The following is a 56352-nucleotide window of genomic DNA, read 5'->3' on the forward strand; positions in this document are numbered from 1 at the left end:
TTCGAGGGCCGGGCGGTGTGGTGGTGTGCAGGCCCGGTGCGGGCGGCCGGTGCGCGGGTCGGCTCGGCTGCGATCGGCGAGAGACACGGCACCGCGATGGTGGGTGGCGCCGGGCCCGGCGAGCTGCCCGGCGTCACGAAGTCGAGCGGGTGAGCCGGATGCCGAAGCCGGACCGGGGCCGGGTTCGAGGGTGGGGCGGCCGGTGCGCGGGTCGGCTCGGGTGGGATCGGCGAGACAAACAGAGCCCGGCACCCCGAGAACGGGTGCCGGGCTCTGCTCGAACGAGTAAGGGCTTACTGGCCCTGCTGGGGGAACTGACCCGGCCGGCCCGGCTGTGGGAAGCCCTGCGGCTGGGACGGGTGCGGGGGCTGGAAGCCCTGCGGGGCCGGGAAACCCTGGGGCTGGGACGGGTGCGGGGACTGGAAGCCCTGCTGGCCCGAGTCCTGCGTCGGGAAGCTCTGCGACGGGTGCTGCGGCTGGGACGGGTGGGGCGGGTAGCCGGCCGCCGCCTGGGGCTGGGGCTGCTGCTCCTCCTGGGCCTGCAAGCGGACCGCGTCCTCCTTGGGGATGCGGTTCTCGATGCCGCAGAAGGTGCACTGCGCGCTGTACTTGACGCCGATCGGGAAGAGCGGGATGAAGAACAGCGTGAACTTCGTGACCGCCTTGCGGACCGCGTGGGAGGCGGGGTTGCCGCAGCGGCCGCAGAGGAACGTCGTCATCGCCAGCACGTAGATCCGTGTCCGCCAGCCCCAGATCAGCATCGGTCTTCTCTCTTTCGGTCCGTGTTCGCCGCAGCCTCGCACACCGGTGTGCCGCGGCGTGGCGGTTTGGGGGAACTGGCTAGGTTGGGACCATGCCGAGCGACCGCGTCCTGAAGACGATGAATGCCGTGCACCGCGGACTGATCAAGCTCACCGGCGGGCGGGTGGGCTGGCAGGCGGGCATGCCCGTCCTCGAGCTCACCACGGTCGGGCGCAAGAGCGGGCAGCCGCGGACCGTGCTGCTCACCTCGCCGCACCAGGAAGGGGACGCGCTCGTCGTCGTGGCCTCGCGCGGCGGGGACGACACGCACCCCGCGTGGTTCCTCAACCTGCGGGACCGGCCGGACGTCGAGGTGTCGCTCAAGGGCGCGCCGAAGCGGCCGATGCGGGCGCGGATCGCCGACGCCGAAGAGCGCGCGAAGCTCTGGCCGAAGATCGCCGGTGACTTCAAGAACTACGCGCAGTACCAGACGAAGACCGAGCGGGAGATCCCGCTCGTCTTCCTCGAACCGCGCTAGTTCCGCGCCTGCAGGTACGCCGGGTCCGGGCCGGGGATCGGCTGGTCCGGCACCCCGGCCAGCAGCTGGCTCATGGCGTGGAAGTACGGCGGCGCGGCGACCGTGCCGCCGAACGCGCCGTGGCCGCAGTCGCCCAGGTGCACCGGGGTGCCGGGGCAGATCTCGCGCGGGTGCGAGCCGTCGGCGAAGACCATGGACGACACCGCGTAGCCGTCGACGCCGCCGACGAACGCGACCGATTCGCTCTGCTGGGTCGTGCCCGTCTTGCCGATGTCGGGGCGGGTCCAGCCGGCCGCGTGGGCGGCCTGGGCCGACGTGCCCTCGGTCGTGTCCTTGCTCAGGCCCGCTTCGAGGGTGTTCGCGACGCCCGTCGGGATGACCTGTTCGCACGCCTGCCGCGGCACCGGCACGGCGTTGCCGTTCCGGTCGGTCACCGACAGGATCGGGTCCGGCGGGCACCAGACGCCGCCGCTCATCAGCGTCGCCGAGACGTTCGCCATTTCCAGCGGGCTCACCGGGCTGTTGCCGAGGGTGAACGACAGCAGGTTCCGGAAGTACTCCGACTGCGGCCGGCTGTACTGCGGGTTGCTCGACGCGGGGTTCGGCGCGGCACCGGCGTCGTTGGTCGCGAGGGTGTTCCGCAGCCCCAGCTTGTACGCCATGTCGAGCACCGCCGGCATGCCGACCTGGCTCTCCAGCCCGACGAACGCGACGTTCGGCGACGTCGCCAGCCCGTCGGCGAGGCTGATCGGATCGGCGTAGTGGCCGTCGTTGTGGACGGTGTAGCACGACGCGTGCGAGTCCGGCACCGGGAAGCACTGGCTGTCCGGGTTCGGCAACGGCGTTTCCAGGCCCGCCTTGCCCGTGACGAGCGCCGCGGCCGAGGTGAAGATCTTGAACGACGAGCCCGCGCCGAACTCGTTGCTCGCGTCGGCGACGATGTCGGTGGACGTCTCGCCCCGCGCCGGATCCGTGCCGTAGTCGCGGTTGGCGACCATGGCGAGCACCTGGTGCCCGGTCGAACCCGGCTGGACGACGGCGAAGGTGTTCGCGACGCCGTCCTGGGTGGTCGGCACGTTCGCGTCGACGGCGTCCTTCGTCACCTGCGAGACGCGCGGGTCGAGCGTGGTCTTGACCGTGTACCCGCCGGTGGCCAGCTGGTCCGCCGTGAAGCCGGCGTGCACGAGGTAGCTTTCCGCGTAGGCGCAGAAGAACCCCGCGTCCGGCGCCGCGCCCATGCAGGTGGCGGAGGGCGTCACGGGCCCGTTCGGCAGCAGCCCGAGCGGTGCCGCCTTCGCCGTCGCCGCGTACGACGCCGGGATCGAGCCGTTGGTGACCATGTCGTCGATGACGAGGTTGCGGCGCTGCAGCGCCTTGCCGGCGTGCGTGTACGGGTTGTAGACGCTGGGGTTGTTCACCATTCCGGCGAGCAGGGCGGCCTGCGGCACGGTCAGTTTGTCCGCCGTCGTCCCGAAATACGCTTTTGCCGCCGCGCCGACGCCGTACACGGTTCCGCTGAATTCGACCACGTCGAGGTAATCCGCCAGGATGTCGTCCTTGCTCGTCGTCGCGTTGAGCTGGACGGCCATTTTCGCCTCCCGCAGCTTGCGGGCGAGCGAATCCTCGCGGTCGGCCTGCTGGGCCACCGGGTCGGTCCGGTCGACGACGTTGATCAGGTAGTTCTTGACGAACTGCTGCGAGATCGTCGACGCGCCCTGCAGCGCGCCGCCGGTGCTGTCGTTCAGCGCCGCGCGCAGCGTTCCCTGCAGGTCGACGCCGCCTTCGGAGTAGAAGCGGCGGTCTTCGACCGCGATGATCGCGGCCTTCATGGTCGTCGCGATCCCGGCCGAGGTGGCCGGGAGGCGGTACTGCGCGTAGAGCGTCGCGATCGGGGTGCCGTCGCGATCGGTCACGGTCGTGGTCAGCGGGGGATCGGCCGCCGCGAGCTGGGCGGAAATGGCGTCCACCGAATCGCTCACCTGATTCGACAGCAGGCCCGCGCCGATGGCGGCGGGCGCCACCGTTCCCGCCACCAGAATTCCGGCGAGAACGCACAATCCGACCAAAGAGAACACGCTGGGGCGACCATTCACGGAACCGAGATTAGCCATCCGGGAATGAAGCTTCCGTTCGGTGAGAGATGGGCCTCACCGGGCCAACCTGCCGAGCAGCGCCGAAGCGACCGAAATCGCCACCGCCGTCGCCGCGGCCAGCACGCCGAAGTCGAGGCCCAGGTGCGCGGGCGTGCCGATCAGCAGGCCGCGCAGCGCGTCCACCTGGTAGCTCAACGGGTTGACGTGGCTGAGCACCTTCAGCCACGACGGCATCAGGTCCACCGGGTAGAGGGCGTTGGAGCCGAAGAACAACGGCATCGTGATCGCCTGCCCGATGCCCATCAGCCGTTCGCGGGACAGCACGATCCCGGCGATCACGATGGACAGGCAGCAGAAGAACGCCGACCCGAGCACGACGACGACGGCCATCGCGAGCAGCTTCAGCGGGTTCACGGTCAGCCCGACGCCGAGGACCGCGGCCAGCACCAGGACCATCAGCGCCTGCACGAGCGCGCGGACTCCCGCCGCGAACGCCTTCCCGGCGACGAGGGCCGCGCGCGGGGTCGGGGTCACCAGCAGCTTGGCGAGCACGCCTGCGTCCCGCTCCCAGATGATCTGGATGCCGTAGAAGATCGCGATGAACAGCGCCGACTGCGCGAGGATGCCGGGCGCGAGGTAGTCGAGGTACGGCGTCGAGCCGGTCGGGATCGCCTTCAGCCGGGTGAACGTCTCCCCGAAGATCAGCAGCCAGAGCGCGGGCTGGATCGCGCGGGTGAGCAGCTCGGTCTGGTCGCGGCGCAGCTTCTGCAGCTCCACCAGGCACATCGCGCCGACGCGGGCGGCGAGCACGCGCAGCCGGCCGAGCGGGCCCGGGTCAGCCGAGACGGCGGGCGGTACGGCGAGTGGCACGGACACCGCGGATCCCTCCTTCGTCGCTGTCGAGGCGGTCGCCGGTCGCCGCGCGGAACACGTCGTCCAAAGTGGACTCCGGGCCGAGGCCCGCTTCCAGCTCGGCGGGGGTGCCCAGCGCGCGGATCCGGCCGGCGTGCATCAGTGCGACGCGGTCGCAGTACTGCTCGGCCTCGTCCATGTAGTGGGTCGTGACGAGCACGGTCATCCCGGTCGCCGCGCGGATCTCCGTGATCCGCTCCCACACCGACGAGCGGGCGACCGGGTCGAGGCCGATCGTCGGCTCGTCGAGGATGAGCAGCCGCGGCGAGCTGACGAGGGCCTGGGCCAGCTCGAGGCGGCGGATCATGCCGCCGGAGTACGTCTTGGCCGTGCGGTCGGCGTCCGCCTCGAGCCCGACCAGTTCCAGGGCGTTCCGCACCTGCTGCGAGCGCACTGCGCGGGGGACGTCGAAGAGCCGGGCGAACAGCGCGACGTTTTCGCGGCCGGTCAGCGCGCCGTCGGCGGACAGCTGCTGCGGGACGTAACCGATCAGCCGCCGCACGGCCATCCGGCGGCGGGCGACGTCGACGCCGAAGACGGTGATCTTCTCCGGCGCCGCCGGCAGCAGCGTGGTGATCATCCGGAGGGTGGTGGTCTTGCCCGCGCCGTTCGGGCCGAGCAGGCCGAACACCTCGCCCGCGCGGATCTCCAGGTCGACGCCGTCCACCGCGCGGGTCGGGCCGAACGAGTGGCTCAGGCCGGTGCAGCGCACCGCGGGTCCGGTCATGGCTGCTCCTTCAGGACGCCCATGAGTTTTTCCAAGGCGGGCAACGCGTTCTTGATGGCTTCGCGGTCCTCTTCGGACAGTGCGGTGAGGGCTTCGGCGACGAGCCCGGTCCGGGCGCGCCGCCACGACGCCATCCGGTCGCGCGCGGCGCCGGTGATCTCCAGCCGGGCCGCGCGCCGGTCGGCGGGGTCGGGTTCGCGGCGCAGCAGCCCGGCTTCGGCGAGCTGGTTGACCAGCGTGCTGACCGAGTTGTTCGCCAGGTGCAGCTCGCGGGCGGCCGCGGCGACGCCGATGCCGGGGTGGTCGGCGACCACGCGCAGGACCTCGACCTGCGCGCCGGGCAGCGGCGAGCCGGGAACTTCGGCGCGCACGCGGCGGCGCACCACGCGGCGGATCCCCTGGACGGCGCCCAGCAGCCGGTCGGCGAGTGCGGTCATGCCGCCAAACTAGCTCTGACTCAGATCTATTAGCAACGCTAAATGTCTGGTTGGGGTGGAAGGTCCCGGATCAGCGGGCGGCTTCGGCGAGGGCCAGGTCGAGCAGGCCCGGGAAGCGGGCGTCGAACTCCTCGCGGCGCAGGGCGTTCAGCCGCTGGGTGCCGCTGTCCCACTGCTTGAGCAGGCCCGCCGCGCGGAGGATCTTGAAGTGCCGGGACGCCGCGGGCTTGCTGACCGGCGGCATGATCGCGCCGCACGACTGGCCGGGTTCGCGGGCGAGGGCGGCGACCATGGCCAGCCGGTGCGGGTCGCGGAGGGCTTCGAGGGCCGCGCCGAACGGGACGTCGTCGAGGGCCGGGTGGTCCAACGGGGTCGCGGTGCGGCTGGCCATGTCCCGAGTATCCCTGGTTGCCGGGACGCGCGGAGCTGTGCCATGGTCGATGTTAGTCATTTGGTTAACATGAAGGAGGTCCCCGGTGCGCGTCTACCGTCCCGAGGCCGGAAAACCGGTCCAGCGCGACGAGCCGATGCCCGAACCGCAGCGCGGGGAAGTGCTCGTCCGCGTCCGGGCGACGTCGCTGAACTACCGCGACCTGCTGATCCTCGACCGCGACCACTTCAGCACCGGGCCGGGCGGCCTGATCCCGCTGTCCGACGCCGCGGGCGAGGTCGTCGCGGTCGGCGAAGGCGTCACCCGCTTCGCGGCCGGTGATCGGGTGATCGGCGGCTTCCACTCGCACTGGATCGCGGGCCGGCTGCCGGACACGCTGGTCGGCTACGGGAACGGCCAGGACGGCTGGCTCGCCGAGTACCGCGCCGTCGGGGAACACGCGCTCGTCGCGCTGCCGGATTCGCTCGGCTTCGAACAGGGCGCGACGCTGCCGTGCGCCGCGGTCACCGCGTGGACGTCGCTCGCCGGCGTGCGCCCGGGCGACGTCGTGCTCACCCTCGGCACCGGTGGCGTCTCGCTGTTCGCCCTGCAGCTGGCCAAGCAGCACGGCGCGCGCGTCGTCGCGACGACGTCCAGCGCGGAGAAGGCGGCCAAGCTGACCGAATGGGGCGCCGACACCGTCATCGACTACCGGGCGACGCCGGAGTGGGGCAAGGCGGTCCTCGACGCCACCGGCGGCCGGGGCGCGGACCGGATCGTCGAGGTCGGCGGGCCCGGCACGTTCGCGCAGTCGCTCGTCGCGGCCGGAACGCACCACGCCGAGATCGCGCTCGTCGGGTTCGTCGGCGCCGACGGGCCGCCGGTCGGGTTCATGGACCTCTTCCGCAGCGGCGCGACCCTGCGGAAGATCTGGGTCGGCAGCCGCGAGGACACCGAGGACCTCCTCCGGTGGCTCGCCGTCCGGCCGCTCGAGCCGGTCGTCGACAGCGTTCACCCGTTCGACGACGCGGACGGGGCCTTCGAGCGGTTCCGGAGCCGGCAGAACCTCGGGAAGGTCGTCATTTCGGTGGCGTGAGGCGGGCGGGTACCGCTGATCGGTCGAACCTGACCCGGTGTGACCGTTCGGCGGCGAAGTGCTGCCGTTCGCCGCGTGACCGCGTGCTTCCGGTCCGGAACCACGCGGTGCGGGAGCATGCTGTCCTCTCCGACCCCGGTGTCCCCGCGCCTGACGTCCACTGTGGACATTGCCAGTGCGCCCGGCCCGGCGGTTTTTTCGACCGGAGATAGGACACCATCGTCGTGACCCTGCTGGACAGCAAGCTCGTCCGGTGCTGGACGTCCCGCCCGCACCTGCAGTCCCTCTACACCCTCGCCGCCGCGGCACCGCGGATGCGCGCCGCGCTCGGGCTGGCGCCCACCGGCGGGGGCACGGTCGATTTCAAGGTGACCGGGGACGCGCTGGCCCGCACCGAAGCGGAGCTGCTGGCCGCGACGTCGGCCCGGCTGCCGGTGCACCCGCTGGTGACCCAGGACCTCGACGGCCGCTCGACGGTGCGCTGCTGGCGCCGCAACCGCGACCTGCGCGTGCTGACCGGTGACCTGGTCGACGTCGCGGACCGGCTGACCCGGGCGGGGTACGGCGGCTGCCTGCGGTTCGCGACCGTCGAGTTCGGCGAGCAGACCGGCCGCCTCGACCGGAAGCTCGCGCTGGTGTACCTGTTCGACCGCGGCACGTTCCACACCGCGCCGGTGCCGGGCACCCGGCCCCTCGACCGTTCGCTGGAACTGCGCGCGCGGGCCGCTTTGCACGGGGCGCTGCCGCTGGAACCCGACGCCCAGCGCCGGTTCGTGCTCTGAGGGTGCCGCCGAAAACCGCCGATCGGCGCGGTCACGGCGTTCGGCGAGGATGCTGCTCTCGTCCGATCGGAGCAGATGGCGTGGCTTCTCGTCCGAACCCGGCGAAGGGGCGGAGCACCACCCGGGCACGAACGTGACGGTTCCGTTCGGAGCCGGACCGTTGCAGCGGGCGTCCTCGTCGGTGACGATGAGGTGACGGCGCCGCGAGGCGCCGGGCCGAAGGAGGCCCGATGTCGGGTACCCCGTGGATGTGCGCGCAGTGCGGCGCGGTCAACGACCCCGCCGCCGGGCGCTGCGGCACCTGCTCGAGCCTGGCGCCGGGCCGGGCCCGCGCCCGGGCGCTGTGGGTGCTGCTGACCCTGATGGTGGTCGCGGGCCTCGCGGTCGGCGGCGTCCTGCTGTTCACCGGGCGCTCGAAGCCGGATCCCGCCGCGTCCGGGCCGTTCCCGGCCTACACGACGCCCGCGTTGCCCACGACCAGGACCGTGGTCACGACCGCCGGCACCCTCACGCCGCCGGTCACGCCGCCCACGCCCACGACCTCGGTCACGCCGGCCGGGAAGCCGTGCCCCGGCGACGCCGCGCACTACCTGCCCGGCGGCCAGGGCACCGTGCTGCTGGCCGGGCAGACGGTGAAGTCGCAGGTCACGATCTGCCGGACGCCCGACGGCCGGATCTTCTACGACGGCCAGGCCCGTGGGCAGACGGCGTCGGGCGACACCCACATCGTCCTGCCCGCCGAGGCGTCGGGCGACGGCTTCGTCGCGGTGAACGGCGACTACACCTACAAGGTGGGCGGCGGCAGGCTGGTCGTGTCGGCCGGGTCCGAGGTGCTGTCCGACGAGCCGCTGACCACCGTCGGCTGAGCGCCGATCGCCTCGATGGCGGTCAGCGGTTCCGCGTCGAACCCCAGGTCGAGGCGCATCTTCGCGCGCAGGAGGCGGTAGCCGCGCTGGCCCGCGGTCCAGAGGGCGCGGTTTTCCGTGCCGGGGTGGTCCGGGTCCAGCAGCCGCGAGGTCAGCCGCATCCGCGGCAGCGTCGCCTCGCTGACCAGCTCCCGCACGGACTCCGGCGCGTGCAGCACGACCGGGCCGAGCGCGTGCTGGGTCTCGCTCCGCACCTCGCGCAGCTCGGTGACCTGGTGCTCGTCGACGGGTTTGCCGAGCTCACGGGACCGGAGCGCGCGGAACAGGACCGAGTCGAACGCTTCGAGGACGCCGAGCAGTTCGGCGTAGGCGCCGGCGCGGGTTTCGTGGGTGCGGGCTTCCCGCTCGCGCTGCCAGCGACGTTCTTCACGGGCGGTTTCCTCGGCCATCCGCTTCGCCTCGCGGCGGCCGGACAGCAGCTGCGTGGCGAGCACCCCGGCCAGGCCGAGCAGCGCGACGACGATCGGTATCCACACCGGGACCTGCGAACCCACGAGCGCACCCTACCGGCGGCGCTCAGGATGTGGGACCGGTGCCGCCCGGCCGGGCGGGGCAGGGATCCTGGCGGTATGGCTTCTCCGCTCGACAACCCGGCCTTGGCGTCGCTGACCGGTCCGCACGCCCGTTTCGCCGAAGGGCGTGGCCGCGTGGTGCGCTACCCCGAAGACGTCGCCCCCTTTCTCGCGCTGCCGGACGATCCCGGGCCGCGGGACTGGCTGGACGTCGCCGAGCTCGCCGGGCCGGGGACGACCATCGTGCTCGCCGCCACCGCCGCGCGGCCGCCGTCCGGCTGGGAGGTGGTCGGCGTGACCCCGGGTGTCCAGCTGGTGGACGAAGGGGTCGCGGCCGCGCCGGAGCCGGAGGCCGTGCGGCTGGGGCTCGCCGACGTGCCGGAGATGCTCGACCTCGTCGAGCGGACGAAGCCGGGGCCGTTCCGGAAGCGGACCGTCGAGCTCGGCACCTACCTCGGGATCCGGCGGGGCGGCGCGCTGGTCGCGATGGCCGGGGAGCGGCTGCACCCGCCCGGCTACACCGAGATCAGCGCGGTCTGCACGGACCCGGCCCACCGCGGGGAAGGCCTGGCGACGCGGCTCGTGCTCGCCGTGGCGGCGGGCATCCGCGAGCGCGGCGAGACGCCGATGATGCACGCGGCGGCGAGCAACACCTCCGCGATCCGGTTGTACCTTTCGCTCGGGTTCGCCCTGCGGAGCCGGCCGGACTTCGTCGCGGTCCGCGTGCCCGGCTAGGACTCGGGTGGGCTCTTCGCGGCCTGGAGGCGGCCGGCCGGCAGCCGGTCGGCGCCCCAGCTGCGTTCGACGTACCCGAGGATCCCGGCGACGGATTCCGCGGGCACCTTCTCCGGCTGGCCGCGCTCGAGCGGGTCCAGGTGGAAGAGGTAGAGCCGCGACGTGAACTGGTCGAACGGCAGCGAAGCCTCGCCGAACCGCTCGCCGTTGCCCGCGGTGGAGACGACCACGCCGTCACCCCAGTCCTGGCCGCTGTCGTTGTTCGGGTTGAAGAAGTACACCCGCATGACGCCCTGGGGATCCGGGCCGACCCGCAGGATCGTGATCGCGTGCCAGCCGATGTAGCGGGCCGCGCTGTCGGTGACCGCGATCCCGGCCGGCTGCGGGTGGATCAGCGGCTGGCCGCCGTTGAAGAACGGGTGGTAGCTCGCGTGGAAGTGCCGGTAGAAGTCGTCGAGGTCGATCAGCTGCCCGGTCGCCACGTCGACGTTGATCCGGAAGCCGCGCGCGGTCCACCAGCCGTGGAACTCCGGGTTGACCCACCGGTGCGGGTCGCCGGGGCGGTCGGCGCAGCGGCGTCCCATCTCGGCGTAGATCCGGTCCAGGTGCGGCACCACCAGCAGCGACACCGGGTCGAGGTCGGCCGGCGGCGTGGCCGCGAGCCCGGCCGCGCTGTCCTTCGACGAGATCGGCTGCCCCTCGAAGTGCATGATGACCTCGTCGTCGCGCGCGGCCCACGTGACGATCTGCAGCAGGTAGTCCGGGTCGTTGTAGGCCCACATCGACAGCGCGCGGGCCGACTGGCAGGTCGGGTTGTCGCCCTGCCCGACGCCGAGCGGCAGGCCCAGCATCGACAGCACGCCCGCGGTGAGCCGCGCCGCCGGTCCCGGCCGGTCGCCGAACACAAGCGTCAGCCGCTCGCGCGCGGCCGGCGCGAGGTCCAGCGCCAGCTGGCGCCACAGCGCGGGCACCACCGGCGGCTCGTAGAGGATGCCGCGGTCGAGCAGCAGCGCCAGCCCGTAGATGCACTGCGCGGTCTGCGGGTGCACGGCGACCTCGATCAGCCGGTGCACCAGGTCGCGGTAGCGCAGCAGGCAGTTGCGCCCGGTTTCGGACAGCCCGAGCGCCTCGCCGAGCAGGTAGTCGCTTTCGTGCCGCAGGAACCGCAGCAGCTCCGCGTGGTACGGCGAGACCAGCCCGGTGTCGTGCATCGCCCGGGCGAACCCGGTGGCCTCGTACTGCAGGGCGCCGGTGTCCATCGACTCCAGCCGCGCCCGGAAGACGTCGACCCCCGGGTCTTCCCGGCACGCCTCCGTGGTGCCGAAGAGGCTGGTGATGAGCCGGTCGAGCCCCTGCCCGGACGACGCGCCCAGTGCGACGTCCGGGTCGCCGCGGTAGATCGCGATGCGGGTGATCAGCGACTGCACCTGGTCGACCTGGATCGGGCGCTGGCGCAGGATCCGCCAGATCTCGTCGACCACCTCGTCGAGGACGGTGTCGTAGCCGACCTCATCGGCGACGTGCCGGAACAGGTCCCGGATCAGCTGCGCGGTCCGGCCCTGGCGGACCCGTTCCGCCTCGCTGGGCGGGGTGAACAGCAGCTCGAGGTTCATCGCCAGCACCTGCGAAAGGAACTGGCGGGCGTCCTCGGCGGACAGCGTCGGGTGCGCGAAGTCCCCGCGGGCGACGGCGAGCATCCGCAGCTCGCTGGTCGCCTCGATGACGACGGTGTCGCCGTTTTCGCTGCGCAGCCCGGGCCCGACCAGTGCCGGGACGAGGATCTCCGGCGTGGCCCAGTCGGTGCCCTCGAACACGCCGGCTTCCTCGATGGCCTGCGCGCGGGCCTGGATCGCCGCGGGCCCGCCTGGCAGCAGCAGGACCCGCCGCAGTGCTTCCAGGACGCGTCGCAGCTTCGTGTGCTTGCCGAAGTCGCGGGTCTCCGCCATGGCCTGCACGGCGTCGTCGAGCGAAGCCACGCGCTTGTCCAGCGTCGCGGCGGGGGTCGGGTTCACAGGTGTTCCTCGGGGTCGGGTGCCGGCCTCCACATCGGACGGATCAGACGTAGAAGTCGTACTCTTCCTGTTCCTTCAGCAGATCACGCATCCGGTACGCGTCGTCGCCGAAGAAGTAGAGCAGGCCCCAGTGCGTGCCGAAAGCGGTCCGCTTGGTGACCGTCTCCTCCAGCGGCGCCGAAAGGTCGTGGGACTCGTAGTAGTCGTCGTCCTGGGTCTGCTCCGGGATCCGCAGCTCGCTGACGACCCGCCGGCGCGGGTAGACGCCGAAGCAGCCCGCGACGCCGGACGCGTCGACGACCTCGCGCGGGAAGAAGGCGTCGATCTCCTCCTCCGTCGTCTTCGGGTCGAAGGCCAGCGCCAGGCCCTGGTAGGCGTTGAACCCGTAAGCCCGTTCGAGCAGCTCGAAGACCTTGAAGCCCGGCGGGCGGTAGGCGACCTCGCCGAAGTACATCTCGCCGTCGCTGGTGACGAAGTACTCCGGGTGCACGAAGCCGAACTCGATGTCGAAGGTCTTGATGAGCTTCTCGATCTGCGCGGTGATCTGCGGCCGGTACTTCTCCAGCTCCGACGTCGCCGGCACGAACACCGAGTACCCGAGGGTGACGTACTCGGAGATGTTGAGGAACTTGATCTTCCCGTTGTGGATCCACGCCTCGACGGCGAACTCCCAGCCGTCCAGGTGGGACTCCATGAGGACGGGGAACTCGTCGTCCGGGATCGTGTCGATCTCGTCGGGTGTGCGGATGACGCGGTGCCCGAGGCAGCCGGCCTTGTCGAAGGCCTTGAGGTGGATCGGGTCGTTGGGGTCGCCGTCGAGCTTGAGCAGCGTCTGGTTGACGCGCTTGAGGAAGCGGATCACGTCGTCGCGGTCGTGGGCCTCCTCGAAGATGCCGACCCGGATGCCGCCGAGCTGGGCCCGGCGCTTCATCAAAGCCTTGTCGCGCAACAGCATCGCCTGCCCGAACAGCCGCGGGTTGTCGAGCAGCACCGAGTTGATCGCCCCGGCCCACTCCACGGTCTCCTCGAACAGCGGGATCGCGACGTCGACGCCTCTTTCTTTGAGGATCTCCGCGATCTCCAGCGAACGTTCGTTGAGCCGCTCGAAATTCCACGGCACGTAAGGGATGTCGTGCTCGGCGCAGTACTGCTCGGCCCACTCCGGGGCGACGACGACGTAGCGGCGGTCGAACCGGTCGAGGGCTTCGATCGCGTTGAGGCTCCAGCCGAGCAGGGCGAGGTATCCCTTGTCGGGGTTCTTCGAAGCCGATTCGGGCTGTGGCATGGACCATTCCTCCGGGTCGGCGCGTCAGGGGGTCGTTTCGTGACCCCACCGTACCGGGAGGTAACCGGGGTGCGCTGATCGAGCGCGTGATCACTAGGCGCCCGTCGAGGAACCCGGCCGCACGATCATCAGGACCGTCACCGCCGCCCACAGCAGGTTGAACACCCCCGTGACCATCGCGAGACGGCCCAGTTTGTCCGAAGTGGACTCTCCGGTCAGGAACCGCTTCTGCCGCGGCAGCACCAGGAGCGCGAGGACCGCGGCCGCCACGGCGGTCAGGCCGATCGACGTGAGCAGCCACGGGTCGCCCATGACGTGCATGGTGCCCGCGACGCCGAACCCGAACACCGGGACGGCGATGGCGGCGTAGGCGTACACGCGGCAGATCCGGTGCAGCATCGTCGTCACCTTCGCTTCGCCCTTCCGGACGGCGGCGGGGAACATGCTGGCCGCGACGGCGACCGGGCCGACGGCGAGCACCGCCGCCAGGACGTGGACCGAGAGCAGGAATTTCGACACGCGGCGAACCTACTGGGCTCGATCCGGGCCCGGGAGTGGCTGGAATGCCAGGAACCACCGAGTTCCGGCCAGTCCCGCCCCACGTGCACGGCCGGTGGATCCACCAGTGCGTCGCGTCGCCGGCGCACGTGAGCCCGGTCACCCGGTGCCGCGGCTGCCGGACCGCACTCCGTGGCGGTCGACGAGGCTGACCGCCGCCGCGCGGGCTAACGAGCGGCGGGTTCGGCGTCGAGGCCGAGCGCGTCCAGGCCCGCGTAGACGTCCGGGCGTCGCCGGCGCAGCCAGGCCGCCAGGGCGAGACCGGCGGCCGCCGCCACCGCGAGCAGCCACGGGAGCAGGGCGATCGCCGGTGCCTCGGAGCCGGCCAGCGTGGGGAAGTTGACGATCGCCAGCACCGTCACCGCGATCAGGCCGAGGCCGCCGAGGCCGGGGGCGATCGCGGTGCGCCACAGCCGCGGGTCGCGCCGCCTGCGGAAGTACGCGACGACCGCGATGCCGGCCAGTGCCTGGAGGGCGATCACGCCGAGGGTGCCGATGCCGGTCATGCTGGCGGTGAGGTCGGCGAGGGGGTCCAGCCCGGCCAGCGCGTAGCCGGCGGCGATCAGCGTGGCCAGCCCGATCTGCGTCCCGCTCGCGACGTACGGCGCCCCGTTCGCCGCGTTGGTCCGGCCGAGGACGGCGGGCAGCACGCGGGCCCGGCCGAGCGCGAACAAGTACCGCGTCGCCGAGTTGTGCAGTGCGAGCAGCGCCGCGAACAGGCTGACGACCAGCAGCAGCATCATCACGTCGGTGAGGAACGAGCCCAGGTAGGTGCGGCTGATCGAGAAGACGAGGTCGCCGGTCGCGAGGTGGTCCTGCGCCGTCCGCCCGGCCTCCGCGACGCCCGTCGCGCTGACGAGCGCCCACGTCGTCACCGCGGCGAACACCCCGATCAGGACGATCGCCGTGTAGGTCGCGCGGGAGATCGTCCGGTGCGGGTCGCGGGCCTCTTCGCTGAACAACCCGGTGGCTTCGAAGCCGACGAAAGCGTTGAAGGCGAACAGGAACGCGATCCCGATCGAGTCCGAGAACACCACCCCCGGCGCGAACGCGGAGACGTCCAGCCCGGTCCGGACGGCCACCGCGACGTCGAGGACGAGCAGGATCGACACTTCGAGGACGAGCGAAACGCCGAGCACCTTCGCGCTGACGTCGACCCCGCGGCGGCCGAGCCCGAACACCGCGAGGGCGGAGACGAGGCTCCAGACCTGCCACGGTGTGCGCCAGCCGAAGACCTGTTCGACGACGTTCGCGGTGAAGAAGCCGCTCGTCCCGACCGCGCCGGCGACGAAGCAGTTGTAGCCGAGCAGTGCGACGAGCGCGGCGACCAGGCCCAGCGGGCGGCCGAGTCCCTTGGTGACGTAGACGTAGAAGCCGCCCGCGCCGGTGACCACCTTGCTCATCTGCGCGTAGCCGACCCCGAAGAGCACCAGGATCAGCGCCGCGAGCAGGAACGCACCCGGCATGCCGCCGCCGTTGCCGAGCGCGATGCCCAGCGAAGCGATGACGACGATGCCGGTGAGCGGCGCGACGGCGGCGAGGACGAGGAAGACGACGCCCGGTGTGCCCAGCGCGTCGCGGCGCAGGGAGCCCGACTCGGCCATGGCTTTCTCCTCCCGCGGGGGACTGTCCGGGCATGGTGCGCCCCGGTCGTGGCGGGAGTCTTGTGCCGCAGCGCAGACCCGTTGCCTAGCCCGGCACCCACATCGTCACGCGGGTGCCGCGCCCGGGCTGGGAGTCGACCGTGCCGTGCCCGCCGACCTCGGCCAGCCGGGCCACGATGGACTGGCTGATGCCGAAGCCCGGCGGCCGGTCGCGGACGTCGAAACCCTGGCCCTGGTCGCGGGCGACCACCGCGATGCCGCCGTCGCGTTCCTCCACGCGGAGCACGACCTGCTTGGTCCCGGAGTGCTTCACGGTGTTGCGCAACGCTTCCCGGACCGCTTCGACCAGCGCGGTGCGGCGGTCGCGGGACACCTTGTGGTCGTCGGCGAAGTCCGCGGCGACGAGCTGCGTGCGCAGGCCGTCGCGGGCCAGTTCGGTGGCGACGTCGGCGAGTTCGATGGTGAAGCTGCGCGTCGGGCCGGTCGGCACCGGCTCGGTGATCCGGCGGCGCAGCTCGGCCGCCTCCGCCTTGGCGACCGAACGGAGTTCCGCGAGCCGCGTGACGGCCTGCGCGTCGTCGCCCGGCGCGGAAATGGCCAGTGCTTCGAGCGTCTGCAGCACGCTGTCGTGCATGATCCGCCGGGTCCGGCGGCGTTCGGCCTCGCGCCCGCGCCGCAGCCCGATGTCCACCGCGAACCGGGTGCCGACGCCGAGCATGATGAGGATCGCGACGGCGAGCACGATCGCCACCGCCAGCGCGACCAGGCAGCCGATCGAGCGCGTCAGGGCGAGCTGGTGGCCCAGCGGGAGGCCGCCGGCCAAGGTCAGCGCGGCCCGCAGCGGCACGGCCGCGGCGAACAGCCACAGCGCGGCGGGCAGCCCGGAGGTGCCCGCCCACATCGCGACCGCGCTGACCAGCCAGGTCCACGACACGTCGACCGCGAACGGCTGCACCGCCGCCGGCGCCGTCGCGGCCACGAAGAAGTTGAGCAGGACGCCGACGGCCAGGTCCAGGCCGAGGGCGCGGCCGGTGACCCGGGCCCGCAGCCCGCCGGAGCGCAGCACCCAGACCGCCGCGGCGGAGCCGGTCAGGACGGCGAACACGGTCGCGCCCAGGACCGGGCCGAGCCCGGCCCCGCCGTTGGCCGCGGCGAACCCGATGAACACCTTGATGAACGCCGCGATCCGGTACGCCAGCGGTACGAGGACCCAGTAGCGCGAGGCACGTGCGAGCGTCGCGTCCCCGACCGCGGTGAGGTCGCCGTCGTCGGCGGGCCCGGCGGGTTCCGCGGGGGTGCCGCTGCGGAGCAACGTGCGGACGAGCGCGCGCGGCGGTGCGGCAGAGCCCGCCTCGGGCATCGGTGGACCCCAATCATCCGGCCGTCCGGGCGGGCCTGAGCCTGGCAGCGCCGCGGGGGAGCCGTCAACCGTCCCGGGCCGGAGTCCAGCCCGGTGGAGCAAGGCGCGCTACGCGTTCGTGACCTTGAGGCCCGCGAACGCCGCTCAGTACGCGTGGAACACGGTGTCCTCGCCCGCGTACTCCGGCCAGCCCGGCGAACCCGTGGCGGCGAAGCGGTGCCAAGCGCCGTTCAGCTCGGTGGCCAGGTCCTGCGGCGGGGCCTCGCCGAGCAGGCCGCGGGGGCCGGGCACCGCGGCCAGCGCGTCGAACACGAACGGCAGCTCGAGCCCGTGGCACGCGCCGAGCCTGCCGTCGAGCAGGGGCGAACCCCACTCGAACTCGTAGCGGAACGTCCGGCCGGTGTGGTGGTCGGCCAGGTCGCGCACGCCGTCGCGGAAGACCAGGTCGGTCAGCGCTTCGACGAGGACCTGGCCCGCCGGGACGCCGGAGCCGAGGCCGTAGGCGTGCAGCACGCCGGCCGGGTCCGGGTGGGACACCGCCAGCGACGCGATCGCCTGGTCGTCGGTGACCTCTTCCAGCGCGCCGGTCGGGACCAGGTAGAGCCGCATCTCCTCGCTGCAGCTGCCGGCGATCAGGTCGACGTCGCGGCCCGCGCCCGCCCGGATCGCCTTGGCCGGGTGGTGCGGCAGGACGTCGTCGCCGATCACCGGGAGGAAGGGGCTCAGCCCGTAGCCGCGGTCGTAGCCCAGCGCGTCGCGCAGGTCGGGCGCGCCGCCGGGGCGCAGGACGGCGTCCTGGGCGTCGAGCAGCTGCTCGGTCGACACCTTCCGGAAGGACTCCGCGGTCGGCTCGACCTTCAGCTCGTCGGCGACGACCCGGGCCAGCCGCCGCGCCTGGACGCCGTCGCGCACCATGTCGGGGTGTCCGCTTTGGACGATCGCGCGGTGGAACAGGCCCGGCGAGAGCGGCGAGCCGAGCAGGCAGGCGACGCTGACGGCGCCGGAGGCCGCGCCGAAGAGGGTGACGTTGCCGGGGTCGCCGCCGAACCCGGCGATGTTCTCCCGGACCCAGCGCAGCGCGGCGAGCTGGTCGCGCAGCCCGAGGTTGGTGCTGCCGCCCTCCAGCGGCAGGAAGCCGTCGACGCCGAGCCGGTACTGCACGGTCACCAGCACCGCGCCGGCGCGGGCGAACGCCGTGCCGTCGTAGGCCGCGGCCGACCCGGTACCGCCGAGGAACGAGCCACCGTGGACGAACACCAGGACCGGCAGCGCGGCCCCGCCCGGCTGCGGCGTCCACACGTCCACCGTCAGGTACTCCGGGCCCGGCCGCCAGCCGGTGCCGGCGATCGGGGTCAGGTCCAGGCCGGGGACGTCGTGGCGGCGTTGCGGCGCGGTCGGCCCCGGTCTTCTCGCGTCACGGACCTCTTCCCACGGCGGCGCGGGGACGGGGTCGGCGAAGCGCAGGTCGCCTTCGGGCGCGGCGGCGTACGGCACACCGCGGAAGAGCGCGACGCCGTCGGCGGTGACCTGACCGCGGACCGCGCCGGAAGTGGTGGGGACGACCGGGTCGGTCATTGCGGGGGGTCCCTTCGTGGCACACCGGGGAGGAGTCCCGACAGCCTAGGACCGCGGACCGGTCGCCGTCATGGGCGATCGTCCCCGCCGTTGTCGCGGATGGATAACGGCCGGGCGGGGCGCCGTCGGGCGCCCCGCCCGGCCGTCAGTCTTCGAGGAGGTCCTCGATGGTGATCGGGATGTGCCGGACCCGGGTGCCGGTGGCGTTGTACACGGCGTTGGCCACCGCCGCCGCCATGCCGACCGTGCCGATCTCGCCGAGGCCGCGCGCGCCGACGGCGTTGTGCAGCGTGTCCGGGTACTCGACGAAGTGGACGTCGACCTCCGGGATGTCGGCGTTGACCGGGAGCAGGTAGCTCGCGAAGTCGCCGTTGGCGAACCGGCCGTTCGCCTCGATCTCCAGACCCTCGTGCAGCGCCGCCGAGACGCCCCAGATCATGCCGCCCATGATCTGGCTGCGGGCCGCCTTGTCGTTGATGATCCGGCCCGAGTCGAACACGCCGAGCATCCGCGAGACGCGGGCTTCGCGGGTCAGGCGGTGCACCCGGACCTCGCAGAACTGGGCGCCCCACGAGCTGAACGAGTGCTTCGTGAGCTCCTCGCCCGGCGCCGACGAGCCGGTCACTTCGAGCGACTCGCGGCCGACCGCGCGCAGCAGTTCGCCGAAGGTCATGCTGCGGCCGTCCGCGAACACCCGGCCGTCGGCGTAGGTGACTTCGTGGCCTTCGAACGGCGCACCGGGATCGGCGGCGAGCGCCACCAGTTCGTCGATGGCCTTGACCGCCGCGATCATGATCGCGGTGCCCGCGCTCGCCGTCGCCGTCGAGCCGCCGGACAGGCCGCCCGGCGGGAGCGCCGAGTCGCCGAGCCGCGGCGTGATCCGGTCGGCCGGGATGTCGAGCGATTCCGCGCCCACCAGGGAGAGCACCGTGAGCAGGCCGGTGCCCGGGTCCGCGCCGCTGGTGGCGACGTCGGCGGTGTCGTCCGCGTGCAGCGTGATGCCCACCGTGGCCGGGAACCGCAGCGCCGGGAACATCGCCGTGGCCACGCCCATGCCGACGAGCCAGTCGCCTTCGGTGCGCGTGCCGGGCGGGCGGTGCGCCCAGCCGAAGCGCTGCGCGCCGATGCGGAAGCACTCGTCGAGGTGCTTGCTCGACCACTGCAGGTCCTTGCCCGGCGGGGCGGTCGAGTTGTTGCGGATGCGCAGCTCGATCGGGTCCATGCCCAGCGCGACGGCGAGTTCGTCGACCGCGCTTTCCAGCGCGAACGAACCGGGTGCCTCGCCGGGGGCGCGCATGAACGTCGTCGGCGGGATGTTCAGCGGCACGATCTTCTGGCTGATGGCCAGGTTCTGCGTGGCGTACCACTCGCGCGAGGTGCCGTGCGACGTCGGCTCGACGAACGACCGGGCGGCGTCGGTGCTGCACCACGAGTCGTGGCTGAGCGCGACGAGCGAGCCGTCCCGTTCGGCGCCGAGCTTGATCGTCTGGACCGTCGCGGCCCGGCCGGCGGTCGCGGTGAAGACCTGCTCACGGGTGAGCGCGGCCTTCACCGGGCGGTCGAGGGACCGCGCCGCCGCGGCGGCGAGGAACGCCGGTGCCGACGTGCGGCCCTTTCCACCGAAAGCGCCGCCGACGAACGGGTTCACGCAGTGCACGGCGGTCAGTTCCAGGTCCAGGGCGCTGGCCAGCTCCATCGCCTGCAGGTTCGACGCCTGGTTTCCGCTGTAGACGGTCAGCTCGCCGTCGTCCCACACCGCGACCGCGGAGTGCGGCTCCATCGCGGCGTGGTTCTGCGTCGCCGTGGTGTAGGTCGCCTCGACGACGACCGGGCTCGCGGCGAACGCGTCGTCGATGGATTCGACGCCGTCGGCGAGGACCTCCAGCGTCGGCGGCGCGCCGTCCCGGGCCGGCGGCGCGTCTTCGGCCGTGGCGAGGCCTTCGGTCAGCGACGTCTTGGCCGGCAACGGGCGGTAGGCGACGTTCACCAGCGAGGCCGCGTCGCGGGCCTGCTCGAACGTCTCCGCGACCACGAAGCCGATCGGCTGGCCGTAGTAGGTGACTTCCTTGTCCTGCAGCGGAACCCACGTGTCGCCGAACAGCGGCGACGTGGCCGTGCGCATCTCCAGCGGGTCGAACGGCGAGTACACGCCGACGACGCCGGGCGCCTCCCGCGCCGCGGAGAAGTCCATGGCTTCGATCTCGCCGTGGGCGATCGTGCTGAGCACGACGTAGCCGTAGGCCATGCCGGGGAAGTGGTGGTCGGCGCCGTACTTGGCCTGACCGGTGACCTTCAGCGGCGCGTCCAGCCGGGTGATCATCGGGAGCTCCCCTCGGTCAGTTCGAGCAGCGCGCGGACGAGGGTCCGCTTGAGCAGTGGCACCTTGTACCCGTTGTCGGACAGCGTTTCCGCGCCCTCGGCCGCCACGGCGGCGGCTTCTTCGAAGGCGGCCTGGGTCGCCGGGCCACCCCGCAGGGCGGCTTCGACGGACGGCAGCCGCCACGGCACGGTCCCGACACCACCGGCCGCGACGCGGGCGTCGGCGATGACGCCGTCCCGGACGTCCAGCGCGACGGCCGCCGAGCACAGCGCGAACTCGTAGGACTGCCGGTCGCGCACCTTGACGTAGGTGGAGTTCGCCGCCCAGTCCAGCCGCGGCACGATGACCTCGGTGATCAGTTCACCCGGCCGCAGGTCGTTCTCCAGCGCCGGGGTGTCCCCGGGCAGCTGGTAGAAGTCGGCGAGGGCGACTTCGCGGGTGCCTTCGGAACCGGCCAGCTTCACGCGGGCGTCGAGCGCGACCAGTGCGACCGCGACGTCGCTGGCGTGCGTCGCCGCGCAGGAGTCGCTGGTGCCGAGGATCGCGTGCATGCGGTTCGCGCCGGTGAGCGCGGGGCAGCCGCTGCCGGGCACGCGCTTGTTGCACGGCGAGGCGACGTCGCGGAAGTAGCCGCAGCGGGTGCGCTGCAGCAGGTTCCCGCCGATGCTGGCCATGTTCCGCAGCTGCTGGGACGCGCTGAGCAGCAGGGCCCGCGAGATCGCCGGGTACACCTGCGGGTGTGCGGCGATGGCGCTCATCCGCTCCAGCGCGCCGAAGCGCAGGCCGTCGGAGGTGTCGATGCCGCGCAGCGGGACTTCGTTGATGTCGAGGACGTGCTCGGGCGTGAGGACGTCGAGCTTCATGAGGTCGACGAGCGTCGTCCCGCCGGCGAGGAAGGTGCCGGGGGTCGCGAGCGCCGCTTCGACGGTGGTGGGCGCGGTCAGCTCAAAGGGACGCATCGGCCCGCCTCGCCTGCTGGACGGCCTTGACGATGTTCGGGTACGCGGCGCACCGGCAGAGGTTGCCGGACATGAACTCGCGCACGTCCTCGACGTCCTGCTCGACGGCGGCGACCGCCGACATGATCTGCCCGGCGGTGCAGAACCCGCACTGCAGCGCGTCCTGGTCCACGAACGCCTGCTGCACGGGGTGCAGCTCGTCCTCTGTGGACAGTCCTTCGACGGTGGTGACCGGCTGCTTGACGGTGGCGGCGAGGGTCAGGCAGGACAGCACGGGCCGCCCGCCGACGTGCACCGTGCAGGCACCGCACTGGCCGCGGTCGCAGCCCTTCTTCGGGCCGGTGACGTCGAGGCGCTCGCGCAGCGCGTCCAGGAGGGTCACGCCGGGATCGACGTCCAGGTGTTCGGTACTGCCGTTGACTTCGAGTGAGATGTCCACAGGTCTCTTTCCGCAGCTCGCCCGGATCGGTTCCGGACGGTGGTGGTGGCGGCGATCAAAGGGAGCGGATAGTCATCCGCTTCACCTGTTCGCGAGGCTAGCGGATTACAATCCGCTCCGCAACGAACCGGTCACGCTGGAGTTGCTCCAGGTCTGGGTTAGATTCGGCGGACGGAAGCCGGCGGACGAGGAACGGGAGGGACGATGACGACGGGTTCGGTCAGCCCCCGGCGCGCGGACACCCGGCGCAACCACGAGCGCATCCTCGTCGCGGCGGGGGAGTCGCTCGCCCGGACCGGCGAGGTCTCGTTCAACGCCATCGCGAAGCAGGCCGAGGTCGGGGTCGGCACGGTGTACCGGCACTTCCCGACGCCGGAGGCGCTGATCCTCGCGGTCTACCAGCGCGAGGTGCGGCACATCGTGGAGATCGTGCCGGTGCTGCTGGACAAGCACGCGCCGGACGAGGCGTTCCGGGTGTGGGTCACCGACCACCTGGCGCACTACATGATGACGAAGAAGGGGCTGGCCGACGCGCTGCGCCGCGCGACGGCCTCCCGCGGCGAGCTGCCCGCGAGCGCCTACGAGTCCATGATCGGCGCGATGGCGGCCCTCCTCGAAGCGAACGCGGCGGCAGGCACGGTGCGACCGGGTCTCGACCCGGTGGTGGTGCTGCGTGGCCTGGCCGGCTTGCTGCTGCTCGACCCGGGCGGCGACTGGCGCGATGAGGCGGCGAGCCTCGCCGACCTGCTGTGGCAAGGGATGGCCGGTTAGGTCGGTTGGTCGGGTGGGGTGGGGTTGCTGCTGCTGGAGTGGGGCGGCGATTGACGCGGTGGGGTGGCGGGTCTCGCCGACCTGCTGTGGCAAGGGATGGCCGGTTGGGTCGGTTGGTCGGGTGGGGTCGGGTTGCTGCTGCTGGACCGGGGCGGCGATTGGCGCGGTGAGGCGGCGGGCCTCGCCGGGTTGCCTCCGTGTGGGGTGGCTCGCGAGATGGTTCGGCTGAGTGGAGTCGGCCCGCTGCGGCGCCGGGTGGCTTCGTCCGGCGGCGGTGGCCTGCTGTGGCACAGGGGGGCCCGCTAGCGCGTTTCGCCCGGGGCCGGGCTGCGTCGGCACGGGCCGTCAGGCGGTTTCGTCCAGCCGGACGGTCACGGTGACGCGGCCCTTTTCGTCGCGCCGCGCGGTGGCGTGGCCGGTGCGGCCGGTGTCGTCGAGTTCGAGGGACAGCGGGCCGCCCTCGCCGGTGAAGTTGCGCCACCACGACTTCGCGTCCGGGAGCCGGACGCCGATGGTGACGACGTTCCCCGCCCGCCGGTAGCCGACGGGGGTGGTGAACGTCCGGCCCGACCGCCGGCCGGTGTAGGTGACCTGGGTCAGGTGGCGGCGGACCAGCTTGCCCCAGCGGGGTGACGTCCGCAGCGAGCCCACGCACGTGTTGACGCGGTCCACGGCGGTCTTCGGGAGCGGGCCTCGGTATCCCACGGGGAGCCTCCTTCGTCGGTGACGACGTCCACCGTACCGGAAACCGGAGATGGGTGTTCCGGTTAGCTGGAGGTGGGGAAGGTGAAGCCCGCCTCCGTCCGGGGCCAGCGCGTGGTGACGACCTTCGCGCGGGTGTAGAAGCGGACGCCCGCCGGGCCGTGGACGGGACTGTCGCCGATCAGGGAGTCCTTCCAGCCGCCGAAGGAGTAGTACGACATCGGCACCGGGATCGGGACGTTGACGCCGATCATGCCGACCTTCACCTCGCGCTGGAATTTGCGCGCCGCTTCGCCGCTGCCGGTGAAGATCGCCGTGCCGTTGCCGTACGGGTTGGCGTTGATGACCGCGATCGCCTCCTCGACCGTCGCGGTGCGGACGATCGCGAGCACCGGGCCGAAGATCTCCTCGCGGTAGGCGTCCATCTCCGTGGTCACGCCGTCCAGCAACGACGGGCCGACGAAGAAACCCTCTTCGTGGCCTTCGACCTTCAGGCCGCGGCCGTCGACCACCACCGTCGCGCCCTGCTCGGCGCCCCGGGCGACGGCGTTCACCACCCGCTCGCGCGCGGCTTCGGTGACGACCGGGCCCATGTCGCTCGCCGGGTCGCTGCCCGGGCCCACCTTGACCTCGTTCGCCTTGCGCTCGAGGACCTCGACCAGCGCGTCGCCGGCCGCGCCCACGGCCACCCCGACCGAGATCGCCATGCAGCGCTGCCCGGCCGAGCCGAACGCCGCCGCGGTGAGGTGGTCGGCCGCGTACTCCAGATCGGCGTCGGGCAGGACCACCGCGTGGTTCTTCGCACCGCCGAGGGCCTGGACGCGCTTGCCGGCCGCGGTGCCCCGCTCGTGGACGTACTTGGCGATGGGGGTGGAGCCGACGAAGGACACGGCGGCGATGTCCGGGTGGTCGAGGATCGCGTCGACCGCGGTCTTGTCGCCGTGCACGACGGTGAACACGCCGTCCGGCAGCCCGGCCTCGGCGTAGAGCCGGGCGACGAAGTTCGAGACCGACGGGTCGCGCTCGCTCGGCTTGAGAACGAACGTGTTACCGGTGGCGATCGCGATCGGGTGCATCCACAACGGCACCATGATCGGGAAGTTGAACGGGGTGATCCCGGCGACGACACCGAGCGGCTGCCGGAAGTCGTGGACGTCGACGTCGCGGGAGACCTGGTCGGAGAAGCTGCCCTTGAGCGCGTCGGCGATGCCGCAGGCGTATTCGACGACCTCGCGGCCGCGGATGACCTCGCCGCGGGCGTCCTCGATCACCTTGCCGTGTTCGCCGGAGATGATCCGCGCGAGTTCGTCTTCGTGCCTCACCAGCAGCTCGCGGAAGGCGAACATCACCTTGGTGCGCTGGGACAGCGAGGAGTCGCCCCACGTCTCGAAGGCTTTGCTCGCGGCGGCGACGGCGGTGTCCACAGTGGAGGGATCGGCCAGCAGGACCCGGGCCTGTTCCTGCCTGGTGGCCGGGTCGTAGACCGGCGCGGTGCGGGTCGAACCCGCGGACGTGGCGGCGCCGTTGATCCAGTGTTCGACGGTGTGCACGGTGCTCCTCGAAGTAGTGGTGTTCACAGCAGTCCCACCGCGGTGTCGACGGCCTTGGCGACGTTCCCGTCGTGCGGGAACAGCAGGGACCGCCCGACCACCAGGCCCTGCACGGTCGGCAGGGCGAGTGCCCGCTGCCAGGCCGAGAACGCCGCGTCGGCGTCCTTGACCTCGCCGCCGAGCAGGACGGCGGGCAGTGTCGAAGACGCCAGCACGCGCTCCATTTCGTCCACCACCGGCAGCTTGAGCCAGGTGCGGGCCGACGAGCGGCCGAGCCCGGAAGCGATGGTGATGGACTTGATCACGGCGTCGGGGGAGAGGTCGTTCTTGAGGCGCCCGCCCGCCCACACCGACAGGAACGGCTCGATCATCGCGATGAGCTTGCGGTCGGCCAGGTCGTTGACGGCCTTCGCGGTGTTCTCCAAAACGGCCGGCGTTGCCGGGTCGTCGAGGCAGATCCGGGTCAGCGTCTTGCCGCCGTCGAAGCCCATCCGGTCGAGGGATTCGGCGTCGTAGCAAGCGAAGCGGTCGTCGATCTCGAAGCTCGACCCGGCCAGCCCGGTACGGTTCATCGACCCGAGCACCGTCTTGCCGTCGAGCACCCCGAGCAGCAACAGGTCGTCGACGACGTCCGCGGTCGCGAGCACACCGGTGACGCCCGGGCGCTCCAACGCGAGGCACAACCGCTCGAGGAGCTCGCCGCGGTCGGCCATCGCCGTCGGGTTTCCGCCCACCGCGTTCGCGCCGCGGGCGGGGTGGTCCGCGGCGATGATCATCGTGCGGCCCTTGTCGTTGAACGGCGATGCGGCCCGCACCCGGTTCGCGGCCGCCTCGGCGATCGCTTCCGGGTCGTGCACCCGTTTGGCGACGATGCGCCGCACCACGTCGATCACGCTTCCCCTCCCCGGACCGCGCACCGGCCCTCCCGAGAACGACGATTCCAGCGGCTGCGGACTTTGTCAAGACATATGGACAACACGTCATCCCTACAGTGGCCGCCGAGGCGGTAGCATCCGGGGATGAGCAAGCCGGACATCACCTCCCCGGCCTGGGATGCCGGGCGGGAGATCGTGCTGGACCCGGGCAGCCCCGAGCCGCTGTACTTCCAGGTTTCGCGGCAGCTGCACGCCGCGATCGAGGACGGCAGGCTGCCGGCGGGGGCGCGGCTGGGCAACGAGGTGGACCTGGCCGCGAACCTGCGCCTGTCGCGCCCGACCGTCCGCCAGGCGATCCAGACGCTGGTCAACCAGGGGCTGCTCGTGCGACGGCGCGGGATCGGGACGCAGGTCGTCCGCACCAAGGTCGCCCGGCCGCTACGGCTGAGCAGCCTGTTCGACGACCTCGCCGGGCTCGGCGGCAAACCGGAGTCGGCGGTGCTGGCCAACCGCGTCGAGAACGCCGGCGCGGAGGTGGCCGAGCTGCTGGAAGCGCCGGGGCTGGCCCACGTGCGCCGGCTGACGCGGATCCGCTCCACCGACGGCGAACCCCTCGCCCTGATGAACAACTACCTGCCGGTGGGCATCATCGACCCGACCGACGACGAGCTGCGCGAGCGCGGTCTCTACCAGCTGCTGCGCTCGGCGGGGGTCCGCCTGCACGCCGCCGAGCAGAACATCGGTGCCCGGACGGCGACCGAGGAGGACGCGGAGCTGTTGCGCGAGGAGCCGGGTGCGGCCCTACTCACGATGCAGCGGACCACTTATGACGACACCGGCCGGGTGGTCGAGTACGGGTGGCATGTGTACCGGGCTTCGCGCTACACGTTCAACCTTTCGCTGACCAACGGGCCCCAGTAGCGGCGCGGCCGGGCCGGTTCGCACGGCGGGGGCGGTGGACTCCCGGCAGCCCGCAGCCGGGTTCGGGGGCCGGGCCGGTTTCCGCATCGCGGGGCGCGGCCGCCCGGCTCCGGGTGCCGACGCCGGAGTCTTTGCGGTCGAGGTGATCGTGGGACCGGTGGCTGGCTCGGGCTTCGGGTGTGGGTGCCGGAGTCCTTGCGGTCGAGGTGACCGGGGACCGGCGGCCGGCTCGGGCTTCGAGTGCGGGGGCCGGAATCCTTGCGGCCGAGGTGACCGGCGGGCCGGCGGAACCGGCCCGGCTATGGTCCGGAGGGGATTGTGAGGCGGTCCGCCGCGGGCTCCGGGGGCGCGGCCCGCCCGGCTCCGGGTGCCGACGCCGGAATCCCTGCGGCCGAGGTGACCGGCGGGCCGGCGGAACCGGCCCGGCTACCGTCCGGCAGGGATCGCGGGCGGCCCGCCACGGGCTCCGGGGGCGCCGGATTCCGTGCGGCGGAGCAGGCCGGCGGGTCCGGCCCGTGGCCTTACTGTCCGGAATGGACAGTGAGGCGGCGCAGCACCAGGACCACCGTGTCGTCGGCGTGGCGGACCACGTCGTGCATGCGGGTCACCAGCTCGCGGGGCAGCGTCGCGGCCGGGTGCGTGCGGTGGGTCTCCGCCAGCGCCAGCAGCCGGACCTGGCCTTCGTCGATGTCCTTGCGGCTCTCGACCAGGCCGTCGGTGTAGAGCAGCAGCGTGTCGCCCGGGTCGAGGTCCACCTCGACCAGCCGGCCGCTGCCGGGGTCGGGGAAGCCGACGCCGCGGCCGATGACCGGGGCGGGCAGGAGGCGGGCCGGGCCGGATGCCTTGACCAGTACGGGTTCCGGGTGGCCGCCGTTCGCCAGGCGGGTTCGGCCGGTCGCCGGGTCGGTGCGGGCGAGGATGACCGTGGCCATCAGGTCGGGCTCGATCGCGGCCAGGGTGCGGGACGCGCGCGCGATCAGGTCGGGGAACGGGTGCCCCTCCAGCGCCAGCGTGCGGATCGCGTGGGTGACGGTGAGCGCGTGCCGCGTCGAGGTGACGCCGTGGCCGACCGCGTCGACCAGCGTCACGTGGACCTGGCCGTCGGGCAGCACGAACCAGTCGTAGAGGTCGCCGCCGGTGGGGGAGTCCTGGTCGGTCGGGGAGTAGTGGACGGCCAGCTCCAGGCCCGCCACCGCGGGCGGGCGCGGGCGCAGCGCGTCCTCCAGCTCGCGGAAGATGACCGCGTGCGCGCGGCGGAGCTGCTCGTCGCGCTGTTCGAGGTCGACGTACATCGCGAGCACGCCGCTGTTGGTCTCCGCCAGCTCGTGCTTGAGCTGCCGCTGCTCCTGCGTGAGCGTGTCGGCGCGGGAGATCAGCGCGAGCATCTCCTCGCGCGTCGCCCGCTCGTCGTCGGGGTCGGCGGGCGTCACCGGCCCGCCGCCGGCGAGGTGCCAGGTGAGCGTCTCGTCGTCGCCCCTTTCGGGCAGCAGGGGCAGGGCGTTGCGGCTGTGCTGGCTCACCGCGTGGTCGAGCCGCGCGGTGACGGCCAGCCGCCGGTCCGAGGCCGCCGTGGCCACGTCGACGGTTTCGCCGGCGGTGAGGGCGGGTTCGGCGAGCAGGGTCACGGCGAGCACCAGCCGCGCGCGGTCGCCGGGGTCGACGCCGGCTTCGCCGCAGGCAGTGCGCAGCCGCGCCCGGATCCGGGCCAGGTCGGGGCGCATCAGCCGGCCCGGCCGGCGCGCAGGGCGAGCATGGCCGCGTCGTCGCGCGGGTTCCGGTGCCGGTGGGCCAGTTCCGCGGCGAGCAGCAGCAGGTCCGGGGCCCGGCCGGGGACGCGCCACCCGGTGCCGACGCCGTCGGTGTGCAGGACCACGACGTCGTCGTCGGCCAGCTCCAGGTGCCGGACCGGCGCCGACGGCAGCGTGAACCCGACGATGCCGGGGGTGCTGAGCAGCAGCCGGGACGGGCCGTCCCCGACGCTCGCGCCGCTGACGTTGCCGACGCCGCAGAACTCGAGCCGCCGCGGCGCGATCCGCACCAGCGCGACCGCGGCACCCCGGGTCGTGCGGAGCGCGCGGTGCATGTTCGTGAGCTGGTGCGGCAGCGGGCGGTCCGGGTTCTCGGCGAACACGCGCAGCGCGGCTTCGGCGGCTTCGGCGGCTTCGGGCCCGTGGCCGAGCCCGTCGGCGACGACGGCGGTCCGGCTGCCGGTGACGTCGGCCAGCGCGACGGCGTCACCGCAGTGCTGTTCGCCTTCGCGCGCCAGGCGGAAGTGCCCGATCGCGCCGCCGGGCGGGGGCGGCGCGGGCGCCAGCAGCCGGGCGGCGGCGAGCGTCCCGGTCTCGGGCGAGGACGTGATCCGGAACCCGGTCGCCATCCGGAGCACCGCGCCGAGGCCGGTGCCGAGCGTGGCGGTGGTCGTGTTGCCGTCCAGCAGCCAGTGGTCGAGGTCGGCCATGCCGGGCCCGTCGTCGGCGGCCAGCAAGTCGACGCCGCGCCCGGTCAGCGACCGCTGCACGAACACCGAGCCGCCGGTGGTGTGCTTGTCGATGTTGCCCGCGAGCTCGGCGGCCACGACCGCGGCGCGTTCGGCCAGCACGTCCGGGAGCCCGGCCGCGTGCGCGGTCTCGCGGGCGACGCGGGCGGCGGCGTACGCGGCGCTGGGGTGGTCGACGCGGATGCGGCTGGTCTGCTCGGCGACGGTGGCGGTCACGGCTGCCAGCGCGCGACCGTGACGGTGGTGCCGCGGCCGGGCTCGGTGTCGAGGTCGAAGTCGTGGACCAGGCGGCGGGTGCCACCGAGGCCGTGCCCCAGTCCGGCGCCGGTGCTGAACCCGTCGGTCATCGCCTGCTCGACGTCGGCGATCCCCGGGCCTTCGTCGCGGACCCGCAGCCGCAGCCCGGTCCGCCCGGCGGGGTCCCGCACCACGTCGACGGTCATCGTGCCGCCGCCGCCGTGGATGTAGGCGTTGCGGACCAGCTCGCTGGCCGCGGTGACGATCTTCGTCTGGTCGACGATCGAGAACCCGGCGGAGACGGCGGCGGCCCGCACGGCGTGCCGGGCGGCGAGGAGGTCTTCCTCGACCCGGACGGGGTGCTCGGCGGGCGGGACCGTCCGCTCCTCAGGAAGCATGGGGCGCCTCTTCGGCGGCCTCGGCGGGACGGCGCCAGCCCAGCAGCTCCATCGCCTGTTCCGCGTTCAGCGCCGTGCGGACCCCGGTCAGCTGCAGGCCGAGCTCGGTCAGCGTCAGCGCGACGGCCGGGCGCATGCCCGCGACGATCATCCGCGCGCCGAGCAGCCTGCCGGTGCCGGCCAGCTGCATGAGCACGCGGGCGACGAAGGAGTCGACGACCTCCAGCCGGGAGATGTCGATGATCACACCGCGGATGCCCTCGTCCGCGATCCGCGCGGTCAGCTCGTCGGTGAACGCGAGCGCGGTCTTGTCGTCCAGGTCGCTCAGCAGCCCGCCGAGCAGGATGTCCCCGAGTTTCAGGATGGGCAGGCCGGCGTTCACCCGGTCACGCCCGGCCGGGCGGCGGTGTCGCCGGTGAGCTGCATCGCGCTCGCCAGCGCGTCGGCGAGCGAGCCGCGGGTGACGATGTGCGAGAGGTCGATGCCCAGCTGCGTGATGGTTTGCGCGATCGACGGGCGAATGCCGCTGACCACGCACTCCGCGCCCATCAGCCGGACGGCGCTGACGGTCTGCAGCAGGTGCTGCGCCACGGCGGTGTCGACGGTCGGGACGCCGGTGATGTCGATGATCGCGACCCGCGCCTCGTTGGCCTGGATCGACTCCAGGAGGTTGTTCATCACGACCTGCGTCCGGGCGCTGTCGAGCGTGCCGATCAAGGGCACCGCGAGGACGTGGCGCCACAGCCGCAGGACCGGCGTGGACAGCTCGAGCACCTGGCTGTGCTGCTCGCGGATGATCCGTTCCCGGCCCGCCGCGTAGACCTCGAAGGTCAGCACGCCCGCGCTGTCGAGCAGCTCGTTGACCAGCAGCGCGGCCCGGTAGCGCAGCGCGGAGTCCTCGGTGTGCCGCTCGATCGCGCCCAGCATCGTGCGCTTGAGCGCGAGGATCGCCATGGCCGTGGCCCGCGGTTCGGCACCCGCGCGGGCCCGGCGCTCGGAAAGCGACGTCAGCGCGTCCCGCACCGCGGGGTCCTGGTCGACGATCCGGGACACCGGCAGCGTCCCGGCGATCGCGGTGCGCAGCGCGTCGAGCAGACCGGCGGCTTCGCGGCGGAGCTCTTGGCCGGTCCGGCCGCCGTCGGGTTCCTGGCCGGCCCAGTCCCCGGCCAGTGCGGCCCGGTCCTCCTCCAGCACGCGCGCGAGCACCGCGCGGACCTGGCTGTCGTCCGTGCCCAGCACCGAGCCCTCCTCGAGTGATCGGGGCGCGCTCTGCTGTACGCCGGTTGACTGTTGTCATATAACAACAGTTGTGTCAGCGATGCAAATCCGGGGTCCGGTCCGCGAGGGCCAGGTACTCCGCCAGCCCGCCGGCGAGCGCGGCCCGGCCGGCCGGTGTCATCTTCGCCAGCAGTGTCTCGACGCGGTCCCGGCGCCGGGACCGCAGGTCCTGCAGGTACGCGCGGCCGCGGTCGGACAGCCGCAGCGTCAGCTCCCGCCTGCTGCGCGCGCTGGGCAGGCGTTCCAGGAAGCCCACCGCCTCCAGCCGGTCGCACAGCCTGCTCACCAGCGGCGGGGTCGAGTCGAGCTGCTCGGCCAGTTCCCGCAGGTTGACCCCGTCACGGCGGTCGAGCGCGACGACCGCGCGCAGCTGCGACACCGACAGCGGCCGCGGCGACACGTCCTGCGCGCCTTCCAGGACCGATTCGATGAGGCGCGCGAGAGCGGCCACGCCGTCCGGGGCGGCCTGCTCGCGGGATCGATCCACGGCGTCCACTCTGACATCCCTATGCTGAACCGGCAGCACAGCTCACGCGAATCGCCGTAGACCCGGCACGCCGGAGCGGCGCAGACTCGACAGACTTGCCCGCGCCGGCGCGCGCGGACCCGTGAGCAGGAGGCAGGCGTTGGACAGATCCCTGGCGGTGGAGCGTCTCCTCCGTGACGTACCGCCGCACGACCTGACCAGGGCTTTGCGCGCGGCGCTGCGCGAGCACTTCGGTGCCGGGGCGGTCGAACTGCTGATGGCCGACTACGCGCTGACCGAACTGTGCCAGGTGGGCGAACAGCCCTACTCGTCGGAGCCGATCCCGGTCGAGGGGACCACGCCGGGCGCGGCCTTCGTCGCGCAGGCGGCGACGTTCGAGCCGGCCGCGGACGGCGTCACCGGGTATTTCCCGGTCAGCGTGCGCGGGGACCGGCTCGGCGTCCTGGCCGTGACGTTGCCCGCCGAACCCGAGCCGCCCGTCTGGGCCGAGCTCGAGCGGTTCGCCGAAGCCGTGGCCCACGAACTGTTCGTCGCCGACCGCGACACCGACCTCTACATCCAGGCCCGGCGCTCCTCGCGGCTGACGCTCGCCGCGGAGATGCAGTGGCAGCTGCTGCCCGGCCGCGCCTGCACCCGCGCCGAGTTCGCGCTCGGCGGCCAGCTCGAGCCCGCCTACGCCATCTACGGCGACTGCTTCGACTGGTCGGCGTCCGCGAGCAAGCTCGCCGTCACGCTGATCAACGGCATGGGCGAGGGCAGCGAGGCGGCCCTGCTGACCAACCTCGCGATCAACGCGCTGCGCAACGCCCGCCGCGCCGGGATCCCCCTCGACGCGCAGGCCGAGCTCGCCGACCAGGCGCTCTACGCGCACCACCGCGGCGCCGAGCACGTGGCCGCGCTGCTGCTGGAGTTCGACCTCGCCACCGGTTCGGTCGCTGTCGTCGACGCCGGTTCGCCCCGGCTCTGGCGGCTGCGGGACGGGAAGGCCGAGCGGGTCCTGTTCGACGAGCAGCTGCCGCTCGGCACGTTCGACGGCACGATCTACGAGGTGGAAAGCCTCCAGGCCGCCGAGGGTGACCGGTTCGTGTTCGTCAGCGACGGCGTCTACAACGCGGTCGGCACGCACGGCGAGCGCTACGGCGACCGCGAACTCGCCGAGGCGGTCACCGCGACCGCCGACCTGCCCGCCGCGCACGTGCCGGGCGCGGTGCTGCGGGAGCTGACTTCGCGCCGGCACGGCGGCCAGGCGGAGGACGACGCGATGGTCGTCTGCCTGGACTGGTTCGGCGCGGTCCCGGTGGCGGGCACCGGGACCGGCCCGGCGATTTCGGTGCGCCCCGCCGGGGAGTGACCACCCGCCACGGCGGGAGCGCCCGGCGTCAGCGGCCCCGGACGTCGTCGCTGTCGCCCTGCTCGTCGGGCTGCGTGGCGCCCGCCGCGATCTCCGACAGGGAGGCCGCGCCTTCCGGGTGACCCTTGGTGACGTGGGCTTCCGCGCGCATCCGCTCGACCATGTGCGGGTGGTGCAGCTCGAACGCCGGGCGCTCGGAGCGGATCCGGGGCAGGTCGAGGAAGTTGTGCCGGGGCGGCGGGCTGGTGGTGGCCCACTCGAGCGAGTTGCCGTAGCCCCACGGGTCGTCGACGCCGACGGGTTCGCCGTAGCGGTAGCTCTTGACGACGTTCCAGAGGAACGGCAGCACCGAAAGGCCGAGCAGGAACGCCCCGATCGTGGAGACGGTGTGCATCCAGGTGAAGCCGTCGCTGGAGAGGTAGTCGGCGTAGCGGCGGGGCATGCCGGCGTCGCCGAGCCAGTGCTGGATGAGGAACGTCGTGTGGAAGCCGGTGAAGGTGGTCCAGAAGTGCCACTTCGCCAGGCGTTCGTCGAGCATCCGGCCGGTGATCTTGGGGAACCAGAAGTAGATGCCGGCGAACGTGGCGAACACGATCGTGCCGAAGAGCACGTAGTGGAAGTGCGCGACGACGAAGTACGTGTCGTGGATGTGGAAGTCCAGCGGCGGGGACGCGAGGATGATCCCGGTCAGCCCGCCGAGCAGGAACGTGACGAGGAAGCCGACCGACCACAGCATCGGCGACTCGAACGTCAGCTGACCCCGCCACATCGTGCCGATCCAGTTGAAGAACTTGATCCCGGTCGGCACGGCGATGAGGAACGTCATGATCGAGAAGAACGGCAGCAGCACGGCGCCGGTGGCGAACATGTGGTGCGCCCAGACCGCGGCCGACAGCGCCGTGATGCCGATCGTCGCGAACACCATCGTCTTGTAGCCGAACAACGGCTTCCGGCTGAACACCGGGATGATCTCGGTGACGATCCCGAAGTACGGCAACGCGACCACGTACACCTCGGGGTGGCCGAAGAACCAGAACAGGTGCTGCCACAGGATCGCGCCGCCGTTTTCGGGGTCGAACACGTGCGCGCCGAGGTGCCGGTCGGCCAGCAGCGCGAAGAGCGCGGCGGTGAGGATCGGGAACGCGAGCAGGATCAGCACCGACGTGAACAGGATGTTCCAGGTGAAGATCGGCATCCGCCACATGAGCATCCCGGGGCAGCGCAGGCAGACGATGGTCGTGATCATGTTGACCGCGCCGAGGATGGTGCCGAGGCCGGTGACGATCAGGCCGGTGATCCACAGGTCGCCGCCGACGCCGGGGGAGTGGATGGCGTTGGACAGCGGGGTGTACGCGGTCCAGCCGAAGTCCGGCGGGCCGCCGGGGGTGAGGTAGCCGGACAGCACGATCAGGCCGCCGAAGAGGTAGAGCCAGTAGGAAAACGCGTTGAGGCGCGGGAACGCCACGTCCGGCGAGCCGATCTGCAGCGGCAGGACGAAGTTCGCGAACCCGAACAAGTTGGGCGTCGCGTAGAGCAGCAGCATGATCGTGCCGTGCATGGTGAACAGCTGGTTGTACTGCTCCGGGGAGAGGAACTGCAGGCCGGGACGCGCCAGCTCGGCCCGCATCAGCAGCGCCGTCAGGCCACCGCTCAGGAAGAACCCGAACGACGTCGACAGGTACAGCACGCCGATCGTCTTGTGGTCGGTGGTGCGGATGGTTTTGAGGAGCGTCGCGCCTCGCAGGCCCCGCCGCACGGGACGGTGGGGGATCGGGGTCGCGCGGGTCGCCGTTTCGGACATCGGACTCGCCACCTGGGGCCGACGGGATTGCGGACCTCGCGCGCGTACCCGCGGATCTCGCGCTTACACGCGGGGATCCGGTTGTCACCCCGGTCGTGGGTGTTCAGGGCGGTGAGAACCGCCCTGAACACCCACGACGGGTTCAGCCTTCCTGGCCCGCTGTCCGCAGCAGGACGGCGAGCGACCGCGCGCCGACCACCAGCGAGCCGCCGCCCGGAACCGTGCGGGGCGTCGTCAGCTGGTCGCCCGCCACGCCGCCCACGAGGACGTCGCCCACCGACCGGTGGAACACCTCGCCCGTGGTGGAGTCGAGCACCACCGCCCACTCCTCGCCGTACCCGCCGCCCGGGACGGTCATCGTGATGTCGTCCTCGTGGGCGTTGAAGCAGAGCAGGAACGAGTCGTCCACGACGCGCTCGCCGCGGGCGTCGAGGTCGGGGATCGCGGTGCCGTTGAGGAAGACCACGATGCTGCGGCCGAAGCCGGCTTCCCAGTCCTGGTCGGTCATCTCGTCGCCGCCCGGGGTGAACCAGGCGATGTCGCGCAGCTCGTCGCCGCGGCGGATCGGCCGGCCGGCGAAGAACCGGCGGCGGCGGAACACCGGGTGCTGCCGCCGGAGGCCGATCACCGCCGAGGTGAACTCGAACAGCTCGCGGTTGTGCTCCAGCAGCGACCAGTCCACCCACGACAGCTCGTTGTCCTGGCAGTAGGCGTTGTTGTTGCCCTGCTGGGTGCGGCCGAGCTCGTCGCCGTGCAGCAGCATCGGCACGCCCTGCGACAGCAGCATCGTGGCGATCATGTTGCGGCGCTGGCGGGCCCGCAGGTCGAGGACCTTCTCGTCTTCGGTCGGGCCCTCCGCGCCGCAGTTCCACGACCGGTTGTCGTCGGCGCCGTCGCGGCCGTCCTCGCCGTTGGCCTCGTTGTGCTTCTCGTTGTAGGACACCAGGTCGTCGAGGGTGAAGCCGTCGTGCGCGGTGACGAAGTTGATCGACGCGAACGGGCGGCGGCCGTCGTTCTGGTAGAGGTCCGACGAGCCGGTGATGCGCGAGGCGAACTCGCCCAGCGTCGCCGGTTCGCCGCGCCAGAAGTCGCGGACGGTGTCGCGGTAGGCGCCGTTCCACTCCGTCCACAGCGGCGGGAAGTTGCCGACCTGGTAGCCGCCCGGGCCGACGTCCCACGGCTCCGCGATCAGCTTCACCTGGCTCACCACGGGGTCCTGCTGCACCAGGTCGAAGAACGTGGCCAGCCGGTCGACGTCGTAGAACTCGCGGGCGAGCGTGGCGGCGAGGTCGAAGCGGAAGCCGTCGACGTGCATCTCGGTCACCCAGTACCGCAGCGAGTCCATGATCAGCTGCAGGGTGTGCGGCTGGCGGACGTTGAGGGAGTTCCCGGTGCCGGTGTAGTCCATGTAGTACTGCGGGTCGTTCTCGACCAGCCGGTAGTAGGCCTGGTTGTCGATGCCGCGCATCGACAGCGTCGGCCCGAGGTGGTTGCCTTCGGCGGTGTGGTTGTAGACGACGTCGAGGATGACTTCGATGCCGGCTTCGTGCAGCGTCCGCACCATCGCCTTGAACTCGTGCACCTCGCTGCCCGGCGTGGCGGGCATGATCGAGGCGGCGTACTCGTTGTGCGGCGCGAAGTAGGCGATCGTGTTGTAGCCCCAGTAGTTCGCGAGGCCGCGCTCGGTGAGGGCGTGGTCGTGCAGGAAGTGGTGGACCGGCATCAGCTCGACGGCCGTGACGCCGAGGGACTTGAGGTACTCGACCATCACCGGGTGCGCCAGCCCGGAGTAGGTGCCCCGCAGCTCCTCGGGGATGTCCGGGTGGAGCTTGGTCAGCCCGCGGACGTGGGCTTCGTAGACCACCGTCTCGTTGTAGGGCACCTTCGGCGGCCGGTCGTTGGCCCAGTCGAAGTACGGGTTGACGACGACCGCGCGGACGGTGTGCGCCGCGGAGTCGTCGTCGTTGCGCTCGCCGGGGCGGTCGAAGCGGTAGCCGAACACGGACTCGTCCCAGTCGACGCGGCCGGTGACGGCCTTGGCGTACGGGTCGAGCAGCAGCTTGGCGGGGTTGCACCGCAGGCCGCGCGCCGGGTCGTGCGGTCCGTGGATCCGGTAGCCGTACTCCTGGCCCGGACCGATCCCGGTCAGGTAGCCGTGGTGGACGAAGCCGTCGACCTCCGGCAGCCGGACCCGGGTCTCGGTTCCGTCCGGGGCGAACAGGCAGAGGTCGACGCGGTCGGCGACCTCCGAGAAGAGCGCGAAGTTGGTGCCGACGCCGTCGTAGTCGGCGCCGAGCGGGTAGGGGGTACCGGGCCAAGGCTGCACAGGGCCTCCACAGTGCGCGAATGAACTCCGCCCGGATACCCGGCCGGCGCTGCTCGTACCCGTGACGTGCCTCTCCTCACCCGGACGGCCGCCCGGCCCGGGACCGCCGTCGCGCGCGGCGGTCCCGGGCCCCGGGTCAGCTCAGCTTCTTCTTGGCGGCCTTCGCCTTCCCCTTGACGGTGCCCTTCGCGTCCTGCAGCGGCGCGTACGTGCTGTAGAGCGCGGGGTCGGGTTTGGGTGCGGTGCCCGGGCCGCCGAGGGGCTCGGGTTCCATCAGGTACTCGATGCCGGCGTCGGTGGTCCAGCTGGAGCCCTTGGCGCCGTCGGGCCCGTCGGAGAGGTGCCAGATGGTGTGGTTGTGGGTCTGGTCCTCCTCGTCGAGCAGCGCGTTGGGGGCGATCTCGTCCTCGAGGCCGTCGGCCTTGAGCTCCTCGATCGCGGCCAGCCACTGCTTCTGGTGCACGGTGTCGCGGGCGAGGTTGAACTGCAGCATCGCCTTGACGCCGGGGTCATCGGTCATGTTGTAGAGCCGGGCGGTCTGCAGCCGGCCCTGCGCTTCGGCGGCGACGTTGGCGCGGAAGTCGGCCAGGAGGTTGCCCGAGGCGATGATGTACTTGCCGTTCCACGGGGTGCCGTTGCTGTCGGCGGGCAGGGCGCCGCCGCCGGCGACGATGGCCTGCTGGACGTCCATGCCGCCGATCATCGCGGCCATCACCGGGTCCTTGACGGCTTCGGCGGTGACGGTCGAGGGGGCGCCTTCGAGCAGCCGCGCGACCATCGTGGCCAGCATTTCGACGTGCCCGATCTCCTCGGTCGCGGTGTCCATGATCAGGTCCTTGTACTTGCCTTCGATGCGGCAGTTCCAGCCCTGGAACAGGTACTGCATCGTCACGGTCATCTCGCCGAAGGCGCCGCCGATGAGCTCCTGGAGCTTGTGGGCGTAGACCGGGTCGGGCTTTTCGGGCTTGGCTTCGAACTGCAGCAGCTTCGTGTGACGGAACACGGGTGTTCCCTTTCGTCCGGGGTGGTGGTCGGACCGGGCTTTCCCGGTAAGGGGACGGTTAACCGCGGAAGGTCCGGCGCGTCGCCCGAGGCGGCGTACGCTCGTCTCGTGCAGATGCCGACCCACGGGCCTCCTCCGGCGGCCTTCGACCACGTGTGCTGGGGCTACCGCGACGTCGGCGAGTTCGTGACGCGCGCCCGGGACTTCCTCGCCGACGGCGTCGCCGCGGGGGAGCGGATCCTCTACGTCGCGTCCGGTGACGAGACGGCCCTGGCCGGGCAGCTGCGCGTGGACGCGCGGCTCGACGAGGCCTTCCGGCGGGGCGCGGTGCAGGTGGTCCCGGTCGAGGCGGCCTACCGCACGGGGACCGCGGTCGACCCCGTCACCCAGGTCGAGCGCTACGCCGCGGCGACGGCCGAGGCGCTGGCCGCCGGGTACACCGGGCTGCGGGTCGCCGCCGACGTGACGTCGCTGGTGCGCACCCCGGCCCAGCTGGACGCCTTCGCCCGCTACGAGCACCGCGTCGACCACTTCATGGCCGCCAACCCGATGTCGGCGCTGTGCGGTTACGACCTCGAGGAGCTGGGCGAGGACGTCGTGGCCCAGCTCGCCTGCCTGCACCCCGCCGCCCACGCGGGCGCGACCCCGTTCCACCTGCACGGCCACGGCCGGCCCGAGAGCAGCGCCGCGCTGGCCGGCGACGTCGACCCGGCGGCCCGGCGGTTGTGGCCGCTGGCGCTGGAGCGCGCCGACCTGCGGGCCGCCGGGGGGGGACGATCGCGATCGACGCCGCCGGCCTGACCTTCATCGACCACCGCGGCCTGCTCGCCGTGGCCGCCTACGCCGACCGGCGCGACACCACGGTCACCCTGCGGACGCGCCTGGCCGGTCCCGCCCGCCTGCTGGAGCTGCTGGACCTGTCCAGCGTCCGGGTGGAGGCGGCGTGGTGAGCACCGGAACCGCCGCCAGGGGTTACGACCACGCCGCCGTCCACTACGCGTCGGACGACGAACTGCTCGCCGTCGGCGTGCCGTTCCTGACCGGCGGCATCGCCGCGGGCGAGCCGACCGTCGTCTCGCTGGAGCCGGACCGCGCCGAGCTGCTGCGCGCGGCGCTCCCCGCGGACTCGGGCACGCACTTCCTGGCGACCGGCGAGCTCTACGCGCGGCCCGCCGCGGCGATCCGGTCCTACCGCGAGCTGATGGCCGGGTTCGTCGCCGGCGGGGCGGCGGGCATCCGCATCTTCGGCGAGATCCCGCGCGCCGCGATCGACACGTCCTGGGACTGGTGGGCGCGCTACGAGTCCGCGGTCAACCACGCCTACGACGAGTTCCCGCTGCGCAGCATCTGCGCCTACGACACCCGCACGACCCCGCGCCACGTGCTCGACGACGTCGCCCGCACCCACCCGTTCGTCGCCACCCCCGGCGGGCGCCGCGCGAACGACGGCTACGTCGACCCGCTCGCCTTCCTGGCCGGTCCGCGGCCGATGGTGCTTTACCCGATCCAGCGCACCCCGCCGCTGGTCGAGCTCGCCGACCCGCAGCCCCGCGAGGCGCGGCAGGCGGTGCTGGCCGTGAACAAGACCGAGCTGCCCGCCGCGGAGATCGACGACCTCGTCCTCGCGGTCAGCGAGATCGCCGACAACGCCCTGCGCCACGGCCGCCCGCCGGTCACCCTGCGGATCTGGGCCGATCCGGCGTGCATGGTGGTGACCGTGCACGACGCCGGCGACGGCCCCGGCGACCCGTTCGCCGGCCTGCTGCCGGCCGAGCGCGAGGTCGGCGGCCGCGGCCTGTGGATCACGCACCAGGTCTGCAGCCAGGTCACGCTCCACCGCGACCCCACGGGGTTCACGGCCCGGCTCACCGCCGGGAACCCCTGGCCGGCCCGCTGACCCGTTCGGGGCAACGGCCGCGCGGTCAGCGGTTCGCGGCACCCACACGATGGTGGCCTGAAGTGGAAAGCGCCCGGAAGGCGAAAGTAGGTTCTGCCGTGCGGGACGGAAACCGCAATTCGCCGATTCGAGGAGTTTTCCCATGCTGAAGAAGGTTGGTTTCGTCGTGGCCACGATGGCCGCCGGCGCGTTCCTGGCCGGCGGGGTCGCCGCCGCCGGCACCCCGGACGGCCACGGGCACCACGGTTACGACCAGAACGACCAGCTCGGCTTGCTGAACCTGAACAACACCGACGCGCTGCACAACGTCAACGCCACGCTCGGCGTGTGCGACAACGACGTCAACGTGCTGGGCGTCCAGGTCCCGGTGCGCAACGCGCTCAACGGAATCGGCGTGCCGATCCTTTCCCCGGGTTCGCACGAGGCCAGTGGCGAATCCCCGTACAACTGCGCGGCGGGCGCCATCGCCGACGGCGGAACGAGCCAGGGCAACTGATTCCCCGGGCCGGCGACGTCCGGCTCGAGCGGGACCGGCCGGAAACGAAAGCCGGTCCCGCTCGAACGCATTCACCCCCCGCCGGAAAAGGCGGGGGGTTTTTGTTTTCCCGCGGCCGCGGCCGGGACCCCCGCCGCTGAGTGCTGCGCGGGCCGCCGCCGCGGCATACGCTGTTCGCGCCCGATCCCGATCCGAGGAGTCCGCCCCCGCTTCTGTGTGCCTCGCGAAAGGTCCCCGCCATGTCGCAGCAGGTCAGTCACGAAACCACGGCCGCGGACGGGGTGAACCGGCGCAGCGTGCTCGCCGGGCTCGCCGGCGGCGTCGCCTCGATGGGGCTGCTCGCCCCCGCCGCCACGGCCGCCGCCGCCGAGAACGGCGGGCGGCCGCAGCACGACGAACGCGTCGAAGCGCTGCTCAAGAAGATGACCTTGGCCGAAAAGGTCGGTCAGCTCCAGCTCGTCGGGGACGAGACCACGGCTCGCGCGGCGCTCGCGGACGGGCGGCTCGGCGGCGTCTTCTCCGTCGTCGGCGCGGCCAAGCTCAACGCCCTGCAGCACCTCGCCGTCGAGCGGACGCGGCTGAAGATCCCGCTGATCTTCGGCCTCGACGTGATCCACGGGTACACCACCAACTTCCCGATCCCGCTGGCCCAGGGCGCGAGCTTCGACCCCGCCGTCGCCGGCGCCGACGCGACGGTCTCGGCGAAGGAAGCCCGTGGCAGCGGCATCCACTGGACGTACGCGCCGATGATGGACGTCACCCACGAGCCGCGGTGGGGGCGGATCGCCGAGGGGTACGGCGAAGACCCCTACCTCGCCACGCAGCTCGCCGTCTCGAAGGTGCGCGGCTACCAGGGGCGCGACTACTCCGCGCCGGACCGGCTCGCCGCCTGCGCCAAGCACTTCGTGGCCTACGGCGGAGCCGAAGGCGGGCGCGACTACAACACCGTCGACGTCTCGCTGCAGCGGCTGCACAACTTCTACCTGCCGCCGTTCAAGGCCAGCGTCGAAGCCGGCGTGGCGACCGTGATGGCAAGCTTCAACACCATCAGCGGCGTGCCGGCGCACGGCAACGGTTACGTCCTGCACGACGTCCTCAAGGGCCGCTACGGTTTCGGCGGCTTCGTCGTCAGCGACTACACGGGCATCCAGGAGCTGATCCTGCACGGCCTGGCCGGCGACGGCGCGGACGCCGCGGCGGCCGCCCTGCCCGCCGGTGTCGACATGGAGATGGTCAGCACGAACTACGCTGAGTTCGCGCAGCGGCTGCTGGACCAGCGCCGGATCACCCGCGACCAGATCGACGACGCCGTCCGCCGGATCCTGCTGGTCAAGTTCCGGCTCGGCTTGTTCGACCACCCCTACGTCGACGAGTCCACCGAGGTGAAAGCGCCTTCACCGGCCGCGCTCGCGGCGTCGCGGCAGGCCGCCGGGCGGTGCATGGTGCTGCTCAAGAACGACGGGCCGGTGCTGCCGCTGGCGAAGTCGGTCGGCTCGGTGGCGGTCGTCGGCCCGCTCGGCGCGGCGACCTACGACCTCAACGGCACGTGGTCGGGCCTGGGCACCGGCGCTTCGACGACACCGCCGGTGACGGTGGTCGACGGGATCAAGGCCGCGGCGCCGGGAGCCACGGTGACCTACACCGCCGGCTGCACCGTCGACGGCACCGACACCAGCGGGTTCGCCGCGGCGCAGCAGGCGGCGCGCGCGGCCGACGTGACCGTCGTGGTGGTCGGCGAAACCGCCGCGATGAGCGGAGAAGCGGCGGCGCGCAGCACCATCGACCTCCCGGGCGTGCAGCAGCAGCTGGTGGCCGCGATCAAGGAGACCGGCAAGCCGTTCGTGGTCGTACTCGTCAACGGGCGGCCGCTGACCATCCCGTACCTGCACGACAACGCACCCGCCGTGCTCGAGGCGTGGGCGCCGGGCGTGCAGGGCGGTCGCGCGATCGCCGACGTCCTGTTCGGCACGGTCAACCCGGGCGGCAAGCTGCCGGTCAGCTTCCCGCGCGCGGTCGGGCAGATCCCGATCTACTACAACCACGAGAACACCGGCCGCCCGGCCGATCCGGCCAACAAGTACACGTCGAAGTACCTCGACCTGGAGTCCGGCCCGCTCTACGAGTTCGGCCACGGCCTGTCGTACACGACGTTCCGCATCGACGGCCTCCGGCTTTCGGACACACGCCTGCCGGCCCGCGGCGGGCGGATCCAGGTCAGCGTCCGGGTCGCCAACACCGGTTCCCGCGCCGGCGACGAGGTCGTGCAGCTCTACTTGCGCGACCCGGTCGCGAGCATCGTCCAGCCGGTCCGCCGGCTGCGCGGCTTCCAGCGGGTGACCCTCGCCGCGGGCGCGTCGACCACGGTGTCGTTCACGCTCACCCCGGACGACGTCGGGTTCTACGACAACGCGGCCGCGTTCCGCGTGGAGCCGGGCAGGATCGAGGTCTACGTCGGCAACAGCTCCGCGGCGACGCTGTCGTCGAGCTTCACCGTCGTCTAGGAGCGGCTCGCCTCAGGAGGAGGCGGCGGAATGTCTACGTCATGTCCGGCCACCGCCCCGCCGATGTGGATGGTGCCGTGGACGGCGCCGGCCTGCATGACTGTTCCGACGACGTCGCCGGTGACCCTGTTGACGACGGATTGCTCGGTCGGTCGTGTCGCGTTGAGTGCTGGGCGGAAGCACGGGTGAATGCAGAACTCGCTCTCCTGCGGCCGGATCGAGGTCTCCGCTGTTCCGGCGTAGACATAACCCTCGCGACGGCGAACTCCGAGGAAGCCGACCGAGAAGAGCAACTCGATGACCGAGTCGGGATCGAGCAAGTGAGTGTAGGCGGGATGCCGGTCCGCCAGCCCTTGCCGGAACGGGCCGAACATCCGCGCTATGGAGGTGCGGGTGAGCTCGTACCCGATGTCCCTGAAAATCGGCAGCAAGGAGCTCAGGAACGGAAACCGCACCCGGTACTCCTTCGCGAGGTCGAGGATCTTCCAGCGCGAGAACACGAGGGTCGCGTCCAGGACGTCGGTCGCGGTGATGAGGTGGTGGCCGTTGCCATGGGCCGTGTCCCGGCACTGGTTCAGGAACTGGATCGCGTCACGAGGCCTCGGCAGGGAACGGGAGAAGAGGTAGTCGGCGGTCGGCTCGCCGAGGATCCGGGGTGGGAAGACCTCGCCCCACAGCTCGTCCGGCGTCAGCCGCCTTCCCAAAGCCACGCCGGCCCGGGTGATCGCGAGCTCGTGGAGCTGGTGGCTGGTCCAGCTGATCCGGACTTCGTCGCTGTGGAACTTGTCGGCGTCGCTGAAGTCCAGGGCGTCGTAGATGTCCGATCGGACGAAGGAAGCACACCGAAGGGCTTTGCCGTACGTGAGTGCCACGTGTTTGCTGGCCAGCAGCAGGCCGATCACGAGTGCGGCGCTTTCCGGCTCGCTCGACCAGATCTGCTCCAGCTGATCGACCAGGATGAGCAGCGGCCCGGTGCGTTCCACCCAGTCGAGGTCGTCGAAAACCTGGCGTACGCCCGCTTCGACGATCTCGAGCTGGCGGGAAGCGCGCACGCCCGCCGGCGCATTGTTCGTGGTGACGGCCAGTTTCGCCCCGAACGCCTCGAGCGAGACGGAAGACACGAGACTGCGGCCCGCCCGCGTGACCCGGTGGTAGAGGCTTTGGTCGTCGAGTTCGCCGTTGTCGCGGAGGAAGCGTTCCAAAACTCCCACCGAAGCGGGTCGTCGTCGCTGCCGGCCCACCGCGCGCGGGTGCCGGACGAGCAACCGGGCAGCGTGGAGCGCGAACACGTATCGCCACAGGAGCGCCTTGGCCGCGGGTGCGGTGAGTCCCTCCAGGGTGAATTCCCGAAGGACCTCACCGGCGGCATCGTCCGGGGTGATCAGGTAGGACCGGTCGGGCCCTGGATCACTCGTCGCCATCCGCATGCAGATGGCGCTCTTCCCGGAACCCTTGCGCCCGACGATCAGGTTCTTGCGCCCGGCGAGGACTTCCTCGTAGACCGTGGTCGCCACGAACCCTTCGCGAAGCAGGCCGTCCGCCATGTCGTGTTCGGCGTCGTCGCGACCGAAGAACAGCGGTTTCACGACGTTGGGGGCGTCCGAGATGACAGCTTCCTCGCCCCGCTCGCCGATTGACGCTGTCACGAGTGCCGGTCGAATCGGCGCGATGCCGTTCGCTGGCGCGGCGAAGTCGTCCGATGGACCCATGGCCGCACGCAGCTCACGGCCGAACGAGGGGTTGCGTTCGGCTTCTTCCTCCAGTGCGAGCAGTGCCCGCGTGCGTGTCCGTTCCGTCACGGCGCCACCGGCTGCCTCCGATATCAGGAGCTGGATCGCCGGGTCGTCACCCAGCGCTCGGGTGACCAGTTCACCGACGCGCGCGTCGGCTGCTGCGGAATCGTGGATGAACTGGGAAGCCCACTGCTCCACCAGCCTGACGACGCGGTACACCGGTCGCCCTCCTCCGTGACGACGGACCTGGACGTGTGCTGAGTCGTCCGAGCGGCCGGGTTTGCTACACCATCGCCCTGATCCTGAGGTCAGGAGCGGCAGAGCAGCGCGTCGGGCGTCCGGCTCGACCCGAGCCGGCCCGTGTAGGCGACCCCGGCGACGTACTCGCCGGGGTTGCACTGCCCCTTGTAGTTGCCCGACGCGAAATCGCCGCCGAGGTCGCCCGCAGGGCGGTTGTCGCCGCGGTCGAACCAGACCGTGCGGCCGGTACGGCCGAGTGGGGTGGGGGAGCGGCCGCACAGGACCGCGGAAACCACCGCGCCCTTGACGCTGTAGCCGACGACCGCGTGGTCCGGCGGGCACTGGGCCTTGGTGTAACCGGACGCCCAGTCAGTGTCCACAAAGGACTCGTCGCGGACGGCGGTGTACGCCGTGGGCGTGGGCAGCGTGCCGGTGCAGAGGCCGCGGTTGCCGGTGTGCGCCAGGCCGGTGAGGCGCTGGCCGTCCGGGCAGGAACCCTTACGCGCGCCCGGATCCCAGTCCGGCTTCGCGCGCATCGTCCGTGACGCCGGGAAGTCGGCGTAGTCCAGGTTGAGCATCGACCAGTGCTCGGCCGGCGGGACCTGCCCGGTGCGCGCGGGCGCGTTCACCAGCCGCTGCCAGGCCGGGCCGCGCCAGTCGGACCCGTCGAGGACGTCGATGCGCCGGCCCGCCGCGTCCCACGCCAGCAGGGACCAGCCGTCGCCGGAGCCGTTGGTCTGGAAGCCGACCGCGGGCCAGTAGGCGAAATCGGTGTCGGTCTCGGCCAGGTAGTCCACGAAGTTCTCGAACCACGCGCGGGAAGCGGCGTCGGTGGTGCCGCGGCCTTCGCCGAACTCGCTGATCCACAGCGGGGCCGTGTAGTGCTTGCCGGTCTCGGCCTCGACGAAGAACGCCTGCCGGTACAGGGTGTCGCGCAGCTGCTGGGGCGTGAGGTCGCGGTAGCGCGGGTCGTGCGTCTCGCCGACGCCGGTGGCGCCGGAGTGGTTCGGCCCGGTGTAGCCGTAGAAGTGCGCCGAATAGACGAGTTTCCCGGAGTCGACGAGCGTGTGCGACAGGGTGCGCGCGGGCTCCAGCGTGGGGCGGCCGTGGGCGAAGCCGTCGATGGGCAGACCGGTCCAGTTGATGCCCTCGACGATGATCAGCAGGTCGCGGTCGGCCTCGGTGAGGATCCGGTCGGCGACCTGCTGGCTCGCGCGCTGCCAGTCGGTTCCGTTGCCCCAGCCCCAGTTCGGGTCGTCGAAGGTGTTGCGGCGGACTTCGTTGTACAGGTCGGCGCCGACCACGCGCTTGTTCGCGGCGTAGCGGCGGGCCATGAACAGCCAGTCGTCCTGCCACTGCTGCTCGCTCTGCGCGGTGTTCCAGCGTTCGTTGCCGTCGAGCCCGCAGCACCAGCGCGCCGTCGTGGTGTGGTTGTTGAGGATGACGGCGAACCCGCGCGCGGTGAGCCGGTCGACGACGCGGTCGTACACCTGCAGCGGGGTGAGGCCGTGCAGGCCGGGGTTGGCCGGCAGGTCGGGAACCGCGTTCGGGTCGTGGATCATCGCGTTGGAGAACGGCAGCCGCACACTGTTGAGGCCCAGCTGCGCGAGTCCGTCGATGACGGTGTCGATCGGCGCGCGGTCCAGCCCGAGCGGGGTCTGGTAGGCGATCTCGCCGGCGTGGTGGTTGGCGGGGTCGTTCGTGTCGCCCGAACCGGTCCACGTCCCGCTCGCGCCGTGCCAGTTGGCGGCTTTGAGCTTGAACCGGTCGCCGTTGGCGTCGACGATGTAGCGCCCCCGGGTGCTCAGCGGTCCCACCCACGGCGCCGGCGCCGCGGCTTGCGCGGGCGGGGAAAGGGGAACGACGAAGCAGGCGGCCGACAGCACGGTGAGCGCGACACTGAGGAACCTCACCGGCGGAGGTTAACCAACCACGAGGCCGGGTGTATACGGCCATGCGGTGGCTCAGCGGGGAATCGCGGCCTCGATGTCGGCGAGCTGGGCGGCGATCAGTTCTTCGAACGCCGCGCCGCGCTCCGCGCCGAGGGGACGGACGTCGCGGGCGAAGTGGGCCAGCGCGGGGAAGCGTTCCGGGTCGGCGCCCAGCACCGCGACGCGGAACAGCTCCAGGCCCTGCTCGCGCTCCTCCGGCGTGATGGTGGTGACGCCGGCTTCGGCCGAGATCAGCGCGGCGATCAGGATCGCGAGCCGGTGGTAGCGCGCCGGGATCTCCTCGTCGGGCAGGCCCGCCTCGCGCAACGCCGCCAGGACCTGCTCCATGACCAGCCGGGACCCGTGGCCGCCCGAGGCGTAGCGGCCCCAGATCGCCGCGATCTGCGGTTGCGTGCCGAACGCTTCCCGCAGGCGCCGGGCGAGCGCGGTGAGACGTTCCTTCCAGTCGCCTTCGGGACGGTAGCCGTCCACGGCGGACACCAGGATGCGGTCGGCGAGCGCGCGCAGCAGCTCCGTCTTGGTGCGGAAGTGCCGGTAGAGACTCGAAGAGTCCGTCCCGAGCGCCGCGGCCAGCTTGCGCACGCTGAACGACTCCGCGTCGCTCGTGCGCAGCAGTTCCGCCGCCGTGTCCAGGATTTCTTCGGTCGTCCAACGCCTGCGGCCCGCCATTTCGCCCCTTTCGACGTCTTCAGCATAACCTATGCACTTGCTGTTGCACGCACCGCGTGCATAATGAGGACGCAAGGGGCCCGGTCGTCGGGTCCCGGCTCTGGGAGGACACCGTGCTGAATTCTTCCGCGCTCGACGCGGCTCTCGAAGACGTCCACCGCGCCGGCGTACCCGGCCTGTTCGCCGAAGTCCGCGCGGGCGACCACGTCTGGCGCGGCGCCGCCGGGGTCGCCGACGTCGATACCCGGCGGCCGGTCACCGCCGGAATGCGGCACCGCGTCGGCAGCATCACCAAGACCTTCACCGCCGCCGCGGTGCTGGTGCAGGTCGAGCAGGGCCGGATCGAGCTCGACAAGCCGGTGGGGCACTACCTGCCGAATCTGGTGCCCGGCGACGCGATCACGGTCCGGATGCTGATCAACCACACCAGCGGGCTCGCCGAGTACCTGCCCTGCGCCTACCCGTCGCTGCGGGCGTTCCCCGACCTGGCGAAGACGTCGCCGCAGAGCCTGGACGACCACCGGTTCACCCACTTCGACCCCGTCGAGCTGATCGCGCTGGGGGTCGGCGCCCCGGCCGCCGGCCCGCCGGGCAGCACGCCCGGGCTGTACTCGAACACCAATACCTGCTGCTGTGCGAACTCCTCGAGCACGTGACCGGCACGGCGGCCGAGAAGGTCATCACCCGTGACGTCATCGAGCGCGCCGGGCTCCGCGACACCGAACTGCCCGGCGGCACGCACATCGACGGCCCGCACTCCCGGCTCTACGAGTCCTGGTTCGGGATGATCGACCCGCCGCGCGACTACAGCGTCTACGACATGTCGTGGGTCGGGCCGTCGGCGTCGCTGATCTCGACCGTCGCGGACCTCAACCGCTTCTACGCCCGGCTGCTGGCCGGCGAAGTCGTCAGCCGGGCGTCGGTGGCGGAGATGCAGCGGACCGTGCCGGTGATTTCCCAGGAGGGCAGGGTGATCCCGTACGGGCTCGGCCTGCACCCGGCGGAGGCGCCGGGACAGCCCACGTTCTGGGGCCACGGCGGCACGGTCTGGGGCGGCGGCGCGCTGGCGATGACCCGCGCCGACGGTGGGCGGCAGCTGGCGATCGCGCTGAACCTGCAGCGGTGGAACGAACTCGACGCCACCGGACGGCCCCAGCCGCACCCGATCGACGCCGCGCTCGCGGCGTTCCAGCGGCTCGCGCTGTACGGCGAGTGAGCCGCGGCGGTCGGCGGTGATCGGCGGTGACGGAAATCAGAGCTGAGGACCACGTGCGTCCGCAGGTCGCAGAACCGCGGCACTGCTCCGGCGAGCCGCTGACGACGTCGGCCACTTCGGCGGCGCTCAGCCGGTCGCGCCAGTCGGCCCAGCCCAGTTCGGCCAGCTCGAGGAGGACTTCTTCGCGGGATTCGAAGTACCGGCGCAGCGCCGACGGGTGCAGCCCGACCCGCTTCGTCACCTCGGTCAGTGTGACCTCGCGCACACCGCGCTCCACCGCGAGCTCGCGCGCCGCCGTCAGGAGGGCGTTCTTGCGGGCCTCTCCTGTCCTGGTCGAGCTGGCGGGGCTGGGAAGAACCATGATCTTCTTCGTCACCGGCGCATCCCGCGGGCGCGGCGACAGGGCGGCGGCCGGATCATCCAGGTCTCGCTGGCCACCGAGGTCGGGCCGCCGGGCATCAAGATCACCGTGCTCGAACCCGGCGGGACGCACACCGGCTGGGCGGGGGCGTCGATGGCGACGCCGCCGACCAGCGAGCCGTACGAGGCGACCGTCGGCGTGTCCGTGCGGGCGATGGCCGACTTCGAAGAGCACGCGAACGGTGACCCGCGGAAGGTCGCCGACCTCGACGACCCGCCGCTGCGCCTGCTGGCCGGCAGCGCCGCCTGCGAGTTCGGCCGGGAGGCCTGGCAGCACCGCGTCGCGGCGGGCGAGAAGTGGGAGGAGTCGAGCCGGTCCACCGACCCCGAATCCGCCGGTGGGGCCTGGCGCGGTCAGCGCGGCGCGAGCCTCCCCGACGTGCGGGCGTGACGCCGTCGGGTGGTCGAGGTTCCGGACGGCCCTCCACTGGGTAGCCCATAGGTGTGAGGCTGAGCAGGCTGTGCCTGCGGCGACGAGTGAGAGGTGATCACATGAGCCAGGGCGACGCCCCGGTCGGGCGATCGGTGAAGACGGCGGCGGCCGGCGTTCGGGATCTCGCCGCGGAGGCCGCGCGAGTGGGTGCGGCCGCGGCCGTGCGGGCGGTCGAAATCACCGACCGGAAACTGGCCGAAAGCAAGGACGAGCTGGCCAAGGTCGGCCGCGCGGCGACCAAGGACCTGGACAAGAGCACGCGGTCGTCCCGCCGCGACGTGCTGTCCAACTCCACGGCCGCCCGCGACGAGGTACTGGCCCGTGCGGCGAAGATGCGCGACCCGGGCCGCAAGGCCGCCCTCGCGGTAGCGGCGGTGGTGGGCTCGGCGAACGAGTCCGGCCGGCGCAGGCGCAAGGCGGTGGCCACGGCGAAGCGTGACTTGGCGGTGGCCCTGCAGGAAGCGAAGGGCGTGGCCCGCGGCGAGCGCGGTAAGCGAGCCCGCTGGCCCTGGGTGGTGGCGGCCGCCGCGGTGGCGGGCGCGATCGTCGCGGTGGTGCAGGTCCGACGGCCGAACCCGTTGGCCGACCAGGCCGCGGACCCGGCCACGCTGCCGGCCGACAAGCCGGTGGCGGTGCCGTCGGAGAAGCCGGTCGCCCCGAAGCCGGCTTCGGTTCCGCCTGCGGCGGCCGACAAGCCGGCGGCTCCCCAGGCATCCCCGGCGCCTGCGCCGGCGCCGACTGCGGTGCCGCCGAAGCCCGAGGTGAAGCCTGAGGCGAAGCCGACGGAGAGCGCGAAGAACGGCCGCGAGCCGGTTTCGCGGGGCCAGAACAAGGCCCACTAGTTCTGGTAACCGCTGCCCCGCACCCCCGCGATCGGGGGCGCGGGGCAGCGGCATGCCTTGGGTAGGCGGGAAACGCTTCCCGCCGGGATGGGTGCGGTACCGGGCCGGACTGAGTAGGTCGGCGCGGCAACTCTGCGGGAGTGGCTGAGCCTGGTGCGGCGGTCGGTGGGGTTTGTGACTGTGCGGTGCCGGTGAGTTGGCCGGGTCGCGGCAATCCTGGGGAGTGGCTGAGCCTGGCGCGGTGGATGCTGGGGCTTGTGGCTATGCGTGCCGGTGAGTTGCCCGGGTCGCGGCAATCCCGCGGGAGTGGCTGAGCTTGGTGCGGTGGTCGCTGGGGTTTGCGGCTGGGAGGTGTGGGGCACCGAGGAGTGGCAACTCCGCGGGAGTAGCGAGACTGGTGCGGTGGTCGCTGGGGTTGCGGCTGGGAGGTGTGCGGCAGCGGCGAGTTGCGTGTGTTCGGCAATCCTGGGGGAGTGGCTGAGTCTGACGCGGCGGTCGCTGGTGTTTGCGGTCGGGAGGTGTGCGGCACCGTGGGTTGGCCAGGGCGCGGCAATTCCGCGGGAGTGGTCGAGCCTGGCGCGGCGGTCGCTGGGGCGCGGTCGGGAGGTGTGCGGCAACCTGCGCGAGTGCCCGAGCCCGGCTCGGCGGTCGCCGATGTGAGTGGGCGCTTTGCGGCGCCCGAAACAAGCGTAAATGAACCCGCTCCGGTGCGAGTGGCGCACCGGAGCGGGTTTGGCGGCGGTATCGGGCGCGCCCGGGATGGGCGCCCGGCCACCCGCGGCGCCCGGCCGAAGGGGCAGCCGCCGGCTACTCCTCCTCGGTCACCCTGATCACCGTCTTCCCGCGGGTCCGGTGGGCGAACTCCGCCGGCACCTCCGCGAGCGGCCGCACCGCGCCCACCCGCACCTCGAGACGGCCGTCCCGTACCCGCTGTGCCAAGTCCGTCAGCCGGGCTCGGTCCGGTTCCACCACGAAAAAGACCGCGCGCCCGTCGGCCGGGCGGATCCGGGGCGGCTCGGCGATCGTCACCAGCGTCCCGCCCGCCCGCACCAACGCCGCCGAACGGTCGAGGACCTCGCCGCCCAGGACGTCGAGGACCACGTCGACCTCGCCGGCCTCCGTCAGCTGGTCCAGCTCGAAGAAAGCCGCCGCGCCGAGGCCGAGCACCGTCTCGCGGTCCGAAGGGCGGCCCGTGCCCAGCACCCGGGCTCCCGCCGAGCGTGCCAGCTGGACCGCCAGGGATCCGACGCTGCCCGCGGCGCCGTGGACGAGGACCGTCCGGCCGGACTCCAGGCGGCCGTGGTCGAAGAGGGCCTGCCAGGCCGTCAAACCCGAGATCGGCAACGCCGCGGCCGTCACGTGGTCGATGTCCGCGGGGAGCGGGGCCAGGTTGCGGGCTTCCACCGCCACGTACTCCGCGAGGGTGCCGTCGCGGGTCCAGTCGGCCAGGCCGAACACGCGCTGGCCGATGGTCAGGCCCGTCGTGCCGTAGCCGAGTTCCGTCACCACGCCGGAGAGTTCGTGACCGGGGACGCTCGGCGCCCGGTCGCGGCCCGCGCGGTCGGTCCACGTGGCCGGCCAGGTGAGCTCGCCGGGCGTGAACGCGGCGGCGTGCACCCGGACGACGACGTCGTTCTCCGCCGCGTGCGGGTGCGGTAGTTCGGTGAGTTCGGGTTCCGCCGTGCGGTCCCGGACGGTGATGGCCTGCATGTGATCAGCCCCGTTCGAGTGGGTTGGCCGCCATCCGGGTGGCGAGGTCGTTGCGGATCGCGGCCGCGGCCGCGCTGTCCGGTTTGCGGCCGGCCTGGTCGCGGAAGCACCGGAGGAACTCGGTGACGAGGTCCAGCCGCGGGTACCGGGTCAGCACGCCGGTGCGGAAGGCGCCGGGCAGCTCCGCGACGCCGCGCCCCGCGATGTCGGCCGCGGCGGCCCTCGACAGCAGGAAGCCCTCGGGGTCTTCGGCGGGGTCCACCTCCGCCCCCATGTGCCGGAGGATCACCTCGGCGAGCCGCTCCCGCCGCGCGGCCGGCCACCCCGCGCCGGCGGCGAACACCCACGCGACGTGGCCGCCGGCGACCTCGAACGGCCTCGTGTGGCTGTCGAACTCCGGGGCCAGCCCGACGTCGTGGAGCATCGCCGCCACGAACAGGAGCTCGGCGTCGAACTCCACCTGGTGCGCCTCGCCGAGCGCCGTCGCCCAGGCGTAGACCCGCATCGCATGGTTCAGCAGTGACGGCGACGAGTACGCCGCCGCCACTTCGGCCGCGGTCGTGCAGGCCGGGCCTTCGGGGAAGGACAGTTCCATGACCCCGAGGGTACGCCTTGCATTACGACCATTGCATGTAACGTAACTTACCTCCGGCCGGAGAAGTCGACGTCGCTGCAGAAGTAGTACGACTGGTCGAGGTGGCTCGCCTGCCAGATCGTGTACACGACGTGCCGTCCGGTCCGGGTGCCCGCGTCGACCGCGACCTGGTACTGGCCGGCGGGGGCGAGGCGGCCGGCCTGCGCGACCAGTTCGAGGTTGCCCCAGCCGAGTGATTGCGTCGCCGGGTCGAAACCCCGGCGGGTCACGTAGACACGCAGGTAGTCCGCGCCGTGGTGCGCCTGGTCGGTGACGGTCAGCGTGAACCGGTTGTCCTTCTTCGCCGTCTGCCACGCGCCGACCGTGTCGAGCGCGTTGTACCGTGGGCTCTGGGTGCGGCCGCCGCTGCAGAGCTGCCCGTCGGGGATCGCACCCTGGTGGTTGCCCGCCACGCCCTCGCGGTAGAGCCCGTTCCAGTTCCACATGGCGTTCGGATCGGCCTGCCAGGCCTGCCAGCACATCGGGTCCTGCGTCGCCATCGCCGGGTTCTGGAAGTCGCTGCCCCAGCGGGTCCAGCAGCCGTAGTTGCGCGACGGCGGATCCGTCGCCGAACCGTGCGCCTCGGCGACGCCGGTGAGCACGCCGCCCAGCAGTACCGCGGCGGCCAGGGAAAACCAGGTCTTGCGTCCGGGAACCACGTTGTCCTCCTTCGTCCGGGGCCGGTCGGGGAGCGCTCCCACGAGTTCGACGCCAGACCCTACACCGGACGGGGCAAAGGGTTCCGGCGAGAGAAAGCGCTTTCCGGAGCGGCCAAGAACTGAACGGTTCCTGAACGGCCGCGCGCCGGGACGCGGGTTTCCCCGGCGGGACCGGCGTTCGGGGACGCAGCGTGAACGTGTGACCCGCCGGCTGCTCCGGCCGGGTGCATTCGGAAAAAGTCCGACAGCCACACTGTCCACAAAGGACAAAGGTCGCCCCCGCCGTTCGGGACACGGCGGGGGCGGCCTGCGCCACGGGCCGGAATCAGCTCCCGGGACGCTCGACGTCGCCGCGCCAAGCGCCGGTCTCGTGGCCGTCGCGGTCCTCGATGAACGTCTTGAAGCGACCCAGGTCGCCCTTGACGCGGCGGTCGAGGATGCCCAGCTTGTCGGCGACGTTTTCGACGAAGCCCTCCGGGTCGATGTCCAGCTGCGCGGTCACGCGGGTGTGCCGGTCGTCGAGGCGGTGGAACGTGACGACGCCGGCGTGCGTCGGGCCGGAGTCCGACTTCCACGCGACGCGCTCGTCGGGGTGCTGCTCGGTGATCGTCGCGTCGAATTCCCTGGTCTGCCCGCCGACGCTGATCTTCCAGTGCGTGCGGGTGTCGTCGAGCTGCCGGATCTCGTCCACGCCCTCCATGAACCGCGGGAAGGATTCGAACTGCGTCCACTGGTTGTAGGCGGTGGCGACGTCGGTCTCGACGTCGACGGATTCGGTGACGGTGCTCATCGTGGCCGTGTCCTTTCGTGTGCCGGGGTCGTCCTCGAGGCGTGGTTACCCGGCAAATCGATGACAAAACGATGCAGCCGCTCTAAGGTCGGGCACGACAGGAAGGACGCCCCCGTGCCCGAGGACAGCCCGCCCGCTCTGACGGTGCGCGTGCGCACCGTGCCCGAAGCCGTCGTCGTCGCGGCGGAAGGCGACCTCGACCTGGTCAGCGCGCCGGTGCTGCGCGCCCGGGCCGCCGCCGCGCTGGACGGGCGGCCGGAGGCGCTCGTCGTCGACCTCGGCGGGATCGCCTTCTGCGGTTCGGCGGGCCTGCAGGTCATCGCCGAGCTCGTCGCGGCGACCACGGCCGCCGACGTGCCGTTCGCGCTGGTCACCGACCGGCGCCCGGTGCTGCGCGCGCTGCAGATCACGCAGCTGGACACCACCTTCGCCCTGCACCCGACCCTGGCCGGCGCCCGCGCGTGGCTGCGGGAGCGGGCGTGAACGGGCTGGCGGCCGTGAGGTTCGAGCACAGGTTGCCTTCGGCTGAATCGTTGCGCAAAGCGCTACGGGGGCCCGCCACTTTCGGGTGCGAGCCGGGCGCTAGGCCCGGGCCTTGACGAGCGGGGCGTCCCGGGACAGCTCCCGGAAGCCGACGCCGTAATACAGCTCACGCGCCGCGGGGTGCCCCGGTGCGCCCAGGCAGGCGACCGTCATGTGGCGGGCGCCGGCGTCGCGCGCCAGCCGCATGCCGTGCAAGAGCATCGCGCGGGCCAGGCCGCGGCGCCGGAAGCCCGGGTGCGTCCCGACCGGCTCGAATTCGGCCGTCCGGTTGGCTTCGTCGAGCCACATGATCGCCGAGCACGCCATCGTCCCGTCCGGGGCTTCGACGAGGACGTGCAGGTCGGCGCGGTACGCGGGCGCGTGCCGGACGCCTTCGTAGCTCTGGGCGGTGTACGCCGTGGGCGCCCAGGCGTCGACGTGGGCCTGGACCGCGGCGGCCGGCCCGGCCTCGGCGGCGGTGCGGAAGCGGAACCCGGCGGGCAGGACCGGGTCGGCGACGTCGCCGAGGTCGCGCTCGTTGAGCTGGGTCCAGGAGCCGGTGTCGCCGAGCGCGTCCGGGTCGGTCTCGTAGCCGTGCGCCTTCCAGCGCGCCAAGCCGAATTCGTCGGCGACGCCCGGCAGCGCCGAGCGGTCGACCTCGCCCGCCGTGGCTTCGTACCAGGCGATCACCTCATCGACGAGCCCGGCGTGGCCAGGGTGGACCTGGTGCGCCAGCGAAGCGCCGGTGACGTCCTTGACCGTGCCGTCGCCGCGCCGCACCCGGTGGGGCAGGCGCGCCCAGGCCCACGCCACCAGGTCGCCGCCGTCGAACCACAGCTCCCGGCGCCAGCTCGCGGCGAAGGCGGCGTGGTCCTTGCCCCAGTTCCACGCCAGTTCGCCGTAGGCGGCGTCGCCGTTGACCAGCTCCGGGCGGGCGGCGGTGACCCGCTGCGCCAGGCCCTGCATGAGCCGCAGGTCTTCGACGGTCAGCTCGGTGATCATGGAACGCCACTGTGTCAGCGCCGGGCCGGGCCGTCGAATCGTTTTCAGCGGGACAGCAGACCCCGCACGGCGGCCAGTGCCGGTTCCGCGCCGATGGCGGAGAGGGACGTCTCGGCCGCCAGCCAGCAGTCGCGCGCCGCGGCGGGGTCGCCGAGCCGCGCGCGGGCCTTGCCGAGCACCACCAGCGCGTACGCTTCGCCCAGCCGGTGCCCGGTGGCGCGGAAGCCGTCGACCGCTTGTGCGGCCAGGGTTTCCGCTTCCGCCGGCCGGTCCATCGAGAGGTTCGCCAGGCTGGTCCTGGCCTGGTCGGCGAGGAGCCGGAAGCCGCCTCGTTCGGCGTCGCGCAACGCGGTTCCGGCGTGCCGGGCCGGGTCGGCGTCTACAGTGGACAGACCGATCCGGGTACCGATCAGGCCGCGCAGGTAGCCGATCTTTTCCGCCAGCCGGTGGGCGTCCGA

The 56352-nt window shown here is 72.2% G+C and carries 52 protein-coding genes and 2 pseudogenes (1 of these 54 running past the window's edge); 16 read left to right on the forward strand and 38 right to left on the reverse strand.

All coding sequences use genetic code 11. From position 1 onward, the window contains the following. Positions 1-293: 293 nt before the first annotated feature. A complete protein-coding gene (locus ACLJQM_RS44430; RefSeq protein WP_410636206.1) occupies positions 294-761 on the reverse strand; it encodes a zinc-ribbon domain-containing protein in 468 nt (155 codons plus the stop codon). A gap of 92 nt (positions 762-853) precedes the next feature. On the opposite strand from ACLJQM_RS44430, the gene ACLJQM_RS44435 reads away from it, so the two are divergent. Further along, complete coding sequence (locus ACLJQM_RS44435; protein WP_360781241.1) at positions 854-1279, forward strand: nitroreductase/quinone reductase family protein; 426 nt, start codon at positions 854-856, stop codon at positions 1277-1279. On the opposite strand, the gene ACLJQM_RS44440 is transcribed toward ACLJQM_RS44435, so the two are convergent. The 5 genes from ACLJQM_RS44440 to ACLJQM_RS44460 form a co-directional block, all read right to left on the reverse strand. Beyond that, a complete protein-coding gene (locus ACLJQM_RS44440; protein ID WP_410636207.1) occupies positions 1276-3390 on the reverse strand; it encodes a transglycosylase domain-containing protein in 2115 nt (704 codons plus the stop codon). The two genes, ACLJQM_RS44435 and ACLJQM_RS44440, sit on opposite strands and share 4 nt — an antisense overlap. A gap of 36 nt (positions 3391-3426) precedes the next feature. After that, positions 3427-4248 carry an ABC transporter permease gene (locus tag ACLJQM_RS44445; RefSeq protein WP_360781244.1) on the reverse strand — a complete coding sequence of 274 codons (822 nt, stop codon included), beginning with the start codon at positions 4246-4248 and terminating at the stop codon, positions 3427-3429. Then, positions 4208-5011: an ABC transporter ATP-binding protein gene (locus ACLJQM_RS44450; protein ID WP_410636208.1), complete on the reverse strand. Its 804-nt coding sequence runs from the start codon at positions 5009-5011 to the stop codon at positions 4208-4210. Before ACLJQM_RS44450 ends, ACLJQM_RS44445 begins: the two co-directional genes overlap by 41 nt. Beyond that, positions 5008-5448: a MarR family winged helix-turn-helix transcriptional regulator gene (locus ACLJQM_RS44455; RefSeq protein ID WP_410636209.1), complete on the reverse strand. Its 441-nt coding sequence runs from the start codon at positions 5446-5448 to the stop codon at positions 5008-5010. Before ACLJQM_RS44455 ends, ACLJQM_RS44450 begins: the two co-directional genes overlap by 4 nt. A gap of 70 nt (positions 5449-5518) precedes the next feature. Beyond that, the gene (locus ACLJQM_RS44460; RefSeq protein ID WP_247024597.1) at positions 5519-5839 is read right to left on the reverse strand and encodes an ArsR/SmtB family transcription factor; all 321 of its coding nucleotides are present in this window, start codon (positions 5837-5839) and stop codon (positions 5519-5521) included. A gap of 85 nt (positions 5840-5924) precedes the next feature. On the opposite strand from ACLJQM_RS44460, the gene ACLJQM_RS44465 reads away from it, so the two are divergent. From ACLJQM_RS44465 to ACLJQM_RS44475, 3 genes are all read left to right on the forward strand, one after another. After that, positions 5925-6914: a zinc-dependent alcohol dehydrogenase family protein gene (locus ACLJQM_RS44465; protein WP_410636210.1), complete on the forward strand. Its 990-nt coding sequence runs from the start codon at positions 5925-5927 to the stop codon at positions 6912-6914. Positions 6915-7138: 224 nt separating this feature from the next. Then, positions 7139-7696 (forward strand): PspA-associated protein PspAB, encoded by a 558-nt coding sequence (pspAB, locus tag ACLJQM_RS44470; protein WP_247024593.1) that lies wholly within the window; start codon positions 7139-7141, stop codon positions 7694-7696. Positions 7697-7926: 230 nt separating this feature from the next. Continuing rightward, positions 7927-8562 (forward strand): hypothetical protein, encoded by a 636-nt coding sequence (locus tag ACLJQM_RS44475; protein ID WP_410636211.1) that lies wholly within the window; start codon positions 7927-7929, stop codon positions 8560-8562. On the opposite strand, the gene ACLJQM_RS44480 is transcribed toward ACLJQM_RS44475, so the two are convergent. Then, positions 8481-9116: a hypothetical protein gene (locus ACLJQM_RS44480; protein WP_360781254.1), complete on the reverse strand. Its 636-nt coding sequence runs from the start codon at positions 9114-9116 to the stop codon at positions 8481-8483. The genes ACLJQM_RS44475 and ACLJQM_RS44480 overlap by 82 nt on opposite strands. Before the next feature lie 75 nt (positions 9117-9191). On the opposite strand from ACLJQM_RS44480, the gene ACLJQM_RS44485 reads away from it, so the two are divergent. Continuing rightward, on the forward strand, positions 9192-9869 hold the full coding sequence (locus tag ACLJQM_RS44485; protein ID WP_360781256.1) for a GNAT family N-acetyltransferase: 678 nt from the start codon (positions 9192-9194) through the stop codon (positions 9867-9869). Here ACLJQM_RS44485 and ACLJQM_RS44490 read toward each other — a convergent pair. The 9 genes from ACLJQM_RS44490 to ACLJQM_RS44530 all read right to left on the reverse strand — a co-directional run bounded on the left by ACLJQM_RS44490 (position 9866) and on the right by ACLJQM_RS44530 (position 21981). Further along, positions 9866-11881: a hypothetical protein gene (locus ACLJQM_RS44490; protein WP_410636212.1), complete on the reverse strand. Its 2016-nt coding sequence runs from the start codon at positions 11879-11881 to the stop codon at positions 9866-9868. The genes ACLJQM_RS44485 and ACLJQM_RS44490 overlap by 4 nt on opposite strands. 43 nt (positions 11882-11924) lie before the next feature. Then, on the reverse strand, positions 11925-13166 hold the full coding sequence (locus ACLJQM_RS44495; protein ID WP_360781259.1) for an acetyl-CoA carboxylase biotin carboxylase subunit family protein: 1242 nt from the start codon (positions 13164-13166) through the stop codon (positions 11925-11927). Between the two features lie 93 nt (positions 13167-13259). Continuing rightward, the gene (locus ACLJQM_RS44500; RefSeq protein WP_360781261.1) at positions 13260-13685 is read right to left on the reverse strand and encodes a hypothetical protein; all 426 of its coding nucleotides are present in this window, start codon (positions 13683-13685) and stop codon (positions 13260-13262) included. Between the two features lie 206 nt (positions 13686-13891). Continuing rightward, positions 13892-15328 carry an APC family permease gene (locus tag ACLJQM_RS44505; RefSeq protein WP_410636213.1) on the reverse strand — a complete coding sequence of 479 codons (1437 nt, stop codon included), beginning with the start codon at positions 15326-15328 and terminating at the stop codon, positions 13892-13894. An 85-nt stretch (positions 15329-15413) separates the two neighbouring features. Continuing rightward, entirely contained in the window at positions 15414-16688 is a 1275-nt protein-coding gene (locus tag ACLJQM_RS44510) for a sensor histidine kinase (protein WP_410636214.1), read from the reverse strand. Positions 16689-16832: 144 nt separating this feature from the next. Beyond that, positions 16833-18263 carry a carboxylesterase/lipase family protein gene (locus tag ACLJQM_RS44515; RefSeq protein WP_247024578.1) on the reverse strand — a complete coding sequence of 477 codons (1431 nt, stop codon included), beginning with the start codon at positions 18261-18263 and terminating at the stop codon, positions 16833-16835. Between the two features lie 145 nt (positions 18264-18408). Then, entirely contained in the window at positions 18409-20583 is a 2175-nt protein-coding gene (locus ACLJQM_RS44520; RefSeq protein WP_360781267.1) for a xanthine dehydrogenase family protein molybdopterin-binding subunit, read from the reverse strand. Further along, complete coding sequence (locus tag ACLJQM_RS44525; protein ID WP_360781269.1) at positions 20580-21542, reverse strand: FAD binding domain-containing protein; 963 nt, start codon at positions 21540-21542, stop codon at positions 20580-20582. The genes ACLJQM_RS44520 and ACLJQM_RS44525 overlap by 4 nt, the downstream gene beginning before the upstream one ends. Beyond that, a complete protein-coding gene (locus ACLJQM_RS44530; RefSeq protein ID WP_410636215.1) occupies positions 21529-21981 on the reverse strand; it encodes a (2Fe-2S)-binding protein in 453 nt (150 codons plus the stop codon). The genes ACLJQM_RS44525 and ACLJQM_RS44530 overlap by 14 nt, the downstream gene beginning before the upstream one ends. Positions 21982-22185: 204 nt before the next feature. Here ACLJQM_RS44530 and ACLJQM_RS44535 point away from each other — a divergent pair, with 204 nt between their 5' ends. After that, positions 22186-22752 carry a TetR/AcrR family transcriptional regulator gene (locus tag ACLJQM_RS44535; RefSeq protein ID WP_410636216.1) on the forward strand — a complete coding sequence of 189 codons (567 nt, stop codon included), beginning with the start codon at positions 22186-22188 and terminating at the stop codon, positions 22750-22752. Positions 22753-23097: 345 nt separating this feature from the next. Here ACLJQM_RS44535 and ACLJQM_RS44540 read toward each other — a convergent pair whose 3' ends face one another. The 3 genes from ACLJQM_RS44540 to ACLJQM_RS44550 form a co-directional block, all read right to left on the reverse strand. Further along, entirely contained in the window at positions 23098-23457 is a 360-nt protein-coding gene (locus ACLJQM_RS44540) for a hypothetical protein (protein ID WP_410636217.1), read from the reverse strand. A gap of 62 nt (positions 23458-23519) precedes the next feature. Further along, on the reverse strand, positions 23520-25004 hold the full coding sequence (locus ACLJQM_RS44545) for a CoA-acylating methylmalonate-semialdehyde dehydrogenase (protein ID WP_410636218.1): 1485 nt from the start codon (positions 25002-25004) through the stop codon (positions 23520-23522). A 23-nt stretch (positions 25005-25027) separates the two neighbouring features. Then, positions 25028-25897: an aldolase gene (locus ACLJQM_RS44550; protein ID WP_410636219.1), complete on the reverse strand. Its 870-nt coding sequence runs from the start codon at positions 25895-25897 to the stop codon at positions 25028-25030. A gap of 126 nt (positions 25898-26023) precedes the next feature. Between ACLJQM_RS44550 and ACLJQM_RS44555 the strand changes: the two genes are divergently transcribed. Continuing rightward, complete coding sequence (locus ACLJQM_RS44555) at positions 26024-26800, forward strand: GntR family transcriptional regulator (protein WP_360781279.1); 777 nt, start codon at positions 26024-26026, stop codon at positions 26798-26800. Positions 26801-27321: 521 nt separating this feature from the next. Here the strand turns inward: ACLJQM_RS44555 and ACLJQM_RS44560 are convergent. From ACLJQM_RS44560 to ACLJQM_RS44585, 6 genes are all read right to left on the reverse strand, one after another. Further along, positions 27322-28521: a PP2C family protein-serine/threonine phosphatase gene (locus tag ACLJQM_RS44560; protein WP_410636220.1), complete on the reverse strand. Its 1200-nt coding sequence runs from the start codon at positions 28519-28521 to the stop codon at positions 27322-27324. Further along, entirely contained in the window at positions 28521-29513 is a 993-nt protein-coding gene (locus ACLJQM_RS44565) for a SpoIIE family protein phosphatase (protein ID WP_360781283.1), read from the reverse strand. Before ACLJQM_RS44565 ends, ACLJQM_RS44560 begins: the two co-directional genes overlap by 1 nt. After that, positions 29510-29932: an ATP-binding protein gene (locus tag ACLJQM_RS44570; protein WP_410636221.1), complete on the reverse strand. Its 423-nt coding sequence runs from the start codon at positions 29930-29932 to the stop codon at positions 29510-29512. Before ACLJQM_RS44570 ends, ACLJQM_RS44565 begins: the two co-directional genes overlap by 4 nt. Beyond that, complete coding sequence (locus tag ACLJQM_RS44575) at positions 29922-30314, reverse strand: STAS domain-containing protein (protein ID WP_360781287.1); 393 nt, start codon at positions 30312-30314, stop codon at positions 29922-29924. Before ACLJQM_RS44575 ends, ACLJQM_RS44570 begins: the two co-directional genes overlap by 11 nt. Beyond that, complete coding sequence (locus ACLJQM_RS44580) at positions 30311-31171, reverse strand: STAS domain-containing protein (RefSeq protein ID WP_410636222.1); 861 nt, start codon at positions 31169-31171, stop codon at positions 30311-30313. The genes ACLJQM_RS44575 and ACLJQM_RS44580 overlap by 4 nt, the downstream gene beginning before the upstream one ends. 73 nt (positions 31172-31244) lie before the next feature. Then, entirely contained in the window at positions 31245-31706 is a 462-nt protein-coding gene (locus tag ACLJQM_RS44585) for a MarR family winged helix-turn-helix transcriptional regulator (RefSeq protein ID WP_410636223.1), read from the reverse strand. Positions 31707-31836: 130 nt separating this feature from the next. On the opposite strand from ACLJQM_RS44585, the gene ACLJQM_RS44590 reads away from it, so the two are divergent. Further along, on the forward strand, positions 31837-33048 hold the full coding sequence (locus tag ACLJQM_RS44590) for a PP2C family protein-serine/threonine phosphatase (protein WP_410636224.1): 1212 nt from the start codon (positions 31837-31839) through the stop codon (positions 33046-33048). Positions 33049-33076: 28 nt separating this feature from the next. Here ACLJQM_RS44590 and ctaD read toward each other — a convergent pair whose 3' ends face one another. The 3 genes from ctaD to ACLJQM_RS44605 all read right to left on the reverse strand — a co-directional run bounded on the left by ctaD (position 33077) and on the right by ACLJQM_RS44605 (position 38178). Further along, positions 33077-34849 (reverse strand): cytochrome c oxidase subunit I, encoded by a 1773-nt coding sequence (gene ctaD, locus ACLJQM_RS44595; RefSeq protein ID WP_410636225.1) that lies wholly within the window; start codon positions 34847-34849, stop codon positions 33077-33079. A gap of 142 nt (positions 34850-34991) precedes the next feature. Continuing rightward, the gene (glgX, locus tag ACLJQM_RS44600) at positions 34992-37175 is read right to left on the reverse strand and encodes a glycogen debranching protein GlgX (RefSeq protein WP_360783697.1); all 2184 of its coding nucleotides are present in this window, start codon (positions 37173-37175) and stop codon (positions 34992-34994) included. Between the two features lie 136 nt (positions 37176-37311). Then, positions 37312-38178, reverse strand: coding sequence for a manganese catalase family protein (locus tag ACLJQM_RS44605; protein ID WP_410636226.1), 867 nt, complete (start codon positions 38176-38178; stop codon positions 37312-37314). Positions 38179-38292: 114 nt separating this feature from the next. On the opposite strand from ACLJQM_RS44605, the gene ACLJQM_RS44610 reads away from it, so the two are divergent. The 4 genes from ACLJQM_RS44610 to ACLJQM_RS44625 all read left to right on the forward strand — a co-directional run bounded on the left by ACLJQM_RS44610 (position 38293) and on the right by ACLJQM_RS44625 (position 43072). Next, positions 38293-38979 (forward strand): MEDS domain-containing protein, encoded by a 687-nt coding sequence (locus ACLJQM_RS44610; protein ID WP_410636256.1) that lies wholly within the window; start codon positions 38293-38295, stop codon positions 38977-38979. A 145-nt stretch (positions 38980-39124) separates the two neighbouring features. Next, the gene (locus ACLJQM_RS44615) at positions 39125-40075 is read left to right on the forward strand and encodes an anti-sigma factor RsbA family regulatory protein (protein ID WP_410636227.1); all 951 of its coding nucleotides are present in this window, start codon (positions 39125-39127) and stop codon (positions 40073-40075) included. A gap of 142 nt (positions 40076-40217) precedes the next feature. Continuing rightward, positions 40218-40571 carry a hypothetical protein gene (locus ACLJQM_RS44620; RefSeq protein ID WP_247024544.1) on the forward strand — a complete coding sequence of 118 codons (354 nt, stop codon included), beginning with the start codon at positions 40218-40220 and terminating at the stop codon, positions 40569-40571. A 239-nt stretch (positions 40572-40810) separates the two neighbouring features. Continuing rightward, entirely contained in the window at positions 40811-43072 is a 2262-nt protein-coding gene (locus ACLJQM_RS44625; RefSeq protein WP_410636228.1) for a glycoside hydrolase family 3 N-terminal domain-containing protein, read from the forward strand. Here ACLJQM_RS44625 and ACLJQM_RS44630 read toward each other — a convergent pair. From ACLJQM_RS44630 to ACLJQM_RS44640, 3 genes are all read right to left on the reverse strand, one after another. Further along, on the reverse strand, positions 43069-45024 hold the full coding sequence (locus tag ACLJQM_RS44630; protein WP_360783710.1) for a P-loop ATPase, Sll1717 family: 1956 nt from the start codon (positions 45022-45024) through the stop codon (positions 43069-43071). The two genes, ACLJQM_RS44625 and ACLJQM_RS44630, sit on opposite strands and share 4 nt — an antisense overlap. A gap of 89 nt (positions 45025-45113) precedes the next feature. After that, the gene (locus tag ACLJQM_RS44635) at positions 45114-46958 is read right to left on the reverse strand and encodes a glycoside hydrolase family 5 protein (protein ID WP_410636229.1); all 1845 of its coding nucleotides are present in this window, start codon (positions 46956-46958) and stop codon (positions 45114-45116) included. Between the two features lie 51 nt (positions 46959-47009). After that, positions 47010-47666, reverse strand: a complete 657-nt coding sequence (locus tag ACLJQM_RS44640; protein WP_410636230.1) for a TetR/AcrR family transcriptional regulator — start codon at positions 47664-47666, stop codon at positions 47010-47012. Positions 47667-47779: 113 nt separating this feature from the next. Between ACLJQM_RS44640 and ACLJQM_RS44645 the strand changes: the two are divergent. Beyond that, positions 47780-48882: pseudogene (locus tag ACLJQM_RS44645) on the forward strand (serine hydrolase domain-containing protein). Positions 48883-49057: 175 nt separating this feature from the next. Here ACLJQM_RS44645 and ACLJQM_RS44650 read toward each other — a convergent pair. Then, positions 49058-49243 (reverse strand): annotated as a pseudogene (locus ACLJQM_RS44650) (TetR/AcrR family transcriptional regulator); the annotation flags it as partial. A 108-nt stretch (positions 49244-49351) separates the two neighbouring features. Here ACLJQM_RS44650 and ACLJQM_RS44655 point away from each other — a divergent pair. Both ACLJQM_RS44655 and ACLJQM_RS44660 read left to right on the forward strand, forming a co-directional pair. Then, positions 49352-49693 (forward strand): hypothetical protein, encoded by a 342-nt coding sequence (locus ACLJQM_RS44655; RefSeq protein ID WP_410636231.1) that lies wholly within the window; start codon positions 49352-49354, stop codon positions 49691-49693. A gap of 101 nt (positions 49694-49794) precedes the next feature. After that, the gene (locus ACLJQM_RS44660) at positions 49795-50577 is read left to right on the forward strand and encodes a hypothetical protein (protein WP_360783721.1); all 783 of its coding nucleotides are present in this window, start codon (positions 49795-49797) and stop codon (positions 50575-50577) included. Positions 50578-51384: 807 nt separating this feature from the next. Here the strand turns inward: ACLJQM_RS44660 and ACLJQM_RS44665 are convergent. From ACLJQM_RS44665 to ACLJQM_RS44680, 4 genes are all read right to left on the reverse strand, one after another. Further along, positions 51385-52287: an NADP-dependent oxidoreductase gene (locus ACLJQM_RS44665; RefSeq protein ID WP_410636232.1), complete on the reverse strand. Its 903-nt coding sequence runs from the start codon at positions 52285-52287 to the stop codon at positions 51385-51387. Positions 52288-52291: 4 nt separating this feature from the next. After that, positions 52292-52882 carry an HD domain-containing protein gene (locus tag ACLJQM_RS44670; protein WP_410636233.1) on the reverse strand — a complete coding sequence of 197 codons (591 nt, stop codon included), beginning with the start codon at positions 52880-52882 and terminating at the stop codon, positions 52292-52294. 47 nt (positions 52883-52929) lie between these two features. Then, positions 52930-53580: a lytic polysaccharide monooxygenase gene (locus ACLJQM_RS44675; protein ID WP_410636234.1), complete on the reverse strand. Its 651-nt coding sequence runs from the start codon at positions 53578-53580 to the stop codon at positions 52930-52932. Between the two features lie 325 nt (positions 53581-53905). Further along, positions 53906-54370, reverse strand: a complete 465-nt coding sequence (locus ACLJQM_RS44680) for an SRPBCC family protein (protein WP_360783733.1) — start codon at positions 54368-54370, stop codon at positions 53906-53908. A gap of 114 nt (positions 54371-54484) precedes the next feature. On the opposite strand from ACLJQM_RS44680, the gene ACLJQM_RS44685 reads away from it, so the two are divergent. Next, on the forward strand, positions 54485-54853 hold the full coding sequence (locus ACLJQM_RS44685; protein WP_360783735.1) for an STAS domain-containing protein: 369 nt from the start codon (positions 54485-54487) through the stop codon (positions 54851-54853). A 99-nt stretch (positions 54854-54952) separates the two neighbouring features. On the opposite strand, the gene ACLJQM_RS44690 is transcribed toward ACLJQM_RS44685, so the two are convergent. Together ACLJQM_RS44690 and ACLJQM_RS44695 are read right to left on the reverse strand one after the other, a co-directional pair. Then, positions 54953-55894: a GNAT family N-acetyltransferase gene (locus ACLJQM_RS44690; protein WP_410636235.1), complete on the reverse strand. Its 942-nt coding sequence runs from the start codon at positions 55892-55894 to the stop codon at positions 54953-54955. 44 nt (positions 55895-55938) lie between these two features. After that, positions 55939-56352: the final stretch of an AfsR/SARP family transcriptional regulator gene (locus tag ACLJQM_RS44695; protein ID WP_360783741.1), read on the reverse strand. The gene runs 2790 nt beyond the window's last position; only the last 414 of its 3204 coding nucleotides appear in the window; its start codon lies beyond the right edge, outside the window; it ends in the stop codon at positions 55939-55941.

The sequence above is a fragment of the Amycolatopsis sp. cmx-4-83 genome, assembly GCF_046548815.1.
Taxonomy (GTDB): domain Bacteria; phylum Actinomycetota; class Actinomycetes; order Mycobacteriales; family Pseudonocardiaceae; genus Amycolatopsis; species Amycolatopsis pretoriensis_A.

Coding starts and splice junctions, on each gene's coding strand:
- ACLJQM_RS44430 (WP_410636206.1), bottom strand. CDS start 761: ATGCTGATCTGGGGCTGGCGGACACGGATCTACGTGCTGGCGATGACG.
- ACLJQM_RS44435 (WP_360781241.1), top strand. CDS start 854: ATGCCGAGCGACCGCGTCCTGAAGACGATGAATGCCGTGCACCGCGGA.
- ACLJQM_RS44440 (WP_410636207.1), bottom strand. CDS start 3,390: ATGGCTAATCTCGGTTCCGTGAATGGTCGCCCCAGCGTGTTCTCTTTG.
- ACLJQM_RS44450 (WP_410636208.1), bottom strand. CDS start 5,011: ATGACCGGACCCGCGGTGCGCTGCACCGGCCTGAGCCACTCGTTCGGC.
- ACLJQM_RS44455 (WP_410636209.1), bottom strand. CDS start 5,448: ATGACCGCACTCGCCGACCGGCTGCTGGGCGCCGTCCAGGGGATCCGC.
- ACLJQM_RS44460 (WP_247024597.1), bottom strand. CDS start 5,839: ATGGCCAGCCGCACCGCGACCCCGTTGGACCACCCGGCCCTCGACGAC.
- ACLJQM_RS44475 (WP_410636211.1), top strand. CDS start 7,927: ATGTCGGGTACCCCGTGGATGTGCGCGCAGTGCGGCGCGGTCAACGAC.
- ACLJQM_RS44485 (WP_360781256.1), top strand. CDS start 9,192: ATGGCTTCTCCGCTCGACAACCCGGCCTTGGCGTCGCTGACCGGTCCG.
- ACLJQM_RS44495 (WP_360781259.1), bottom strand. CDS start 13,166: ATGCCACAGCCCGAATCGGCTTCGAAGAACCCCGACAAGGGATACCTC.
- ACLJQM_RS44505 (WP_410636213.1), bottom strand. CDS start 15,328: ATGGCCGAGTCGGGCTCCCTGCGCCGCGACGCGCTGGGCACACCGGGC.
- ACLJQM_RS44510 (WP_410636214.1), bottom strand. CDS start 16,688: ATGCCCGAGGCGGGCTCTGCCGCACCGCCGCGCGCGCTCGTCCGCACG.
- ACLJQM_RS44515 (WP_247024578.1), bottom strand. CDS start 18,263: ATGACCGACCCGGTCGTCCCCACCACTTCCGGCGCGGTCCGCGGTCAG.
- ACLJQM_RS44520 (WP_360781267.1), bottom strand. CDS start 20,583: ATGATCACCCGGCTGGACGCGCCGCTGAAGGTCACCGGTCAGGCCAAG.
- ACLJQM_RS44525 (WP_360781269.1), bottom strand. CDS start 21,542: ATGCGTCCCTTTGAGCTGACCGCGCCCACCACCGTCGAAGCGGCGCTC.
- ACLJQM_RS44535 (WP_410636216.1), top strand. CDS start 22,186: ATGACGACGGGTTCGGTCAGCCCCCGGCGCGCGGACACCCGGCGCAAC.
- ACLJQM_RS44555 (WP_360781279.1), top strand. CDS start 26,024: ATGAGCAAGCCGGACATCACCTCCCCGGCCTGGGATGCCGGGCGGGAG.
- ACLJQM_RS44560 (WP_410636220.1), bottom strand. CDS start 28,521: ATGCGCCCCGACCTGGCCCGGATCCGGGCGCGGCTGCGCACTGCCTGC.
- ACLJQM_RS44570 (WP_410636221.1), bottom strand. CDS start 29,932: ATGCTTCCTGAGGAGCGGACGGTCCCGCCCGCCGAGCACCCCGTCCGG.
- ctaD (WP_410636225.1), bottom strand. CDS start 34,849: ATGTCCGAAACGGCGACCCGCGCGACCCCGATCCCCCACCGTCCCGTG.
- ACLJQM_RS44610 (WP_410636256.1), top strand. CDS start 38,293: ATGCCGACCCACGGGCCTCCTCCGGCGGCCTTCGACCACGTGTGCTGG.
- ACLJQM_RS44620 (WP_247024544.1), top strand. CDS start 40,218: ATGCTGAAGAAGGTTGGTTTCGTCGTGGCCACGATGGCCGCCGGCGCG.
- ACLJQM_RS44625 (WP_410636228.1), top strand. CDS start 40,811: ATGTCGCAGCAGGTCAGTCACGAAACCACGGCCGCGGACGGGGTGAAC.
- ACLJQM_RS44640 (WP_410636230.1), bottom strand. CDS start 47,666: ATGGCGGGCCGCAGGCGTTGGACGACCGAAGAAATCCTGGACACGGCG.
- ACLJQM_RS44660 (WP_360783721.1), top strand. CDS start 49,795: ATGAGCCAGGGCGACGCCCCGGTCGGGCGATCGGTGAAGACGGCGGCG.
- ACLJQM_RS44665 (WP_410636232.1), bottom strand. CDS start 52,287: ATGCAGGCCATCACCGTCCGGGACCGCACGGCGGAACCCGAACTCACC.
- ACLJQM_RS44670 (WP_410636233.1), bottom strand. CDS start 52,882: ATGGAACTGTCCTTCCCCGAAGGCCCGGCCTGCACGACCGCGGCCGAA.
- ACLJQM_RS44680 (WP_360783733.1), bottom strand. CDS start 54,370: ATGAGCACCGTCACCGAATCCGTCGACGTCGAGACCGACGTCGCCACC.
- ACLJQM_RS44690 (WP_410636235.1), bottom strand. CDS start 55,894: ATGATCACCGAGCTGACCGTCGAAGACCTGCGGCTCATGCAGGGCCTG.